At 35.9% G+C, this 57,671-nt stretch carries 43 protein-coding genes and 1 pseudogene (1 of these 44 running past the window's edge); 20 read left to right on the plus strand and 24 right to left on the minus strand.

Annotated features, from left to right (window positions below):
• The first annotated feature begins 279 nt into the window (after window positions 1–279).
• The 13 genes and pseudogenes from ACNQGJ_RS14830 (at window position 280) to ACNQGJ_RS14890 (ending at window position 14,205) form a co-directional block, all read left to right on the plus strand.
• Window positions 280–1,842 (plus strand): type I restriction-modification system subunit M, encoded by a 1,563-nt coding sequence (locus tag ACNQGJ_RS14830; protein ID WP_417974519.1) that lies wholly within the window; start codon window positions 280–282, stop codon window positions 1,840–1,842.
• On the plus strand, window positions 1,842–3,143 hold the full coding sequence (locus tag ACNQGJ_RS14835) for a restriction endonuclease subunit S (RefSeq protein ID WP_417974517.1): 1,302 nt from the start codon (window positions 1,842–1,844) through the stop codon (window positions 3,141–3,143). The genes ACNQGJ_RS14830 and ACNQGJ_RS14835 overlap by 1 nt, the downstream gene beginning before the upstream one ends.
• Window positions 3,144–3,161: 18 nt before the next feature.
• A complete protein-coding gene (locus tag ACNQGJ_RS14840; RefSeq protein WP_417974515.1) occupies window positions 3,162–3,386 on the plus strand; it encodes a hypothetical protein in 225 nt (74 codons plus the stop codon).
• A gap of 15 nt (window positions 3,387–3,401) precedes the next feature.
• Window positions 3,402–4,118, plus strand: coding sequence for a hypothetical protein (locus ACNQGJ_RS14845; RefSeq protein ID WP_417974513.1), 717 nt, complete (start codon window positions 3,402–3,404; stop codon window positions 4,116–4,118).
• A 5-nt stretch (window positions 4,119–4,123) separates the two neighbouring features.
• A complete protein-coding gene (locus ACNQGJ_RS14850) occupies window positions 4,124–7,000 on the plus strand; it encodes a type I restriction endonuclease subunit R (protein WP_417974511.1) in 2,877 nt (958 codons plus the stop codon).
• Between the two features lie 181 nt (window positions 7,001–7,181).
• A complete protein-coding gene (locus tag ACNQGJ_RS14855) occupies window positions 7,182–7,745 on the plus strand; it encodes a hypothetical protein (RefSeq protein WP_417974509.1) in 564 nt (187 codons plus the stop codon).
• A gap of 76 nt (window positions 7,746–7,821) precedes the next feature.
• A complete protein-coding gene (locus ACNQGJ_RS14860) occupies window positions 7,822–8,196 on the plus strand; it encodes a hypothetical protein (RefSeq protein WP_417974507.1) in 375 nt (124 codons plus the stop codon).
• Entirely contained in the window at window positions 8,193–8,708 is a 516-nt protein-coding gene (locus ACNQGJ_RS14865) for a hypothetical protein (RefSeq protein WP_417974505.1), read from the plus strand. Before ACNQGJ_RS14860 ends, ACNQGJ_RS14865 begins: the two co-directional genes overlap by 4 nt.
• A gap of 156 nt (window positions 8,709–8,864) precedes the next feature.
• Window positions 8,865–9,902, plus strand: a complete 1,038-nt coding sequence (locus ACNQGJ_RS14870) for a type I restriction enzyme HsdR N-terminal domain-containing protein (protein ID WP_417974503.1) — start codon at window positions 8,865–8,867, stop codon at window positions 9,900–9,902.
• A gap of 256 nt (window positions 9,903–10,158) precedes the next feature.
• Window positions 10,159–11,799, plus strand: coding sequence for a hypothetical protein (locus tag ACNQGJ_RS14875; protein ID WP_417974501.1), 1,641 nt, complete (start codon window positions 10,159–10,161; stop codon window positions 11,797–11,799).
• A 176-nt stretch (window positions 11,800–11,975) separates the two neighbouring features.
• On the plus strand, window positions 11,976–13,139 hold the full coding sequence (locus ACNQGJ_RS14880) for a hypothetical protein (protein ID WP_417974499.1): 1,164 nt from the start codon (window positions 11,976–11,978) through the stop codon (window positions 13,137–13,139).
• A gap of 299 nt (window positions 13,140–13,438) precedes the next feature.
• A pseudogene (locus ACNQGJ_RS14885) lies at window positions 13,439–14,012 on the plus strand (DUF6088 family protein).
• A gap of 16 nt (window positions 14,013–14,028) precedes the next feature.
• Window positions 14,029–14,205, plus strand: coding sequence for a hypothetical protein (locus ACNQGJ_RS14890; RefSeq protein ID WP_417974497.1), 177 nt, complete (start codon window positions 14,029–14,031; stop codon window positions 14,203–14,205).
• Between the two features lie 96 nt (window positions 14,206–14,301).
• On the opposite strand, the gene ACNQGJ_RS14895 is transcribed toward ACNQGJ_RS14890, so the two are convergent.
• The 10 genes from ACNQGJ_RS14895 to rhaT form a co-directional block, all read right to left on the minus strand.
• Entirely contained in the window at window positions 14,302–15,228 is a 927-nt protein-coding gene (locus ACNQGJ_RS14895; RefSeq protein ID WP_417974495.1) for a HipA domain-containing protein, read from the minus strand.
• The gene (locus tag ACNQGJ_RS14900) at window positions 15,221–15,535 is read right to left on the minus strand and encodes a HipA N-terminal domain-containing protein (protein ID WP_417974494.1); all 315 of its coding nucleotides are present in this window, start codon (window positions 15,533–15,535) and stop codon (window positions 15,221–15,223) included. Before ACNQGJ_RS14900 ends, ACNQGJ_RS14895 begins: the two co-directional genes overlap by 8 nt.
• A 2-nt stretch (window positions 15,536–15,537) precedes the next feature.
• Entirely contained in the window at window positions 15,538–15,747 is a 210-nt protein-coding gene (locus tag ACNQGJ_RS14905; RefSeq protein WP_417974492.1) for a type II toxin-antitoxin system Y4mF family antitoxin, read from the minus strand.
• An 849-nt stretch (window positions 15,748–16,596) separates the two neighbouring features.
• Entirely contained in the window at window positions 16,597–17,184 is a 588-nt protein-coding gene (locus ACNQGJ_RS14910) for a LutC/YkgG family protein (protein WP_417974490.1), read from the minus strand.
• Window positions 17,177–18,571 (minus strand): lactate utilization protein B, encoded by a 1,395-nt coding sequence (locus tag ACNQGJ_RS14915; RefSeq protein WP_417974488.1) that lies wholly within the window; start codon window positions 18,569–18,571, stop codon window positions 17,177–17,179. The genes ACNQGJ_RS14910 and ACNQGJ_RS14915 overlap by 8 nt, the downstream gene beginning before the upstream one ends.
• 93 nt (window positions 18,572–18,664) lie before the next feature.
• The gene (locus ACNQGJ_RS14920; protein ID WP_417974486.1) at window positions 18,665–19,399 is read right to left on the minus strand and encodes a (Fe-S)-binding protein; all 735 of its coding nucleotides are present in this window, start codon (window positions 19,397–19,399) and stop codon (window positions 18,665–18,667) included.
• Window positions 19,400–19,579: 180 nt separating this feature from the next.
• Entirely contained in the window at window positions 19,580–20,935 is a 1,356-nt protein-coding gene (locus ACNQGJ_RS14925) for an FGGY-family carbohydrate kinase (protein WP_417974484.1), read from the minus strand.
• Window positions 20,936–20,947: 12 nt separating this feature from the next.
• Window positions 20,948–22,222 (minus strand): sugar isomerase, encoded by a 1,275-nt coding sequence (locus ACNQGJ_RS14930; RefSeq protein WP_417974482.1) that lies wholly within the window; start codon window positions 22,220–22,222, stop codon window positions 20,948–20,950.
• Between the two features lie 329 nt (window positions 22,223–22,551).
• Window positions 22,552–24,693: a bifunctional aldolase/short-chain dehydrogenase gene (locus ACNQGJ_RS14935; RefSeq protein WP_417974480.1), complete on the minus strand. Its 2,142-nt coding sequence runs from the start codon at window positions 24,691–24,693 to the stop codon at window positions 22,552–22,554.
• A 48-nt stretch (window positions 24,694–24,741) separates the two neighbouring features.
• Entirely contained in the window at window positions 24,742–25,791 is a 1,050-nt protein-coding gene (gene rhaT, locus ACNQGJ_RS14940; protein WP_417974478.1) for an L-rhamnose/proton symporter RhaT, read from the minus strand.
• A 709-nt stretch (window positions 25,792–26,500) separates the two neighbouring features.
• On the opposite strand from rhaT, the gene ACNQGJ_RS14945 reads away from it, so the two are divergent.
• Entirely contained in the window at window positions 26,501–27,541 is a 1,041-nt protein-coding gene (locus tag ACNQGJ_RS14945) for a GntR family transcriptional regulator (protein WP_417974476.1), read from the plus strand.
• 241 nt (window positions 27,542–27,782) lie between these two features.
• On the opposite strand, the gene ACNQGJ_RS14950 is transcribed toward ACNQGJ_RS14945, so the two are convergent.
• Together ACNQGJ_RS14950 and ACNQGJ_RS14955 are read right to left on the minus strand one after the other, a co-directional pair.
• Window positions 27,783–29,657, minus strand: a complete 1,875-nt coding sequence (locus ACNQGJ_RS14950) for a rhamnogalacturonan lyase (RefSeq protein WP_417974474.1) — start codon at window positions 29,655–29,657, stop codon at window positions 27,783–27,785.
• Window positions 29,658–29,668: 11 nt separating this feature from the next.
• Complete coding sequence (locus ACNQGJ_RS14955) at window positions 29,669–30,775, minus strand: DUF4450 domain-containing protein (RefSeq protein WP_417974471.1); 1,107 nt, start codon at window positions 30,773–30,775, stop codon at window positions 29,669–29,671.
• A 413-nt stretch (window positions 30,776–31,188) separates the two neighbouring features.
• On the opposite strand from ACNQGJ_RS14955, the gene ACNQGJ_RS14960 reads away from it, so the two are divergent.
• From ACNQGJ_RS14960 to ACNQGJ_RS14985, 6 genes are all read left to right on the plus strand, one after another.
• Entirely contained in the window at window positions 31,189–32,559 is a 1,371-nt protein-coding gene (locus ACNQGJ_RS14960; protein WP_417974469.1) for a rhamnogalacturonan acetylesterase, read from the plus strand.
• 22 nt (window positions 32,560–32,581) lie between these two features.
• Window positions 32,582–35,449, plus strand: coding sequence for a glycoside hydrolase family 2 protein (locus ACNQGJ_RS14965; RefSeq protein ID WP_417974467.1), 2,868 nt, complete (start codon window positions 32,582–32,584; stop codon window positions 35,447–35,449).
• Between the two features lie 19 nt (window positions 35,450–35,468).
• Window positions 35,469–36,977, plus strand: coding sequence for a rhamnogalacturonan acetylesterase (locus ACNQGJ_RS14970; RefSeq protein ID WP_417974465.1), 1,509 nt, complete (start codon window positions 35,469–35,471; stop codon window positions 36,975–36,977).
• 287 nt (window positions 36,978–37,264) lie between these two features.
• Window positions 37,265–38,590: a right-handed parallel beta-helix repeat-containing protein gene (locus ACNQGJ_RS14975; protein WP_417974463.1), complete on the plus strand. Its 1,326-nt coding sequence runs from the start codon at window positions 37,265–37,267 to the stop codon at window positions 38,588–38,590.
• Between the two features lie 64 nt (window positions 38,591–38,654).
• On the plus strand, window positions 38,655–41,540 hold the full coding sequence (locus ACNQGJ_RS14980; RefSeq protein ID WP_417974461.1) for a glycosyl hydrolase 115 family protein: 2,886 nt from the start codon (window positions 38,655–38,657) through the stop codon (window positions 41,538–41,540).
• A 42-nt stretch (window positions 41,541–41,582) separates the two neighbouring features.
• The gene (locus ACNQGJ_RS14985; RefSeq protein ID WP_417974459.1) at window positions 41,583–43,226 is read left to right on the plus strand and encodes a family 43 glycosylhydrolase; all 1,644 of its coding nucleotides are present in this window, start codon (window positions 41,583–41,585) and stop codon (window positions 43,224–43,226) included.
• An 84-nt stretch (window positions 43,227–43,310) separates the two neighbouring features.
• On the opposite strand, the gene ACNQGJ_RS14990 is transcribed toward ACNQGJ_RS14985, so the two are convergent.
• The 12 genes from ACNQGJ_RS14990 to ACNQGJ_RS15045 all read right to left on the minus strand — a co-directional run.
• On the minus strand, window positions 43,311–44,639 hold the full coding sequence (locus ACNQGJ_RS14990) for a rhamnogalacturonidase (RefSeq protein WP_417974456.1): 1,329 nt from the start codon (window positions 44,637–44,639) through the stop codon (window positions 43,311–43,313).
• A gap of 42 nt (window positions 44,640–44,681) precedes the next feature.
• Window positions 44,682–47,021 (minus strand): glycoside hydrolase family 2 TIM barrel-domain containing protein, encoded by a 2,340-nt coding sequence (locus tag ACNQGJ_RS14995; RefSeq protein ID WP_417974453.1) that lies wholly within the window; start codon window positions 47,019–47,021, stop codon window positions 44,682–44,684.
• Window positions 47,022–47,068: 47 nt separating this feature from the next.
• Window positions 47,069–48,406 carry a TolB-like translocation protein gene (locus tag ACNQGJ_RS15000; protein ID WP_417974451.1) on the minus strand — a complete coding sequence of 446 codons (1,338 nt, stop codon included), beginning with the start codon at window positions 48,404–48,406 and terminating at the stop codon, window positions 47,069–47,071.
• Entirely contained in the window at window positions 48,403–49,755 is a 1,353-nt protein-coding gene (locus tag ACNQGJ_RS15005) for a glycoside hydrolase family 88/105 protein (RefSeq protein ID WP_417974449.1), read from the minus strand. Before ACNQGJ_RS15005 ends, ACNQGJ_RS15000 begins: the two co-directional genes overlap by 4 nt.
• A 38-nt stretch (window positions 49,756–49,793) precedes the next feature.
• Complete coding sequence (locus ACNQGJ_RS15010; RefSeq protein WP_417974447.1) at window positions 49,794–51,083, minus strand: DUF4861 domain-containing protein; 1,290 nt, start codon at window positions 51,081–51,083, stop codon at window positions 49,794–49,796.
• 20 nt (window positions 51,084–51,103) lie between these two features.
• Window positions 51,104–52,186: a PKD domain-containing protein gene (locus ACNQGJ_RS15015; RefSeq protein WP_417974445.1), complete on the minus strand. Its 1,083-nt coding sequence runs from the start codon at window positions 52,184–52,186 to the stop codon at window positions 51,104–51,106.
• The gene (locus ACNQGJ_RS15020; RefSeq protein ID WP_417974443.1) at window positions 52,187–52,738 is read right to left on the minus strand and encodes a hypothetical protein; all 552 of its coding nucleotides are present in this window, start codon (window positions 52,736–52,738) and stop codon (window positions 52,187–52,189) included. It lies immediately after the preceding gene.
• Between the two features lie 41 nt (window positions 52,739–52,779).
• Complete coding sequence (gene rhaM / locus ACNQGJ_RS15025) at window positions 52,780–53,106, minus strand: L-rhamnose mutarotase (RefSeq protein WP_417974441.1); 327 nt, start codon at window positions 53,104–53,106, stop codon at window positions 52,780–52,782.
• Between the two features lie 4 nt (window positions 53,107–53,110).
• A complete protein-coding gene (locus tag ACNQGJ_RS15030; RefSeq protein WP_417974439.1) occupies window positions 53,111–54,133 on the minus strand; it encodes a family 43 glycosylhydrolase in 1,023 nt (340 codons plus the stop codon).
• 165 nt (window positions 54,134–54,298) lie between these two features.
• Window positions 54,299–55,834, minus strand: a complete 1,536-nt coding sequence (locus ACNQGJ_RS15035; protein WP_417974437.1) for a sialate O-acetylesterase — start codon at window positions 55,832–55,834, stop codon at window positions 54,299–54,301.
• A 138-nt stretch (window positions 55,835–55,972) separates the two neighbouring features.
• Window positions 55,973–57,460 (minus strand): RagB/SusD family nutrient uptake outer membrane protein, encoded by a 1,488-nt coding sequence (locus ACNQGJ_RS15040; protein ID WP_417974435.1) that lies wholly within the window; start codon window positions 57,458–57,460, stop codon window positions 55,973–55,975.
• A gap of 23 nt (window positions 57,461–57,483) precedes the next feature.
• Window positions 57,484–57,671: the end of a SusC/RagA family TonB-linked outer membrane protein gene (locus ACNQGJ_RS15045; RefSeq protein ID WP_417974433.1), read on the minus strand. 2,929 nt of this gene lie beyond the right edge of the window; the window shows 188 of its 3,117 coding nt (coding positions 2,930–3,117); the start codon falls outside the window, past its right edge; its stop codon occupies window positions 57,484–57,486.

Raw genomic sequence — 57,671 nt, forward strand, 5'->3', positions numbered from 1 at the left:
AACAGAAAAAGAAGGCATTCCGCCTTAGATTACAAAACAATAGAAGAATTCTGGAAACAGAAAAATAATTTTAAAAATGTTGCTTAACTAATACTGCGGGTTTTATTTGCATATCCAAACCGACTTCGGCTACTAGCTTATAGTCCCAGAATAACTTTATAACAACTAAAAACATAGTAAAAGAAAGATATTTCTTCACTATTTACGTTTTTCCTCTTTACACTTCCGTATATATTCGATACTTTAGCAGTTATTAAATTCAAAAACAATAATTGCTTAATGGCAGCCGAACAAAAACAAAAATTAGAACAACAACTCTGGAATATTGCAAACACTCTTCGAGGGAAAATGGATGCCGACGATTTTAGAGATTACATATTAGGTTTTATTTTCTACAAATACCTGAGTACAAAAATGGATTTGTATGCCAACACTATCCTAAAGCCAGACGATTTGACTTTTCAAGAAATCGGAGGACATCCTGAGGAAGAAGTCTTGATGCAAGAAATTAAACAATTATCGATTGATAAATTGGGGTTTTTCCTAGAACCTTCCGATTTGTTTTCAGAATTGGCACGAAGAGGCAAAGCAGGTGGAAAAAACAATTTCATTCTTGGTGATTTAGCCAAAGTCCTCACGCACATTGAGCAAAGTACGATGGGTTCTGAAAGCGAGGAAGATTTTGGTAACTTGTTTTCAGACTTAGATTTAACTAGCCACAAACTAGGAAAATCAGAAGCTGACAAAAATGAATTGATTGTAAAAGTGTTAGTTCATTTAGATGAAATTGATTTTGATTTAGAAAATACCGATAGTGATGTTTTGGGTGATGCCTACGAATATTTAATTGGGCAATTTGCCAGTGGTGCAGGAAAAAAAGCAGGAGAATTTTATACTCCGCAACAAGTAAGCAGCATTTTGGCACAACTGGTAACCGTTGGCAAAGACCAACTCAAGAGTGTTTACGATCCTACTTGCGGTTCCGGTTCTTTGCTATTGCGTGTGGCGAAAGAAGTGAAAGATGTGAGTGCTTTTTACGGTCAGGAAATGAACCCTACGACCTACAACTTGTGTCGTATGAACATGATTATGCATGATGTACACTACAAACGTTTTGATATTAAGAACGAGGATACCTTAGTACGCCCACAACATTTAGACATGCGTTTTGAAGCCATTGTTGCCAATCCTCCTTTTTCTGCTAATTGGAGTGCCAGCCCTTTGTTTATGAACGATGATCGTTTCTCGGCTTATGGAAAACTTGCCCCAAGCAGTAAAGCTGATTTTGCTTTTGTGCAACACATGGTACACCAGCTGGATGATAATGGAACTATGGCAATTGTTTTACCTCACGGTGTTTTGTTTAGGGGTGGTGCAGAAGGACATATACGCCAATATTTAATACAAGATAAAAACTACTTGGATGCTGTAATTGGATTGCCAGCTAATATCTTTTACGGTACGAGTATACCAACATGCATTTTGGTCTTGAAGAAAAAAAGAATACATGCTAAAGACATTTTATTTATTGATGCAAGCCAACATTACGAAAAGGTGAAAACCCAAAACGTATTACGTACCGAAGACATTGATAAAATTATTAGCACCTACGAGAACCGAACTGAAGAAAATAAATACAGCCACATTGCCTCATTAAGCGAAGTTGCCACCAACGATTATAACCTGAACATTCCTCGTTATGTAGATACATTTGAAGAAGAAGATGTGGTAGATTTAAAAGCTATAACCACCGAATTACGAGAATTGGCAGCCTTGGGAAATACTACCGATGCTACGATTACTGAATTTTGTACTGAATTAGGAATTGAAACACCATTTTAATGAGTACCGTAACATTAGATATCGAAAAGAAAAAAACTCTCGTTCCTGAATTGCGATTTCAAGAGTTTGAAGGGGAATGGAAAAATTGTCTCTTAAATGATCTTACAAAATATGTAAAAGGATTTGCATTTAAGTCTGAAGATTATCAAGAAAATGGAGTAAGAATTGTGAGAGTCTCTGATTTATCTTCTGATAGAATTAAGAATGATAATGAGAAGGTTTATATTAATGAATCAAAATCTAAATTGTATGATAAATATAAATTAAAGTCAGGAAATATTATTATAACTACCGTCGGCTCAAAACCTGAAATGATTGAATCTGCTGTTGGAAGAGGTATCTTAATTCAAAATGATAATGAAGGATTATTAAATCAAAATATGTTGAAATTTGAAAACATTAAAAATGTTGATAATAGATATATTATTGGGCTGATAAATACTAAAAGATACCAACATTACATGAAAAGTATTGCAAGAGGTAATGCAAATCAAGCTAACATTACTGTTGTTGATTTGTTGCAATATCAAGTTTCAATTCCCATCTTTCCAGAACAACAAAAAATAGCTTCTTTTTTAAGTGCAGTCGATGAAAAAATACAGCAACTTTCCCGAAAAAAGGAATTGTTAGAGCAATATAAAAAAGGCGTTATGCAACAATTGTTCTCTGGAAAATTGAGATTTAAAGACGAGAATGGGAGAGATTATGCGGATTGGGAAGAGAAAAAGTTGGGAGATTTAGTAACATTAATGCAAAGTGGTATTTCTAGAATGTTGAGTGATACGGATATTGGCTTACCTATAATTCGTTCTAATAATTTACAAAATGGTAGAATAGATATAACAGACATTAAATATTGGTTCGAAATAGATGATCAAGGAGCTAATTTGGAAAATTATGTTCTGTGTGAAGGAGATTTACTAGTGAATTTTATTAATAGTATCGCTCAGATAGGTAAAGTGGCTATCTTTTCGGATTTATTGAAACGAAAAACAATTTTCACTACAAATTTGATGCGTTTACGTTTTAATTATAAGGTAACCAGTCGTTTTATGATTAATTATTTTAATTTGAAGAAATATAATGATTTTATTCAATCTATTACTAAACCAGCAGTTAATCAAGCAAGTTTCACAACTAAAGATTTCCGAACATTTATTGTAGACCTTCCTTCTCTTCCTGAACAACAAAAAACAGCTAATTTCTTAACAAGTATCGATGCTAAAATAGAAAGTGTTAATCAGCAAATTAACCAAACACAAACTTTCAAGAAAGGCTTATTGCAGCAAATGTTTGTTTAAAAATAAAATATAAAAAAAATGAAATTAACAATCGCCTTAATAAAAAAACTTGGGTTTGAAGAAATTTCAAAACAAGAACATAAGACATTTGAAAGAAAAAAAGATAAAGTAACTCTTTATGAATGGATGGAACCTATTTGGCTTGTGCAATTGGATGGGTGGATTGGTCAGTATTCAAATTTAATGAGAGTTACAACAGAAGAAGAATTAGAGAAAGCCATCAATGAAAGGAATAATAGATAAAATATTTTTTAGAAAATGAAAATATTAGGGTATTCAGAGCGTGGTATAATTAATTCATTAATATTCTCCATTGGTGATGATAATGAGTTGATGGGTAAATTTATTGGTTTAATGAATTTACCAGAAACATTTGACTTGGGTGAACCCATAAATTATACAATCCTTTTAGAGCAATCTTTTTCAGAGTTTGGTGATGCTGATTTAGTAATTATCACTCATTACAAAAATCCAAAAGAAGAAAAGCCAGAAGATAAAAAAGTATTGTTTATTGAAGGCAAAGTGAAAACTTTAAAATCGAATTGGAATATCAATACTCAATATAAAAATCACATTCAATTAAATAAGGATGAAATTATCCAAAAGCCGACTAATTATTGGTCAAATTTATTTTCACAGCTTTATTTAAAGAAATTACTAATCACAAATTTGGATGAAATTAAAATTGAAAAACTAAAAGAAACAAATTTTACAGGTAAAAGACAAATTGGAAGTCATAAAATTGTTTTAAATGCTTTTCAAATGATTGAATGTGAGGAAGCTTACTATGTTGGTATTATTCCATCAACTGTCAATGAGATCAAAGATTTTACAGCGATTAATCAAACAGGATATTATTTTATTTCATGGAAAACAGTTCATGATTTTTGTAAAAAAGAAGAAAAATTAAATAAAGTGCTTGATGTCTTTGATTATAACGAAGGCCAGATTTATAAATATGATGAATTAATTTAATAAATATGAGCCATCAATCCGAAGCCCTATTAGAAAACAACCTAATCAAGCAATTGATAGGCTTAAACTATTCGTCTGTTAAAATTCAAGATGGTTCCGCTTTAGTTGCTAATCTAAAAAGTCAGCTCGAACTTTTTAACGAAACCACCTTTACAGCCAAGGAGTTTGATGCTATTCTCAATCATTTAGCCAAAGGCAATGTTTTCGAAAAAGCCAAAACACTTCGAGATCGTTTGCAATTGACCAAGGAAGATGGGACTACGTTTTATGTTCGTTTTTTCAATGAAGAGGATAATAGCAAAAATTTATTTCAAGTTACTAATCAAATAAGTCTGGAAGGAAGCTACAAGAACCGGTTTGATGTGACGCTTTTGGTAAATGGTTTGCCATTGGTACAAATAGAACTCAAACGTTCGGGTATTGAAATCAAAGAAGCTTTTAATCAAATCAATCGCTACCAAAATCATTCTTTTTGGAGTAATCATGGTGTGTTTCAATACGTACAATTGTTTGTTATAAGTAATGGAGTTAATACCAAATATTTGGCAAACAACAAATTGCAATCGGTCAAACAAACCTTCTTTTGGGCTGATGATAAGAATAAAAACATCACCGAGTTAACAGAATTTACAGCTGCTTTCTTAAACCCAAATCATTTGGGTAAAATGATTGCGCATTATATCGTTATTAACGAAACCCATAAAGTGATGATGATCTTGCGTCCGTATCAATTTTTTGCTACCGAAGCGATTATTCACCAAGTCAAAAACTCCAATGACAACGCCTACATTTGGCACACCACAGGATCGGGTAAAACCTTAACTTCCTTTAAGGCCAGCCAAATTTTAATGGAATTGCCAGAAGTCTATAAAGTCGTTTTTGTAGTCGACAGAAAAGATTTGGATTACCAAACCATGAACGAGTTCAACGCGTTCAAAAAAGACAGTGTCGATGTTACTAATAATACCCAATCGTTAGTAAGGCAATTGACTGACAATACCAAGCTAGTCTTGACTACCATACAAAAATTGAACAATGCCATTTCGGAACGGTTTTCAGGTAAAATAGAAGCTTTACGACATAAGAAAATCGTTTTTATTTTTGATGAGTGCCACCGTTCACAATTTGGAGAAACACACGACCGTATTACCAAATTCTTTGAAAAAAGTCAGCTAATCGGTTTTACAGGAACACCTATTTTTGCCGAAAATGCGTCTAAGAATGATTTAGGAAAGCGCACCACCAAAGATTTGTTTGGCAACTGCTTGCACAAATACGTCATTACAGATGCTATTCGAGATCAAAATGTTTTGCGTTTTGGGATTGAATATGTTGGGAAATACAAGAACAAGAGCAGTGCTTTTATTGACATAGAAGTAGAGGACATTGACAAGCAAGAAGTGCTGGATTCGGAAAAGAGAATCAATAAAATTGTAGATTACATTATTGCGTATCACGATCAAAAAACATTCAATAAAGACTATTCGGCACTGTTAGCAGTAAGCAGTATTGATAATGTGATTCAGTATTATGACCTTTTTCAACAAAAGAAAGAAGCTGGAGTACACGATTTGCGCATTGCTACTATTTTTACGTATGGTACCAATGAAGATTCAGAAGAAGCACAAGATTTCTTGCCGAGTGATGATGATTTTAATATGGCAGCAGAACCAAAAGCCAGTTATCAATCCAAACACACCAGAGACAAGCTAGAAAAATACATTGGTGATTACAACAAAATGTACAATACCAGTTTTTCGACCAAGGACAGCCAACAATTTGAGAATTACTTCAAAAACATTAGCCAACGATTAAAAGATCGGGAAAAAGAAAACTTCAATCACGAGAAAGACCGATTGGATATTGTGATTGTAGTCAACATGATGCTTACCGGTTTTGATGCAAAAAAAGTAAATACACTTTATGTAGATAAAAACTTGAAGCAACACGGATTGATTCAGGCGTATTCCAGAACCAACAGGATATTAGGAGAACAGAAGTCACAAGGAAACATTTTGGCTTTTAGAAATCTTAAAAAAGCTACTGATGATGCCATTACTTTGTTTTCGAATAAAGAGGCTGTTGAAGTAGTTACCATGCCCGATTATGAAGCAATTGCGGAGAAGTTTGATGAGGCCTTGAAACTTTTAAGAGAAATTACGCCCACATATCAAAGTGTAAATGATTTAAAAAACGAAGAAGAAGATGCGCAATTTGTACAAGCGTTCAGAAAGTTGATGCGAGCCATGAATGTATTGCAATCCTACACTGATTTTGACTGGCAGGATTTAGGTATTGATGAGCAAGAATACGAAGATTACAAAGCCAAGTATCTTGACATTTACCAAAAGGTGAAGCAGGATAATGAAAAGAAAAAGACATCGATTCTGGACGACATTGATTTTGAATTAGAATTAATCCATACCGACCAAATCAACGTGGCGTACATTCTGAAATTGTTAGCGCAACTAAAAGGGGAGAAAACACCAACCGCTGCTGCTGCACAAAAGAAAGCCATCATTGATTTATTAGGTGGAGACATTCAGTTACGAAGCAAACGAGAATTGATTCAAAAATTCATTGATGAAAACATGCCCAACATCAAAGACGGTGATTCTATTGAGGACGAATTTGAAAAATACTGGCAAGATCAAAAAGTCTTGGCATTAGGCAAACTCTGCGAGGAGGAACACTTGGATAAAGCACAATTCAAATCTTTAATAGATGCCTACATATACAGCGGCAGAGAACCCATAAAAGATGAAGTTTTTCAATGCTTAGACAACAGACCAAGCATCCTGCAAGCTAGAACCATTGGTGATCGAATTATAGCGAAAATGAAAGAGTTTGTGGAGGTTTTTGTGAAGGGGATGATGGCTTAGAATCTGTAAGAATGCTATATTAATTATTAAATGTGATTTGTAATAAATTAAATATAAATTAGCAGTTGAAATGTGAAACTCAATAGTGTCTATCTATATAGTACAGCTTTACAGCCGCAATTTTGTCACGAGGATATAAACGTTTATCATAAATGCGGAAGATTGCCCAAATAATAAAATAATGACAGAACAATTCAGAAATTTCTACGGTAATTGGCTTGGAAAAGCAGACGCTTATAATGGTAATACGCTTTCGAATCATTTTGATAAATTTACTTCCTTGTATGTGGTTTACAATTCTCTTTATATGGAAGTAACTACCGAACTTATGAAAAACGGCAGCAACGTTACACATAATTTTAAAGATAAAACGGCAGCCACAGAGTACGTAATGAGATATTTGAAACCTACATTTTATCATGAAAATTTATTGAATGATGAACAAAGCATCAATGATTTAGCTGAAATATGCACAATAATAGATCAGGAATTGTTTCACATTATTTTAGATTGGGGAATACCGCAAAGAATTAGAGATTTACAACTTTTAGATTCTCTTCGATCAGATAATACTAACAAACAAGTAAGAGCTGTGTTAAGCTTATTTTATTATATACGATGCAATTTATTTCATGGACATAAAGGATTTGAAGATAGGCAAAGTCTTTTATTAATTCCAGTCAATCATCTCTTAAGAAAAACAATTGAAATAACTTACAATAAACTTAATCGAGTACAGCTATGACAAAGAAAAAGGACTCTGTTTATACTAAGGAAATAATGTGTTACTGTTAACGTACCACAATATAACAAATACATATATGCCATCAGAAATTTTAAATAGAAAACTGAGAAGTTTTTCAGAGAAATTATTTGCTAAACATAAAAGGACGAATAAACTACCTGCTACAATTATTGGTGCTGAGCATCTAAGTAATAAAGAGGTTGCTCATAGTGGAAAACATCCAAATCCTATCTGTAGTAAATTGGAAAAAGAATTAGTAAAAATTGCACCTCTTGGCAAAAAAGGACTTGATAACTATGTCGGATGTTGCTGCGAAGTTCGAGCATCAAATAAGATCATTTTGTTGAGGCCAAGTGTTTCGATTGGGGATATAACGTTTACCCGAGCAATTAGACCAAGAACAGGTCAAACTATTAGAAGATGTCAAAATTGTAAACAAGTTTTTGGATGATGGATTTAGATTTTTCAGAAGAGCAATTCTTCTTAGACATAAATTATTATTTTGCTGATTATTATAAACGTTTGTGTGTCGTAACGTCAGGTGGCGGAGTTCTCCCGAAGTTTCTTTTCGAGCAAGAAAATCGAAATGATGAATTTCATAATATAGTAGATGAACTTCCTGAACGCTTCAATAGTGGAAGAAATGAAAATGTTTCAGAGTTCATTATCGATTTGGAAACTGACAATAAAAGCCAATACTTCCAGGATTTTGATTCTTTGGCAAAAAAAGGGTTTCACGTTTACGATAAAATAAATCTTTCAAATCCTGAAGACACAAATTATCTACTAGTTGCTTATCCCAAATATAACACGCTAACCGATTCTTTTCCAATCAAACCAGAAGATTTAGATTTAATTCCAAAAATAAGACAAGGAATAATCTTTAGAACAAATAGCAATTTTAGTAGTACAAATTTTAGACCCATTGATTTGGTTTCCTTGCTAGATAATCAGAAAAAGTAAGTGCCTGCTAGTACCACATATTAGAACGAATTTAGCCAATTGGCTTAATGGAAAGTTGGTTTTGTATTTGGGATGACTTGGCAAATCCCGTTGTAGTACCAAGAGGTTAACTCTCATTAAATCAAAAAATTTGCTTTCTATATTAAATATTTAATTATGAACGAAGAAGATATTAGAGGTAAGCTATTATTACCATACTTACATGATTTAGGATTTGATGTTTCAGAGATATTTCTTGAGCATTCATTTAGCATACGACTAGGAAAGGGAAAACATGTTACTGGAAGGGCAGATATACTTTGTAAAAAAAATGATAAAAATCTATTTGTAATTGAACTTAAAAATGATTCAATTGAAATAACACAGAATGATATAGACCAAGGCATTTCGTATGCTAGATTATTGCTAGATGATATAGCACCATTTACAATAATAAGCAATGGAAAAATAACTAGGATTTTTGACTCAATTACTAGAAAAGAATTAACCGGAAACATTTCTAGGAAGTCTACTTTTTTGACAAATGGCTATAATTTATCTACTGATGAAGATCTTAGGATTAGGTATGAAGCCCTGAAAAACTTTATTTCGCTATCTGCCGAAAATTTAAAGATATTTTGCGAATCCCAAGTATATGATAGAATGGGTTCAATCATTGGTAATGTAAATAGCCATTATTCTAAATTTATCAAAGAACTTTATGTTCAACGTGAGGAGTTACAAATTGCATTTGGAAATTTTTTAAATTCTCCTGAATCTATATTTGGGTTAGTAGGTAATGCTGGGGTTGGCAAAACAAATACTATTTGTTCTTTAGCGCTTCAAAACTTAGAAGATAAGTTTGTTTTATTCTATAACGCTGCAATAATAATATCCCCTTTGGAATGCATAACAAAAGATTTAAATATTACTTTTTCTAGCAGAAGTGAAGCTGATGTAGTACTTAAAAAACTAGATCAAATTGGAAGATCTGCAAATAAGACAGTTCTCATATTTATTGATGCAATAGATGAAAGCAGAAACCCTGACATCGCAATAGAATTAAGTGAAATTTCTTTGATTGCTAAAAACCTTGATAAAGTAAAAATTATTATAAGTTGTAAATCAAATATTTGGAACGCTATTTTAAAGATAAAAAATAAGCCCACTTATCTTTATGAAGAGTTAAATAAATACCATAATAAATTTAGATAATAGTCCAGGTTTTCTGCTGAAAGATTTTTCAGATAAAGAACTAGAAAAGATAATTCCGCTGTATCAAAAAGCATTTGGCTTTAAAGGCATTATCTCACAATATTTGCTTAAGGAATTAAAAAGTGGATTTTTTCTAAAAATTTTCAGTCAGGTATACTGCAATAAAAACATACCAGAAAAAATCAATGATAAGGATCTAATAAACAAATATTTAAACCAATCATTAGTTGAAACACATATTGGTTACATCTCCGGTTTGAGAATACTTTCGGCTATTGGAAAAATAATTCTTAACTATAAATACGATTCGTGGGCAGCATATAAGAACGAAGGTTTAGATGTGAACCATCTTCTAGAAAAATTAGATTTTTCACTTGATGACAATATTCCGGAAGATTTATTTACCAGAAACATTCTTATTAAGTCTAATAATGAAGATTCATATAATGTTTCGTTTTACTATTCAAAAATTCGGGATTATATAATTTATTTTCATTCGTATAAACTTGATAAACTTTCTGAGGACGAATTCTACAATGTACTTTGTGATTTCTATCAAAACCACATTGGTAAAAGTGCTTTGGATTTTTATATCGAAAATGCAAGTTCTTCTCATCTAAGAACCTTAGTAAAATTTAAACAAGATAAATCATTGGAATACGTGATAAGTCATAATTCCTATCTGGATGAAAATTTCAGAAAGTTTAAAGATAAGTTTGATCCTAACACGGATGGTGATATTGGAATAATGTTACCCAATGATTTAATCAAAAATGATGGTTATGCACTTTTTCGTATGACTCCGAATTCAACTCAAAAGATTGCTTACTCAAATTTTAACGATTTTTCAAACAGTGGCTACGATTTTTGGTGGGAAAAAGGAATTAAAACTGTACATGGTAGTAATACATCATTACTTATCAAAGATCAAAACAGAATCGTTAAGAAGAATATATTCGAACAACTGAAGAAAATACTTGAAAAAGGTAGGCTTACTGCGTACAATTCTGATGTTCTATTAATGGAGGAAGTTGCGGTAATTCTTTATCACTATCATAAAAGGCTATATTTTGAGATCAAAATTGAAGAATTTTATATGCCAAGATTCAAAGAGATTTATCCAATCGATTTAAAAGACCTACAGCATCGGATAAATAGATTTCGACTGATCGAATTTTACAAATATAAAAATTTGGATCGTACGGTAATGGAGGAAACAATTGAAAAAGCATTGCATGAGAATGTTGATATTCCAAAAATTACTGGAAGTGGGGATGTTGTTCCTTTTGAAGAATTATTTAAAGCTACACAGATATTGATTGAAAAAGGCTATGATCAAATTCTTGAACATTATTTACCGCTACCAGATGTATCAATCAATCGAGCAAAAGAGTTCTATGAGCAAAACAGAAAGGACAATTGGAATTATGTTAGAATAGCGCAGTTTAGTGAAGTTCAGGCAAAACAGTATGTTTCAGAGTTCTTTAGACATTTAGAACTGGCTTACAAAGACTTTGTCGAGTATTGTTTCCCCACTTATAAAGACGAATTCGATTTTTACGCAACCATTCCTCATGAATATTTCTTTTATATGAAAGATGACGACATTCTCAAATGGGGAAGTTTTGGATATCGCCAGTCCCCCCTTGGTAAATTTGAAATTAATTTTAAGGATAGTAGTGAGTCTGACGAAGCTTTTAAAAGTATTGGGCTTAAAAGCTTGAGAAGCTTTTCGTTAGACTTTATTTTGCATATTCGTGATGACCATCGTTATCCTGTAAAAACTGTTGATCGATTGAACACAACAAAAGTGGATGAATATTGTGTGATTAGAAATTGGGTGTACAAATTTCTTGAAGTCGATATGGAAAAACTTTTTAAAGAAAATGACGATTAGTTTTAGAATTACCGGATACCCTTTGCTAGCCAAAATGGCTAGTTCCGTTGTGGCTAAAAAATTTTCCTTTTGAAAAAACTTTATCTTTCGATATTAGATCAGTATTCTTTAAATAGAGTAATTAAGATCGTATTAAAATGTTAGTACCAATAACAAAAATCTCAATTTAGTCGTCCATGTCAAACATTTTAAAATATCTCGAAACCCCTCAAATAAATCACGAAAAGATTTATGAAGTTATGCGCGATTTCCGCAAAGCTGGGCTTAATCCTGAAATGTACGGAGAGTTTATTAATACTATAAATAAATTGCCAAAAATTCGATTAAGAGGACCACATGCATATCATGTATTTAATAAATTTCATTTGACTAACATCACGTCTGAAGATTTAATGGTTGTGATGAAAGAAGTAATGGAAAGATCTATTGAAGATTCAAAATTCTGTTGGCATGTTGAAGCAAGTAGGGCATCATGTAACTTAGATTCGGCAGGCAAAATTTTCGTCAGTGCGGCACATTCTATTCAAAATAACGGAGTTCTTAGTACAATATCCAAAAACCATGAAGTTATTACATATAAGTTTCAAACAGTTGGTTTAAAAGGAAAAGTAATTAAAAAGAAAGTAGCTTCTATATTTTGGGGATTTTGTAATACACATGATGCAATCTTTAATGCGATTGAAAATTTTCCATATCGAAAAACCGAAGAGCAAAATTTCTTATTTGCATATCGCAGTTTTGTTGTTGCATCCCATAAAAAAATGGAAGTTTCAACATTTATGAATTTTGGAGGACAAGCAGAAAATGATATTATTGAAAATCGTCGAATTTTTGATAATGCCATTGCAAAAAAAGATTATTCAATTATCAAAACCGATGTTTTTGAATTGTCTCTTTTCTACCCAATCGCTTGTTCTTCATCTTTTTATTTAGATTTTGATTTTGAAGGTGTCGATATTCCGCATTCGGAAGGTAGAATGGAAAACGTTTTCATCACATTACTTCCTGTTATTAAGGAGAATAAGACTTATTTTTTATTAAGTTATTTTAAAGAAGATGCCCATCTATATAAAAAAGTAGGCATACAAATGCGCAAAAGAAAAAAACTTAAATCCGATATCTCGATTATAATTGCAGCTCACGCTGAAAACGTATATTTTGAGCCATTATATTACACAACTTTTATAGAACTGTTTGAAGAAGATTTATATACATTGCTATTCCAAACACAAATGGACCATGGAGTAGTAAATCGGTATGATGAAATAAATCACAGCTTTTCATATACGCCCGAAACTTATCTTCAAAATCAATATGAGATCAATATTTTTGGTTATTAATCAAGAGTTACTACTGCTAACTCATGCTAGGAGCAATTTAGGTTTTAAGCTTAATTTGAAGTTAGTTTTGTGTCGGAAAAATTGGGTAAATCCGAAAACGGCTTAATTTTATAATAAACTCACCGTAGCCCCTGAACAGTATGCGGTGAAAAAACAGTTTAATCGCCGCATATTCGCGGTGATTAAGTTGGTAATTTAATTTCATACCTATTCAAATATTATTTCTAAATCTATTCTTATCATTAATAATTTGTAACAAATTTAAACTATATTTATTACAGTTTAGTAATCCTATGATGATGCAAAGTATACAAGAAAACATAAAAAAGACCGTTTTAAAAACAAAAAGAGGAGTTTTATTATTTCCCGAGGATTACAATAATTTAGAGTCTTCGGAAGCGGTGCGTTTGGCTTTACATCGTCTTGAAAAACAAGTAGTAATTACCCGAATTGCCCAAGGAATTTATGTACGCCCAATAATAAGTAAACTAAAGGGAGCTGTAGTGCCTTCTGCAGAAGAAGTGGCAATGGGTATTAAAAGAAGGGACAGTATTAAAATCGTTCCTACTGTAGTATACGCATTAAATGCATTAGGAATGAGTACACAAATTCCAATGAAACTAATATACCTCACTGATGGTGCACCTAGAGTTATAAAAATTGGAAACAAAACAATAAAATTAAAAAAAAACTCCCAAGAACTTATTAGTAAAAGGAGAAATTAGTAGTTTAACACTTCAAACGTTAAGAGAAATTGGTATAGATCAAATTACTATTGATGAAGAGAAGAAAATAATTGAACTGCTAAAAAAAGAAAAATCTAGTAACTTGGTACATGATATTCAATTAGCTCCAGTTTGGATAAAAAAATAATGCAAAAAGGACTCTAATGACAAAAAAAGATTTTGAAGTAGCTGAAAAAAGAATGAATGACTTATTAAATATAGCTACACAAAAAGTTGGTTTTGATTTTTTGACACCAGAAGAGCATTTAGAACCAGAAAAGGTTTCCGCTATAGTTGGGGATTATGAGGATGCGCATTATCATATAAGACCTAATTTTTAGAATAATTGCATAGTGGATACTTATTGTAAGCAAAAATATATAATCTAAGACATGCGGTGAATAATCATCTTAATCACCGCATTTTTTAAATTTAGATTATTGGAACATTTGCGTTTTGGTTTCCAATAAATTCAAATATTTTTCTTTCATATCCTCTGACAGAAAAGAGATTCCAAGTAATTCTTTCCATTTAGGAATTGCTTGTTGCATTTGTTCTAAGATTATTGATATAGTTTTATCATTGAGCTGCAGTCTATCTTTTGCATAATATTCTATGAAATCAGCTGCTTTCAAATTGCTTTTCTTCCCTTTCAAAGTCAGTGCAATTTCTTCTTCAGGATTTTTAATTGCTATGGTAGAATTTAAGAAATCATATACAGGAGTAAGCATTGTTTTGCCATTTTTGGTAATCAATGAAAAATTTTTCAAATGCATATCTTCATTTCCAGTAACATAACAAAAAAGAATTCTTTTGAAAAAGTCTGCTTTTTCAATAGCTGGAAAAGAACAAAATTCGTCAAGGACAGGAATCAATTTCTCCATCGTAAAACGGTATTTTGTATCTCGTGTATTCCCTGTTAATTGAGCAAAATCTTCCGTCGCTAACTTATTTCCTTTACCGTAACGGTCAAAACGTTTAATGAAATAAGACAAACTACCATCTTTGCCATAAACCATCCCGTGAAATGGCACATCTAAACCAAAAACTTTAGCCATTCGCATGGTTACATTTTCATTTTCTGGCAATTGTGGAAATAAATCGTTTTGTGGTTTTATAATGTAGGTTCCAAATTGATCAACAATTTTAAATTCTTGATCCACTATTGAAATAGCTGCACTAAGCTTTGGTTGTACCCCTTGAATGGATAGCTTTTTAGCTCTATTAGCAGCTTCTTGACGAAGTTCAACTGCTGTGTAAGGTAAATCATTTAAATAAGTCAGCTTAGGAGCTATCATTCGAAGTCCTTTTTCACTGTACTTCTCTGTACCGCACAATTCATAGGTAATTGGACATCTATTCATCTTCCATAAATTTAACCGTTACTGCTCCTACTAAATCATTACCTGTTGCAATCAGTTGAGAAAAGTAATCTTTTTTATCAATTTTGACAATACGTAGCAATCCCTCTAACATCACGCCTTCAGGCAATAGCCCTTCAAAAAAAGGGGGAAATAATGTATAATTATATTTTTGCTGAGATGTAGGCATAGTCAATGAAACCGCTTCGCCTTTATAATTTTCATCATATTCAAAATGATAGTCGTTTGCGGTCATTTCAGTTAAAATTCCAGCTTTTTTTCCGTGTACAAATACAATTGCTCTTCTCATGATTATTTATTTAAAGGACTTTTGAACTCAATTTTGATATTCAAAACTCGGAGTACTGCAAATAGATTATTTAAACGAAGTGTTTCTTTATTTTTTTCAATATCAAAAACGGTTGTCTTCCCTACTCCTGCTAAGTTGGCTAGTTCAAGTTGTGTCAATCCTGCTTTTTTTCGATGCTCCTTAATTAAAGCACCTAAATCAAAATCATCCATTTTTTACTGTTTTTACGGTAAAAATACATAATTTTAAAATATAAAGAAAACAAAGCATAAAGATTTCATATTTTTTACTGCTATGCCAGTAAAAAATATCATTGAATTATGATTTCTTGTGTATCTAAAGAAACTCAGGAGCTAAATACTGTCAAAGCGGTAAAACACACCTGTAATAAAAACAAGATTTTAAAAAAATAATTACTTCATCTATTTCTCTTTTAAAAACCTGTTATTTACTTTTGTAAATAAAAAATAGCGTTCGTTTTTATTAGAAATGAATATTTTCCGTACATTTTTAAAGATTTGCGTTGAAATAAATAAGAAGGTGTTTTTTATTTTTATTATCCTTTATTACTACTAAATCCGTTAAACAAGTACTTCTATTGTACACCTCTACCCTTCTTAACCCTTTAAACACAAGGACTGTTACTTATTGCATCGCGAAGTAGCAAAACATCACAAAAGAACTAATAAACGAGTTAAAATATGATAAACAATATTTTAACTCGTTTTTATTTAGGGTGTTATAATTAAATTTGCACCTTATTTATACGTGAAAATCTGAGATGCAAAAAATATTTTTTGGGCCAATTTATGGCACTTTGAGTCATAAATAGTCACAGTGCTACATTTAAAGCCGCATTTCTATGGGTCCAAACATGAAGATTACGCGCATCTGTGAATTCTGTAAAAAATGAACTTACCGCATGCACAACAAAAACACGCTATTACTCATTGAGCTGCAAAATCAAAGGTTACAAATGGCTCATAAGGCGTTTTTACTTCAATTTAAAGTTGGTTTTGATAAATTTACTTTTACAAAAACACCCTACTAAGTCCAAAAAACTAATTCATCAAAAAAACCGTCAACCCTCTTGCTCCGTGAGCGCCCAAGACCAATGATTGTTCAATATCGGCAGTTTTGGATGGCCCGGCAATGAAAGTTCCGAAATCATATTCGTGACTGCCGATGCGTTCATAGGCTTGATGCATCGTAGCCACAATATCTTTTTTGTTGACGATTATGGCCAAATATTGCGGGATAAACGCAGCTACTCGTTGGCCCAATATATCGTCCGTTACCCAAAGTGCGGAGTTTTCGGCAACGCCAAAATGGGCTTTTACCAAAGTCAATTCAACGTTTTCCAACGAATGGGGATCGTCGTTGTACCAATCCAAGGTTGCGATTTCAGCCAGTTCTGGAATGGTGGTAATCATGCGTTTACCTACGGCATAATTTTTATTGACAAAGTCAATTACGGCATCGTAATCTTTTACTTCTACAAAATCGCCTCCAATGCTTTTCAAAACAGTTTTGTACTTTTCGAGGATGTCAAAAGTGTCCAAGCCTAAAAAAGTTAGATTTGGCAATTCGCTAACCACTGAAGGCTGGTTTTGTTTTACTTTTTCTAAAATACTGGCTCTGCTACTCATTGTCTTTTTCTTTAAATTCTTTTCCATTTTTCTTGTACCATTCCCTGAAGGATTCGTCTGGTGGCACAGGCATTTCTCTTTTCTTGTACCAAGGATTTAGGCTGTTGTTGAGCATAAACGGCACCTTTCTCATCACAAATCGTCCTGCTTTTCCTGCCAAATCAAACACTGTTGGATTCGCCAAAACGGCCGCCATTCCTTTCATGGCAATGGTTTTTGTCGTTGGCGTGTAGCCTTCTTTCACCAATACTTGACGCCATTTGTAGAGTTGGTCGTGAATGTCAATTTTAACGGGGCAAACATGGGTACAGGAACCGCAAAGCGTACTGGCAAAAGGCAAATCGGCATTCTTGCTCATGTCGAGATTGGGTGCCAATATGGAACCAATTGGCCCAGCCACGGCAGTGTGATAACTATGTCCGCCACTGCGTCTGTATACGGGACAAGTATTCATGCAAGCACCGCAACGGATGCATTTCAATGAATTCCTGAAATCTGCTCTTCCCAATTGGGTAGTTCTGCCATTGTCCACAATGACGATATGCATTTCTTTTCCGTCTCTTGGTTTTTTGAAATGACTGGAAAAAGTGGTGATGGGCTGCCCCGTGGCGCTTCTAGCCAATAATCTAAGGAAAACGCCCAAGTGTTTGCGTTGCGGAATTATTTTTTCGAAACCCATGCAGGCAATATGCACGTCGGCAAGATGTACACCCATGTCGGCATTTCCCTCATTGGTGCAAACCACGATTTCTCCCGTTTCGGCAATGGCAAAATTGACTCCCGTCAAAGCCACTTTTCTCGTGAGAAAAGTATCCCTGAGATGCAATCGTGCTGCTTCGGTTAAATATTGTGGGTCGTTGTTTCCTTTTTCGGTTCCAAGAAACTCGTGAAAGGTCTGGCTTACATCTTCTTTTTTAAGATGAATGGCTGGCAAGACAATGTGGCTTGGCGGTTCATTTCTAAGTTGGACGATGCGTTCTCCCAAATCAGAATCGATGACGTCAATTCCTTTTTCAGTCAAATATTCGTTCAAGTGGCATTCTTCGGTGAGCATCGATTTAGACTTGACCATTTGCTTTGCACCGTGTTTTTCCATAATCGAATGCACTATTTTATTGTGTTCGTCGCCATCGGCAGCCCAATGCACAATGATGCCGTTCTTCAGTGCATTGGATTCAAATTGTATCAAATAATTATTGATATTCGAAAGCACGTTGTTCTTGATTTGCGATGCGGTTTCCCGCAATACTTCCCACTCCGGAATTTGAAAAGCGGCTTTATCCCTTTTTTCGCGAACAAACCAAAGAGTTTCATCGTGCCAGTCTACCCGCTTTTCATCTTTGTTAAAAATTTCGGCAGCTTCACTATGTGACAAGTTGTTTTTCATACGAAGATGTTATTTGTTTTTTTATCGGAATATGTAATTCGCCGATAAATAATTTTAAAATTAAATTTTTCGTTAGGCTCATTTCATATCAAGTTATATCGAATTTAATATTTCGGCAATGTGAATCGTCTTGATGGGGCTTTTTTCCCTTCTCAAAATGCCTTCCATGTGCATCAGGCAAGACATGTCGAAACCGGTAATATATTCAACTTGATGAGCTTCGTGATCCTTGATGCGGTCTTTTCCCATCTTGACGGAAATGGCTTCTTCGGTCACGCAAAAAGTACCTCCAAAACCACAACATTCATCTTTTCTGTTCAGGGAAACGAGATTGATTCCTTTTATTTTGCTCAACAACTGTTCGGGTTTGGAGAAAAATGGTGCGTTTAATTCGCTCATTTGCGAAAGTTTCAGTCCTCGTTGTCCGTGGCAGCTTTGGTGCAGACCTACTTTGTGGGGAAATTTGCCTTCGATGCTTTCTACTTTTAAAATATCGGTGATGAATTCGGTTAATTCGAAAACGGATTTCCTGATTTTGGCCGACAATTCTTCGTTTTTTTCATCGTGCAAATGCTCTTTGACGTGCAAGACACAACTTCCCGAAGGGCAAACGATGTAATCGAACTCGGCAAAATTAGCCACGAAATTGGCATCGCAACCCTGGGTTAAATGCTCGTAACCGCTGTTGGCCATTGGCTGACCGCAGCACGTTTGCTTCATTGGAAAACGAACGTCACAGCCTAATTTTTGCAATAATTCATAGGTAGCGATACCTACTTTTGGATAAAACTGATCCACATAACAGGGTATAAAAAGTCCAATTTTCATGGTAAGTTATTTAATGTTTTATGACTGTCCGCTTAGCGAACCAACTATATTTTTGGCCACAGATTCAACGGATTTTTGTGGATCCCACAAAACCAACCAAATTTATTTTTTAATCTGTGTAAATCTGTAAAATCCGTGAATCTGTGGTTAATTTTTTTGCATCAGTTGCGAAAAATTGTATCAATGCTTGTAAAATTTCAAATCAATCAAGTCGTTCTGAATCGGTTTTGGATTCCAGCTGTTGTGAATTGCCAATGCAGCACCCAAAGCACTTGCTTGTGCCATTGAAGCGGCGTACACTTCCATTTCCGGGAAAGCCTGTGCCAATAAATTCATAAAGATGGAGTTTTTACTGAAACCGCCGTCAACAAAAATTTTCTTGACAGGACTGTTATGAATGACCAATCGTGTCGAGAGTGTTTGCTGTGCGATAAGGTCCTTAATCAATTGATGGTAGGCAACTTCTTGATTTTTGAAACTATTAAGATTTCTATTCTCGAAAGGACATTTTTCAATATAGGTATCTGTGTTGAACGAGCTTTCCTTGAAGTTTGTAATCCTCAAATCGGCAATAACATCCTTGTTGTATGTTATATCTTTGTAGAAGTTCTCGGGCAATCCAAAATGTTTTGCAATTTTTTTTGTTTGTACTTCGTGTTCATTTCCACTAAATAAACGGGCGGATTTTACCGGTTTTTGTTTGTATTGCAGATAACACAAACAATCTTTTTGCAGTTCCTTTAAAGTTAATGGCGTATTGTTAAACGGATTCATGGAAATGCTCCAAGTTCCGGTTGACAATAACACAAAAGGCTCCGTAAAATTGAGAATGTAAGGAATTATGGCAGCCGAACTATCGTGCAAACCAATGCCCACGGAAATTCTATTGTCGATTTTTATGCTTACTTCAACATTGTGAATGGGCGGCAACTTGGCTATTATTTCCTCATTGGTTACCCATTTATGATACTTCATTTTCTTGTAATTCCAAAGACCGGTATGACAACCAATGCTGGTGATATCAGTAAAATATTGATGTGTTGAAAGTGAGCTCAAGTATTGCGGCAAGTGCAAACAGTATTTTACTTTGGAAAATAAATCTGGATTTTCTTCTTTTAGTCTATAAATTTGCATTCCGGAATTCAAGCTTCCCAAAACAGGAGAAGCCGTTTTGACCGCGAACTTTTTTTCTCCTTTATACTTGGCATAGAAGTCTTCTTTCAGCACTTCCGGATACGGTTTCAGATAATTGTACAACGGAGTCAAGGCATTTCCTTCTTGATCCACATATATAAAACTAGCTCCGTAGGTACTGAAATTAACGGCTCTCAATTTATATTCCGAAAGCTCCTTTAACTCTGCCAAGCTTTCTAAAATCCAATTCTTAAGTGTATTTATATCCTCGCAAGGAAAACTGTATTCGTCTACCGTTTCCTCCAGATTAATTGATTTTTCCCAGACAATTCGATAATTTTCGTCAAACAAAAAAACTTTCTTGTTTGTTTTCCCAATATCAAAAATCGCAACTACATTCATTATTGATTCTTTTTACAAGCCCGTTGCTATTGTTTTCAATCCTCTTTCAGCAATAAGACCGCTTCTAACAGCAAGATCACGATATAATCCAACTGGATTCAATGCCGCTCCACAGCGCAAACGCGCTTCGGCAACTAAGGCACGAACGTCAGTACGGAAAGCATTTTGCAAAATTTCCTGTGCTTTAACCACGTCGTTTTCATTTTGTGCAATTTCCAATGCTTTTCTATCCACCGAAAGTGCTTGTGCATAAGCAGCCATAATCGCTTCTACCGATTGCAATAAATCTTCCATCGGATCTTTTACGTTATGGGAAGCATCAATCATCCAACCTAAATCTTTGGCGTGATTCATTCCTCTAGCATCCATTCCTTCTACCAATTCGTTGAAAATCAGAAACAATTGGTATGGTTTCAATGCACCGGCAGTCAAATCATCATCACCGTATTTCGAATCATTGAAGTGGAATCCACCCAACTTTTCTTCCATAAGCAATAAAGATACGATTTGTTCAATATTCGCGTTCGGAAGATGGTGTCCCAAGTCAACCAAAGTGAAAGCTTTGTCTCCCAATTTTTTCACGTAAGAATATGATTGTCCCCAATCGCCCACAGTGGTTGAATAAAAATTAGGTTCGGCACATTTGTATTCCAAAAATAATTTCCAATTGGACGGTAATGCGGCATAAATTTCTTCCAAACTTTCCAAAGTATTTTGATACGCTTTACGGAAATTCAATTGACCAGGAAAATTAGACCCGTCGGCTAGCCAAACCGTCAAGGATTCTGAACCTAAAGCAATTCCTTGTTTAATTACTTCGATGTTATGATCAATTGCTTGTTTGCGAACGGCTTTATTTACGTTCTGCAACGAACCGTATTTATACGAATATGCTTGATTTTCTTGATTTTGAAAAGTATTTGAATTGACTGCATCAAATTTTAAATTGTGCTGTGATGCCAATGTTTTAATGGCATTGTAATCCGTTGGGATGTCCCAGGGAATGTGCAACGATATGGCGCCAGAAGAATTATTCAAAGCATGTAGCAAACCTACATCTTCGATTTTTTCCTCCAGAGAACGAGGTTCTCCACCACCGGGGAAACGACCAAAACGAGTTCCTCCCGTACCTAGGGCCCAAGATGGAATGGCAATTTGGAAATCAATTAATTTTTGGATAATGGTTTCGGTTTGCGTAATTTCTGAAGCCGTGAAAACCAATTTATTTCTATGGGATTTTAAGAGCCCATCATTATGTGAAGCTATTTTGTTTGAATCAATTAGCATAATATTTTTTTTTAAAATTAAATATAAAATTTCTTTTATTAGGATTGTTTGGTTAAAGTTGCTTTTAAAAGAACCTTTGCGATTTTATTGTATACATATTTAGATAAATCTAACGTCCAAAATATCGGACGTTAGAAAAATCAACCTAACTACTAACCAAACCAAAGTAGTATATTATTTATAAAAACGAGTTATACTACGCTTTTATTGGAACCTAAAATTTATTTTAAAATTCCTTTGTGATTGCATTGTTTAGAAATTTAGATAAATCTAACGTCCGAAAAGTTCGGACGCTAGATAAATCTATTCACTAACCAAAGTAAAAACAATTATCTGTAAAATCCCATTGCTACTCCACCGTCTACATTCAAAGCATTTCCTGTTGATTTACCCAACAAGCCACCCACGAATGCAAAACAAGCATTGGCAATATCATCCGGCAATATAATTTCGTTCAACAACGTGCGCTTTGCATAGTAGGCTGGCAATTCTGCCACCGTAATGCCATATGCTTTCGCACGACCATCAGCCCAACCGCCTGACCAAATATTGGAATCAGAGATTACGGCATCAGGATTTACCGTATTCACGCGGATTTTGTCGACTCCTAATTCAGCGGCCATTAAACGTGTTAAGTGTGCTTGAGCCGCTTTGGCAGATCCGTAACCTGGATTGTTTGGTCCAGCCACAACTGCATTTTTGGACACGATATTTACGATATCTCCACCAAATCCTTGCTTGCGCATCACTTCTATTCCAGCCTTGGAAACAATAAATTGTCCTTTTACCAAAATATCATACAATCTATCCCATTCTTCCAAAGTATGTTCTGCAATAGATTTTGAAATACTGATTCCCGCATTATTCACGATGATGTCGGCTCCACCAAATGCCAAACAAGCAGCATCCAATGCTTTTTCGGTACTGTTTTCATCGGTCACGTTCAACAAGGTGCTAGAAATTGCGTCCTTTCCAAAAACCTTCATAAAATCAGCAGTAGCGCCTTCTAAACGCTCTTCGTTGATGTCGTTGATGACAACACAAGCGCCTTCTTCGGCAAATTTCTTGGCAATAGCCTTTCCAATTCCACCAGCAGAACCTGTAATCAAAGCGATTCTTCCTGAGAGGGCTTTTGGTTTGGGCATACGTTGTAATTTAGCTTCTTCCAATAACCAGTATTCAATATCGAAAGCTTCTTGACGAGGCAATGAAGTATATTCTGAAACTGCTTCGGCACCTTTCATTACATTCACCGCATTGACATAATATTCAGATGCCAAACGAGCCATTGTTTTATCTTTTGCAAAAGTGAACATCCCCACTCCTGGATATAAAATCACCACTGGATTTGGATCACGCATTGCCGGCGAGTTCGATTTTTTGCACGTATTGTAATATTCCGAGTACATGGCACGATAGGCTTCAAAAGCAGGAGTTAATTTTGCTTTGATGGCTTCCAAATCCGACAAATCTTCGTTCGGATCTAATTCTAAAACTAAAGGGCTGATCTTGGTACGCAAAAAGTGATCTGGACAGGAAGTTCCAAGAGGAGCCAATTTTTCCAAATCATTTGAATTGATGAATTCCAGCACTCTGGCATCATCTGTATAATGACCTATCATTTTACGCTCTGACGAACAGAATCCACGCAAGATTGGAGCTATTTTTGCCGCTTTCAATTTACGGGCATCTTCTGGAAGATTTTTCATTTTCTGGCCGCCAAAAACGGGACGTTTTTTACCGTAGTTACTTTCTAGATAGGCAGCACATTTCTCGGTTACTTCAAGTGTGTTTACATAACTTTCGTAAGAGGTGTCTCCCCAAGTAAACAAACCGTGAGAACCCAGCATTACACCTTTTAGTTTTTTTCCTTTTGCAGCCGCTTCTTCAAGACATGCACGCATTTGCAATCCCAAGTCGAAACCTGGACGTTGCCATCCCACCCAACCGATTTCTCCGTTGAATAATTCTTCGGTGATTTTGGCTCCATCTTTTGCCGCAGCAATAGCAATGGCCGCATCTGGATGCAAGTGGTCAATATGTTTAAAAGGCAGAAAACCGTGCAGTGGTGTGTCAATTGAAGGTGCTTTTGAAGCCAAGTCGAAAATGCAGTGATTGAATAATTCGACCATTTCGTCCTCAAATTCAATTCCTCTATACACGTTTTCAAGATTTAACAATCGCTCTAAATAAAGTGCTGCACAACCTGACTTTGTTAATGTTCCAATGTCACCACCAGAGCCTTTAATCCACATCACTTCAGAAGAATCTCCTGTTAATGGGTCTTTATCTGTAATTTTAACCGAAGTGTTTCCACCTCCATAATTTGTTAGTCTTAAATCAGCTCCTAATAAATTAGAACGATATATGAAAAGCGCTACTTCATCTCCTGCTAAAGCGGCAGCTTTAGTCTCATCCCAAAGGTAGCTTACGTGGTTAAAAGTCATGTTGTTTATATTTATATTTGACATCGTTCTTATATTTATATTTAATGAAAAGAAATGTTGTTATTTATAGGTTTAAAGCGAATTTCCGATTCCTACTATCACAATCGACGCTAGGATAAGACCAATACCCCAAAGAAATGTATTGAAAGTTTTTTTAGAAACACCGGACCATTCTTTGAGATAAAATCCCCAAAAATTAGCCGTTAAAATAATGGTTGCCATGTGTAAAATCCAAGAACTGGCTCCGTTGCCTAATTTACTTTCGCCCATTCCGTAGAAGAAAAATTGCAAAAACCACAATGTACCTGCTATTCCAGAAAACAGCGTGTTTTTAGCAATTGGTGTTTTTGTATTGGTATAATCTCCGAAAGTTTTGTTTTTGAAATTAAGGTACATACACCAAATAAAATTAGTAGTTAATCCACCCCAAAGCAATACTACATAAGTTACATTATTTTGAAACAATGGATTAAAACCCTGTCTAACGGCTTCTTCAGCCATTGGTTTTCCAGCTTCGATTCCGTAATTGAAAAATGCACTAAGAATTCCAGAAACGACAGCGATTATCAGGCCTTTGACTAAGCTAAATTCTTTATCCGTCTTTTCTTTGTCTTTGGACAAATCAACTTCTTTACGCATTCCTGCTTTTCCAGAAATAGCAATACCTATAAGACAAACTAAAACACCTAATAAAACGAGACGTCCTCCGGTATTGGAAAGCATATCAGTAAAAGAAATTTTACCGACGACGGGATAAAAATTATAATAAATTGAAGGCACTAAAGCTCCAAAAGCAGATGAAAAGCCCAAGGTGATCGAATTTCCTAATGACATTCCCAAATAGCGAACGCCAAGGCCGTAAGTAAGTCCACCAATTCCCCATATTAATCCCATTGAAAAAGTAACCGCTTTTACGGTTGGTACTGCACCACTAATAATTTCTGCAAAATTTGGAATAGTTAAATAAGCAGCTATAGGGGGAACAATGAGCCAGGAGAAAAACCCACCCACAATCCAGTAACTTTCCCATGCCCATCCTTTAACTTTTTTGAAAGGCATATAAAAACTGCCTGAAGAAAATCCTCCAATGGAGTGAAATAGTATACCGAGTAATGCTTGCATTTAATTCTAGTAATTTATGGTTAATGATTCTAGTGTGGTAAAATAAGAGAAAGTAAAAAACAAAACTATCCTGTACTATCCTTTAACAAAAATCACATTTACTTCAAAAATTGAATTTCAGGAACTAGCCGACACTAACTCTTCCTTTCATTTTCGATTGTAGAGAAAATAAAATTAGATACATCAACCTTAATAGGACATCTATCGTTTGCTTTTTATCTTAGATTTTAAACCGCCAAATTTTTACGAAAGAATAGTATTGGGAATATTTTTTTTAATTTATTTAAAAATAATAGTACTGTCTGGGCAATTTACTTTTTGTCCAGCCCACTTTTTTATCATTTCATAATTATGTGAATATTTTATCGATTTAGTAATTTATTTGTTCTTTATTTATACAATCTGTTTTTATACATTTTAATTAAAATATATAACCCAAGTATCATATAAATTTGGTTTTTAAATTTATATTTTAGCAATCGATTGCGCTGTGCAGCAGTCTGTTTTTTGTTATGAAAATTATTTACTGTCAAAATAGATGTTGGATTTAGTCCTCAATTCTAAAAATAGACTAAAAAACATTCATAACTTAAATCGAAATCACATTATTGACAATTTTTCAGTTGCTGCGCAAGAGTATTAATAAACCTAAAAATAATTTAAAAATTAAACAGCTCCTATTATGGGCATAATTTATTAAAGTATGAATATGATTAAACTTATTAAGATTGATGAAGATTCTCGGGTGCCCAAATACAAACAAATTGTAGACTCTATAATCTTTAACGTGTCTAATGGTACGCTGAAAATAAATCAGAAAATTCCATCAATAAATATGTTTAGCGAGGAATTTTATATGTCAAGAGATACCGTGGAAAAGGCATACAATATTTTGAAAAAACGAAAAGTAATTTCATCTATTAGAGGCAAAGGATATTATATTTCCAGAACAAAACTTATATCTAAGTTAAATATTATATTTTTTATAAATAAACTGAGTTCTTATAAAATGAGAACTTACAACTCTTTTGTAAATAGTATTGGAGTAAATTCACATGTAGATTTACACATTTATCATTGTGACGAGACCTTGTTTTTGAATTTGTTAGAGAAATATAAAGGCGCCTATGATTACTATATCATCATGCCACATTTTAAAACGGAAAATTTAAGACATGTCAGTTATACAGATGAAGTCACTGAAGCTATTAAAAAATTGCCAAAAGAAAAGCTGATTATCATGGACAATATTAAGCTTGGAATGGAAGGAGAAATTATTGAGATCTATCAGGATTTTGAAAATGATATTTATAATGCGTTAAAGGAGGGTCTTGCAAAAATAGCCACCTATAAAAAATTAATTTTAGTCTATCCAGAAAAAGCTGTCTATCCCTATCCCAGAAGAATTTTACTTGGATTTAGAAAATTTTGTACAGAGTATTCTATTAATTTTGAAATTCTAAATGAGGTATATGATGATATGATCCTTAAAAAGGGAGACTTATTTATTACTATTGAAGAATCCGACTTAGTTAATTTAGTAAAGCAAATTAGAGACGAAGAATTTATTTTGGGAAAAGATATTGGCATAATTTCATATAATGATACTCCTTTAAAAGAACTGCTCGGAATAACTGTAATTTCAACAGATTTTAAAGTAATGGGAGAAACTGCTGCCAAAATGATTATTGACAGTAAAAAAGGGAAGGTAAAAGTACCTTTCAATTTCATCGACAGGAATTCAATTTAAGCTGTTTTATCATTAGATATAATTGCTTAAATAAATGTTAGAGAATAATTAAAAACACCAATTTTTCAAGTAAGCTTGTATTAGGGACGATTTACTTATATAAATTATGACTAAATAGAAATCAATTGAAGTTTACCTCTTTTTTTTTATAAATAAATTACCTCGGGGCAGAACCCACGAGGTATCAGTTATAAATTATCTCTTCATTTGAAGCAGCGCTTTTGAGAATTAAACCTAGAGATTAAAAGGAAGTTTTAGGAAAGGGAACCAGCTCTATGTTTGGTTTTGGAGCAGGCTTCATTCCCTTACCCATATAAAAACTAGTATGTGGCGGTTGATTATAACCTACATTTTGCCAAATAATACTCATTCGATATTGGGGATTATGCATTAGTGTATATTGTCTTATCGTAGTCGGAATAGTAGTAGTATAAATGCGTAATTCAGTATTATCGACACTTCTCAGAATAAGTTCTTCTCTCCAGTCTCCAAAAATATCTGCCGAAAGCGCAGGCGTAGATTTAGACCCATTATTAGATAGCGCTCCATCGGCGACAAATAATCTTCCTGCGCCATATTTATCAATATAATTAGAATTGAGTAACTCTCTAGAAGTATCTGCATCCCAATAAATTAAGAAATTGGTTGACCTAGGTGCTTGTCCAATTTTATTTCCTTTAATGTCATATAGAGAAGAAGCGCCCGACCACCACATTTGGGCTCCGACTCTTGTTGAATCAATATTATCTGCAACTCCTCTACCAACATCTTCATTTAGAGCTGCGGTGAACAATACTTTTCCTGTGGCTGCTGAAAATAAGGCAACTCCCGGTCCTTTAGTTCCTTCCTCAATTTCGTGTACTCCAAAAACTTCCAAACCGGCTATATCAGGATCCAAATCGCTTACATGCAACGCATCACCATGTCTTAAACCAGTCGTGTATATTCCTTTTCCATTATCATCAATAACCATTGAACCAAAAACAATTTCATCTTTCCCGTCATTATCTACGTCAGCCACAGAAAGCCCGTGATTTCCCATTCCAGAGTACGGATTATCCCCGTTTTTACTGTCAAATACCCATCGGGAAGTTAATTTATTATCCTTAAAATCCCAAGCCGACAAAACGGTTCTACCATAGTATCCACGACCCATTATAACACTTGGATGCACGCCGTCTAAAAAGGCCACACAGGCTGTAAACCGGTCTACCCTATTTCCTGTTGCATCATTTTTACCATTTCCGCCTTTTCCTCCCCATGTACCAATATTGCCTCTTTCAGGAATATATTTAGTTGTGGTTATTAGTTCACCGTTTCTTCCATTAAAAACAGAAAGGTATTCTGGACCTTCTAAAATTTTTCCAAATGTAGCAGAATCAGGATTTGTATCTCTCCAATCTTTAGAAGCATCTCCAATTATTTTACCCACACCATCTACAGCGCCATCCGCTGTTTTGCATACCAATTCCGAAATCCCATCTCCGTCCAAATCATAGACCATAAATTGTGTGTAATGCGCTCCCTCACGAATGTTAATTCCTAGATTTATTTCCCATAAAAATTTCCCTTCCAATGAATAGGCTTGAAATATTGGAGGATCTGTAATACCTTTAGAAGCGTTATCGCGACCTCGCCCTGTTAAATGAACTATTAATTCATACTGACCGTCACCATTGAGATCACCAACAGAAACATCATTAGGAATATAGCCTTTTTTTTCTTTTATAGGAATCGATAAATACTGTTTATCGGGACTATTTGAGGCAATAGTAAAACTTCCAAATGTTTCTTTTTCTACACCATTTAGCACCGTTTTTACATACCAAGTATTTTCCTCTTGTGAATTCGCAACTTTATCCACAAAATTAGTGGCGCCAGTAATAAGGCTAGTGTTGAGAAGCACTGCATTTTTAGTGCCGCTTTTTCTATAGAGATTAAAAGCGAGATTATCCGGATCCGTGCCTAAAACCCGCCAACCAATATAAAAACTGCCTTTTTCTTTTACAGCAATGATTCCTCGATCCAAGTTTTCCATTTGCCGTTGGCTAAACACTACAGAATCGGATAAATTGTATAATAATAGTAGGATAAAAATTTTCTTTGATAGATTCATAGTTGTTTTTGTTATCTAATATGTGTAGCACTCATAAGTCCTATCAGCACATCATTAGCAATGGTTTTTAAAGTGATGTTTTTTAATGTTTTTTTTTGTTCAAGGGCAAATCCAAGATTGTTGCTGCAACACAGTCGACACCATAATTGCTGAATCCTTTTATGGGTTTGAAATCTTCGAAAGTTCTGGAAATGATTCCTGATTTCAAGTACACTCTTGGTGGTTTTGTGGCATCGGTCGTAAAAGCCAAACCATCCGTGAAATAATCTTGTTCTGTCGGCCACCAGTTTCAGGATTTTGGTGTTGGTTTCTATCATCCAAAATAAACCAGATTTTGGAATGCTATTTATTTTTCCATTAGTTACAGTCAAGGAATCTGGAGTCGAACGATATAATTCTAATGGCAAATTCTGTTTGTTGGCATTTGACAAATGTGTTTCGGATTTGGGATAAAAACCAGTTAAATTTCGGTTGTTTCCCGTTTTTTGCTTGTTGGTTTCGGAACCATATTCTAATAGAAAAGAGTTCTTTTGCAACGCATATTTATTATTTATGCAATAATTGGGTTGCAAATAAAACACCGATTCTGGGTCTGCACCAATATCGCCATCTCTGCTGAATTTTTTGCCGCTTGCTCCGCCAAAAACCCAAATCAGAGAAACGTCTTTCAGAATGTTGTTGCCAGTAACTTTTAATGCAAAACCTTCCTTGTCTTTTAGGGCGGTTACTTCAAGAAGAAGTTCATTCCTTAAAATTGGATCTTGGATTTTGTAGTACATAATTCCCAATGAATATTGGGTATCGATTGCGTTGGCTTCGGTAATCCATTTGCTGTTTTTTTCTTTTTGGATTCCTAGTTTGAAGTTCCCTCCCATTGCGAGCATATATAGTGCAAATTCCGGTAAATCACCTATCTCCACCCTAAAACCAGTATTGGTTCCATAAAGTGTTCGATTGAATTTTCGAGTGCCGTTTTTTAGTACAAAACTATTTCCTTCGGGTGCATAATGAATTTTGCGTACCTGATCCACCCTGTTTTTTTCTTGCCCGAATGTTGCCACTGCGCATAAAAAAAATACACAAATTAAAATTTGAACAGGAAGTTTTTCAATTTTCATAAAATGCATTATCTAATAAATTCAGATTTATTATTTAGGATGGCTAATATTAGTATTTTATGTGGCAATAGCATCCTGTACCTACCTGATTGTTTTAAAACCGGAAATTACTATTTTTATTTGCTATATAAATGTTAGGTTCGATTATTGCTGCGCGTGAGTGATGGTAGTGGAGCTCTTTTTTCTTTATCAATAGCCAAAAGTTTAAACCCTTGGCTATTGATAAAGAAAAAAAGCGGGAATGTACAGCACGACCCAAAGTTTTTACGTAGAGGCACGCCCAAATCAAAATAATTTCAATTCATTGAGACTAAGCCGTTTTTTTAAAATTATTTGCAACCATATAGTACAGGACAGTATATCAAAAAGAAACGGTTAGTTTTGAAAATCTAATAAATTAAAACTTCCTAAAATTGTCAAAAATTAAACTATTATTATTGGTCGCTTTCTGTTTTTGTTTGCCTACTACTTTTTTTGCCATGCATTCTAAAGTTTTTATAAAAAAAACGCTGCTTGTAGTAAATAATCAGGATACTGCTAAAAAAACAACCAAGTCTCAACTTTTTTATTTTGGCACCGCCGTAAAACCTGCTAAAGGAACCCTAATCAAAACCGTTTTACTTTATACTCCAAGTACGGGATATGGTTTTGATTTTGGCTCTTCTTCGAATGTAAAAATTGCTCCTAAAGGCTTTTGCACTGAAAAACCAACCTACTTTTCAGTAGCCGTTCCCGAAGGAAATTACAGCATTGAAGTAACCATGGGAAGCAATGAAAAATCCTCAAATATTACCATAAAAGCGGAATCCAGAAGGCTGATGCTAGACCAATTTTCCGTAAAAAAAGGAGGCCAAGTAACCCAGACTTTCAATGTCAATATTAGAAATCCAAAAATTGATGCTACCACCAATATAAGTCTCAAAGACAGGGAAAAAGATACATTCAATTGGGATAATAAGCTAACTCTTGAATTTTTGGGCGTTGCCAATATTCAAAGCATTAAAATAACGCCAGTAACGACCATTCCCGTGATTTATTTAGCCGGAGATTCTACCGTTACAGACCAAGATGTGGAACCTTGGGCGTCTTGGGGTCAATTTATAACCAACTATTTTAATAATAAAGTTGTGGTTGGCAATTATGCTGTTTCAGGTTCGGCTTTGAGCTCTTTTAAAGGAAGCAATCGTTTGAAAAAAATAAATTCGTTGCTAAAACCGGGTGATTATTTGTTCATTGAATTTGCACATAATGACGAAAAATTAAAAGGCCCTGAAAATACGGCTTGGGAATCCTACTCCAAATATTTATCGGAATACGTTGAAACGGCACGAGGCAAAGGAGCCATTCCAGTTTTGGTTACGCCAACACAACGCCGAGCTTTTAATTCCGACGGAACGTTGAAAGCTACCCACGGCGATTTCCCTGATGCGATGCGAGCGGTAGCCAAAAAAATGAATGTTCCCCTTATCGACATTACCGAAATGACTACCGTATTATACGAGAAATGGGGCGATGAAATGTCCAGAAAAGCCTTTGTTCAATATCCCGCCAATACTTTCCCGGGACAGGAAAAAGCATTGGAAGACAACACCCATTTCAATAGTTTTGGAGCCAACGAAATTGCCCTTTGCGTGATAAAAGGAATTCGAGAATTGGAACTTCCTTTAAAAAAGAACATTACTAAGGAAACTCTAGCTTACGATCCAAAAAAACCGAATTACATTTCAGCTTGGACTCTTCCGATGAGTGCCCGCTTTGAAATTGCAAAACCAGACGGTAATTAAATATCTCTTGAAAACACTAATTATGTTACATAAAAACACATTTCACTCTTTTGTTATTGCTGCGTTGACTATTTTTTCTGTGCTAAACGGTTTTGCACAACAAACCGATAAAGTATATCTTTCCGGAAAAGACTTTGAACATCCCGTGCAATGGGATTTTTATTGTACCGGTGGCAATAACAGTAAAACTTGGTCTAAAATAAATGTTCCTTCTCAATGGGAATTGGAAGGTTTTGGCGAATATACTTATGGCCGATGGTACAAAGAATTGAACCAAAAAGAACCAAGTAAGGAAGAAGGTTTGTACAAATATGAATTCGAAATTCCTGCCAATTATAAAGGCAAAGATATCCTAATTGCTTTTGGAGGTGCGATGACCGATATCGAAGTAAAAATAAACGGAAAGTTGGCCGGAGAAATTCATCAAGGAGGTTTTTATGAATTTAAGTATGATATTACGTCACTTTTAAACTTTGGCTCCAAAAATATTCTGGAAGTTCACGTTTGGAAACATTCGAGCAACAACACTGTAAATGCTGCCGAACGCAAAACCGATTGGTGGTTGTTTGGCGGAATTTACCGTCCGGTTTGGTTGGAGGTTTCTCCTAAAACCCAGATTCAGCACATTGCAGTAAACCCCAAAATGGACGGTTCTATCACTATTGACATGAACCTTAAAAACATCCCTAAAAACACCATTGTAGAAGCTACATTAAAAGGTTTGGATGGAGAAAATTTTCCTTCTTTTACTTTTCCAATTAAAGCCAAAAGTACCAAAGAAACTATTGCTGCCCAATGGGAAAAAGTAAAACCCTGGAATACGGAAACCCCAAATTTGTATGATTTGGAATTGGTTTTGAAACAAAACGGAACCGCCATACATAAAGTGGAAAAAAGAATTGGTTTCCGAACATTGGAGTTCAAAAAGAAAGACGGAATTTACGTAAACGGCACCAAAATCATAATGAAGGGAATCAACCGTCACTCCTTTTGGCCGGAAGGCGGACGAAGCACCAGCAAGAGAATCAGTGAATTAGACGGTAAATTAATCAAAGACATGAACATGAATGCAGTACGTGGTCACTATCCGCCAGACGAACATTTCTTGGAAGTTTGCGATTCCTTGGGAATTTTTGTTTTGAATGAATTAGCCGGTTGGCAAAATTCATACGACACCAAATTAGGCACAAAATTAGTTACCGAAATGGTGACTCGCGACGTAAATCACTCTTCCGTAATTATTTGGGACAATGGTAACGAAGGCGGTTGGAATTACAATGTGGACAAAGTTTTTGAAGACAACGATCCTCAAAAAAGAATTGTTATTCATCCTTGGGCTGATTTTAATGGCTGGGATACGCATCACTACCCTACTTATTTGACGGGGATGCACCGTTTTAATAATGGCGAAAATGTATTTTTTCCAACCGAATTTATGCACGGAACTTACGACAACGGACACGGAGCAGCCTTGGAAGATTTCTGGACGCGCTACAAACAAAGCCCTTTGTTTGCAGGAGGATTTATGTGGGCAATGCTGGACGAAGCCGTATTCCGTTCGGATTGGAAAGGAGACACAAAATTTGATTCCAAAGGTTCGCTCGCAGCCGACGGAATTTTGGGACCACACCGCGAAAAAGAAGGCAGTTATTATACGGTGAAAGAAGTTTGGGCACCCATTCAATTTGCGCCAAAACAAATTGCTGAAAGTTTTGACGGTTCTTTTTTGGTTACCAATGACTATCTTTTCAGTAATCTGACTTCCTGCAAAATGGAATATAAAGTACTGAAATCGGATGCCAATATTCTTTATACCGATGGGGTTCCAACAACAATAAGCTCCGGGCAACTGGAGATTCCAAGCATCGAACCCGGAGAAACTCGCAAAATTAAATTTGCCGTTCCTGCCAACTTTTTCGAAGGAGATGTTTTGTCCATAACGGCGAATGACATCCACGGAAAAGAAATTTATACTTGGACTTGGCCTATTCACAAAGCCAAATTTTATGCCAACAAGTTTTTAGTTGCCAAAAAGACCAAGACAAAAGCCGCTGCTGTTCAAAATGGCAATGAGATTACTTTAAAAGGAAGCGATATCAGCGTAACTTTGGATAAAACAACTGGCGAAATTCTTTCTGTCCAAAACGCCACTTCAGTAATTCCGTTGACAAATGGTCCGCGACCTATTGGAATGAAAGCCAAAGTAAAAGACGTACAAGTTTCGCAAGAAGGCGACAAAGCCATTTGTAAAGTATCCTATGATGGTGGTTTGTCTTCCATAAAATGGATAATGGAAGCCGACGGCAGATTTAAAATGGAATTGATTGCCCTAAAAAACACCACTGGTGGAGATGGTTTTGACGGAGCTTTTTTTGAAGATAAAATTAGTGCGTTCGGAATAACCTTCAGCTTCCCTGAAAAAGGAGTTACGGGAATGAAATGGTTTGGAAGAGGCCCTTATCATGTTTGGAAAAACAGAATCAAGGGAACAACTTATGGCGTTTGGGAAAAAGACTATAACACTACCATAACGGGAGAAAGTTTTGAAAATTTGGTTTATCCAGAATTTAAAGGCTATCACGCCAATGTTATAGGTGCCAATCTAAAAGCTGGAGCGTCATCATTTAAAGTGTTTAGCGAATCCGAAAATTTGTTTTTACGAGTATTCACCCCTGATTTACCTAAAAATGGTTTCCCGGGAAGTAACCCTCAGCCCGCATTTCCAGAGGGTGACATCTCCTTTATGTATGAAATTCCAGCGATGCGTGATTTCAAACCTTTGGAACACCAAGGACCAGAAAGTCAGCCAACCAATATCCGTATCAAAAGCGGTGATGATGGAATTTCAATGAATTTGTGGTTCGATTTTAGAGTTTCAACAGATAAATAAATTTAGATTTTAATAAATTATGAAGTCAATTAAAATACTTTCAATTCTTTGTTTAGCATTCTTGTTTTTTAATTTTACGCCCAAAAAACAAGACAAACCCACTATTTATACCGTAGGCGATTCAACCGTAAAAAATGGCAGAGGCGATGGCTCTAGCGGACTTTGGGGCTGGGGAGATTACATAGGCCAGTTTCTAGATACGACTAAGGTTAGGCTCGAAAACCACGCTTTGGGCGGAACCAGTAGCCGAACTTTTCAAGACAGAGGCTTGTGGGAAGCCGTGTATAAAAAACTCAAAAAAGGCGATTATGTGATGATCCAATTTGGTCATAATGACAATGGCCCCCTGAATGACAGTCTTCGAGCAAGAGGTACCATCAAAGGGATTGGAAAGGAAACACAGGAAATAGACAATATGCTGACCAAGAAACACGAAGTGGTACACAGCTATGGTTGGTATATCCAGAAAATGGTGCGTGAAGCCAAATCAAAAGGAGCCATTCCTATTGTGTGTTCTTCGATTCCGAGAAACGATTGGAAGGAAGGCAAAGTGCCTCGAAATGATAAATCCTATGGATTATGGGCGAGACAAATTGCCGAAAAAGAAAAAGTGACTTTTATCGAATTGAACGATAATTTGGCCATCGAAATGGAAAAATTGGGCGAAGCAAAAGTAACCGGAACGTATTTCTACAAAAAAGACCACACGCATACATCGGCAAAAGGAGCGGTACTTTCGGCTTCGGTAATTATCAATGAATTGAAAAAAAGTGACAATTCCTTGAAAAATTATATTTTGGCAAATCCGAAAATCGTACTTCCAGCCAAGAAAAAAGTCTATTTGATTGGCGATTCGACAATGGCGAATAATGGTAACAATCCTAATGCCGTGGGCTGGGGTGTTGCCTTCCCTGCCTATTGCGATACCACAAGAATCGAAGTAATCAATAAAGCCCGTGGAGGAAGAAGCACTCGCACATTTACCAAAGAAGGATTGTGGGATGTGGTAAAAAATCAATTGAAACCGGGAGATTTTATAATGATTCAATTTGGTCATAACGATGCCGGAGCGGTTGACAAAGAAAAATTCAGGGGTTCACTCAAAGGAAACGGCAATGAAACCCAAGAAGTGGTTCGGGACAGTTTAACCGAAAAGGTGCATACTTTTGGCTGGTATATGGAAATGTTTATTAAAGAAGCCAAAGAAAAAGGTGCGATTCCAATTGTTTTGAGCCAAACCCCAAGAAACGAATGGCCAAATGGCAAAGTAGAACGCAGAAGCGATTCTTATGGAAAATGGTCTAAAGAAGCGGCAACAAATGCGGGTGCTTTTTACATCGATTTAAACGAAATTGTAGCACTGAAATACGAAGCCTTAGGCAAAGAAAAAGTAAAACCTTTTTTTCCAAAAGACCATACACACACTGGTTTTGAAGGAGCAAACCTTAATGCCCTTTCTGTAGCGGAAAGTCTAAAAAAAATAAAGGAATGCAAACTCAAAGACCATATCGAGATTCCTGCGAAATAATAGTGTTATTCCTATTTTAAACTCATTTATAATCTATCCATCCAATTTGTTTTTAAAATTTGAATTGTCTCCAGATTTAGCTGGAGGAATAAAATTAAGCCTTTTTACCGTCACTTCGAGTGGTCCCGTTTTTGGGCGGGATTGTATCGAGAAGCGTATAAGAAGTAGTATTCTCGATACATTTTATTAAAAAAGCTATCGCATTTTTAATAAAACACTCGAATTGACAAATGTTTACTTTAATGACATTGAACTTTTGTAGGAGGCAATTCAAAAATTTTTACCTTATGAAGCATACAGTTTTAATCTTTACACTCTTTTTAAGCAGCTTTTTTTCTTTTGCAGCGGAATTTTATGTCGCACCCAATGGAAAAGATTCCAATATTGGAAGTATTGACAAGCCTGTCGAAACTATAAAAAGAGCACAAGAATTAGCCAATTCCGGAGATATCGTTCATATCAGAGGCGGTATTTATGCGATGAGAGAAGAACAAATAGCACAATATTATAGTATTTGGGCTTATGTAACCACACTGGATAAAAGCGGCATTAGCTATTTGGCATTTCCCAACGAAATCCCTGTGTTTGATTACAAAAACATCAAACCTACCAATTATCGCATAATAGCATTTAATGTCAGTGGAAACAATATTCGCATCAAAGGCATTGAAGTAACGGGTGTTCAAGTTACCATAAAAACCCATACCCAATCCGAATGTTTTGAAGTTCAAGGCAACAACAATACGCTGGAACAACTGCAACTGTACGACAATATGGCTATTGGCGTTTACATTTCAAAAGGTTCCAATAACTTGATATTAAATTGTGATTCCTATCGAAATTGGGATTCGGTATCCGAAGGTGGTAAAGGAGGAAATACGGATGGTTTTGGATGTCACGCTGCTATTGGCAATAAATACAACATATTCAGAGGGTGTCGCGCTTGGTTTAATAGTGATGACGGATTCGATTTAATCAATAATGCAGAAGCTGTTTTAATAGACAATTGTTGGGCTTTTTACAATGGCTTTACGTCTGATTTTGTAAGTCGCGGCGACGGCAATGGCTTTAAGGCTGGTGGGTATGGTAAAACTGCGGTTGACAAACTACCCAATCCCATTCCGAGAAATACCATTCAGTTTTGCCTGGCGGTTGGCAACAAGCAAAGCGGCTTTTATTCCAATCATCATTTAAACGGAAGTAATTGGTATAATAATTCGGCCTATCGCAACAAGAGAAACTACAATATGCTGAACAGAAAAGCAGTAAATACAATTGATTATCTTACAGATTCTCCCGGTTGGAATCACGTATTGAGCAACAACTTGGGCTACGAAGCTACAACTAGTGAATTGACGGACATCGACAAGTCCACTTGTACTTGTATCACTAATTATTTCGACCTAAATCTAACGATTAACAAATACGATTTTTTAAGCTTGGATGAAACGCTTTTAACAGCTCCAAGGCAAGCCGATGGAAGCCTTCCTAAAAATAGTTTCTTTAGATTAAATGTATCCAGTGACCTCATCGATGCCGGAACCAATATTGGATTTCCATTTAAGGGGAAAGCTCCTGATTTAGGTTGTTTTGAATTTGATGGTGTGCGTTAAATCAAGGTATAATTATCGAAAATAATTAGTAACAGCATTTTAACTCCGTTTTTTTTAGTCATATATGAAAAATACCATCGTGTCCTTTTTATTTATTTTATTGTTGCTACAAAAAAGTGCGGCTCAAAATAATACGGCATTAAAATTTGAGGTGTTTACCAAAGATCAAAAAGCAACAATTTTATATGATAGTGCTACACCATTAGATTCTATCTTGGCGCATTCTTTATCGGAGGACATTTTAAAAGTTACCGGTTTTAAACCATTGATTACAAAAAATATTGCAACTGCATCGGGTAATGTAATCGTTATTGGACACTGTCAATCGGAATTGCTAAAATCTTTTTTGGGTAAAAATAACGATTTGAAAGGTTTTGAAAAGCAATGGGAAAGTTATCTCTACAAAACGATTCTTAAACCCAATAAAAAGATTGCTAAAGCTTTTGTTATTGCCGGAACTGACCCAAGAGGAACGGCTTTTGGTGTTTTTGATTTAAGCCAAAAAATTGGAGTTTCACCTTGGTATTGGTGGGCAGATGTGCCCGTTGTCCAACAAAAGGAATTGGTGCTTACACAAAATTCATTTCAGTCAAAATCGCCATCCGTTAAATACAGGGGAATATTCCTTAACGATGAAGATTGGGGGTTGCGACCTTGGGCTTCCAAAACTTTTGAACCCGAAGTGGGCAATATCGGTCCCAAAACCTATTCCAAAATATTTGAATTGTTATTGCGCTTGAAAGCCAATACGATTTGGCCAGCGATGCACGAAGGAACTACGGCTTTTTTTAAAATTCCCGGAAATGCCAAAATAGTCGAGGAGTACCAAATTGTTGTTGGGTCTTCGCACGCAGAACCGATGTTGCGCAACAATGTTGACGAATGGAAAGAAAAAGAAATGGGTCATTTTAATTATGTTACCAATCGGGAAAGTGTACATAAATATTGGGAAGATAGAGTCAAAGAAAGCAAGAATGTGGACGCCATTTATTCCTTGGGAATGCGAGGAATACACGATAGCGGAATGGAAGGTGTCAAGAATAACAAAGAAGGAGCCGAACTTTTGACCCAAGTTTTAGACGATCAGAGAAAATTAATTCAAAAACACATCAATCCTGATGCGACTAAAGTCCCGCAAGCCTTCACGGTTTACAAAGAAGTGTTGGAATTATATGATGAAGGTTTGCATGTTCCGGATGACGTAACTTTAGTCTGGACTGACGACAATTATGGATATATCCGCAGATTGAGCAATGCCGAAGAACAAAAACGTTCGGGAGGCGGTGGCGTTTATTATCACGCTTCTTATTGGGGAAGACCTCATGATTATCTTTGGTTGAGTACAACCCACCCAGCATTGATAAGGGAAGAAATGATGAAGGCGTATCGAGCGAACTGTAAAGAAATATGGATTTTGAATGTTGGAGACATCAAACCTTCCGAATACAACATGCAACTTTTTATGGATATGGGCTACGATGCCCCTTCTTTTAAAGATGCAACTAATCTCAAAAAACACATGGCTGATTTTTATTCCTCTATTTTTGGAAAAAAACATGGAAAATCGATTGCTGACATCAAATGGTCTTATTATGATTTGGCTTTTGAAAGGAAACCCGAATTTATGGGTTGGAGCCAAACCGAACCTACCACAAAAGTTTCGCAAATTGCTTATAATCCTTTCTTTTTTGGGGATGAAAATCAAACGCGCATCACCAAATATCAACATTTAGAAAATCAGGTTGCTTCACTCAAAGACAAGTTGCTAAAAGACCTTCAAGATGCTTATTTTCAGTTGGTTTATTATCCTGTGAAAGCTTCTTCGTTAATGAACAAAAAGTTTTTGTATGCCGACAAGGCGAATATTTATGGAAAACAAGGGCGGCTGAATGCAAAGGGATACACCTTAAAATCTGAAAATGCGTATAACGAAATAAAATCAATTACCCAAGAATACAATCAAATTGCAAACCGAAAATGGAACTTCATGATGGACATGAGTCCAAGGAAATTGCCCGTTTTTCAAATGCCGACAATAGAAATTCCTTTGCAAGCAGACGTGGTAGATTCAGTAGGTATTTTGGTGGAAAACGAAACCAATTCAAGTGCCAACGACAGTAAATTGCCAATGTATTCCCAAGACTCGAATACTTCCCATTTTGTGGATGTATTTCTAAAGAAAAAGGCTGTTGTATCGTGGAAATTGCAAAATCTTCCTGATTGGGTTATTGCCAATAAAAAGAATGGTGTTTTGAATGCCAAAGAAAGCAATAATGAGCGAATTCTAATCAGTATTAATTGGAATAAATGGAACAAAGAGAAACCTAAAAAAGCCCAATTTACCATCAATTATGGCGGTAAAACCAAAGTGGCAACCCTTGAAATTGATTCCAATAATGCTACTGTGGCTAAAAAATCCTTTGTGGCAATGGAGGATAAAGTCGTTATTTATGCCCAAAATTATACTTCAATTCAAAACAGAAATCGGTACAAATGGGAGAAAGTTGACGGCTTAGGATATAGCAAAGCTGTGATGCAAACAGAACCATTAAATTCAATGCCTTTAAAAATCAGTAATTTGACTGAAGAAGCACCTTGTTTGGAGTATAAAATTCATATTGCAAATTCCTATCAGGATCCTGAATTAATACTTTATGCACTTCCTACACATCCTGTAACCAATAAGCATAGTGTTTGTGTTGGTGTACAATGGAATCAAGGACCAATTGAAATAATCGAATTTGCAACTATTGGCAGAAGTGAAGAGTGGAAACAAAACGTATTGTCGAATAAAGCATCTAAAACAGTTGCCCTAAAATTAACTAGTAAAGGAATGAACACCTTAAAAATCTACATGATTGATGAGGGAGTTGCATTGGATTATTTTTACATCAATTTGAATAAAAACAATCCTATACCTTATTCTCTTTTACCCGAAACAGTTAGATAAACGATTCACAAATTTATACACCTTATTTTAACTAATTATTTCATGATGGTATTTAAACAAAGAAGCTTAAGAAAGAGATCCAATCATTCCACTATCACTACGCTGCTTTTGCTGGCTTTTACAATAGGAGGAAGTAACTTTTATTCCGCAAAAGCACAAGCACTCAATATCAAAAATGATGTTTTTTGGTATACCAAAAACGGACTTCCAATAAACAGTCAGGGAGGTGGTATATTCAAGTTTGCCGATCCGATTACAGGAGAAAATAAATATTACTGGTATGGTGTTTACTATAAGGAAGCCGACACCTATCGCAACGACCCTTCAGTAACACAGAAAGGGAATACATTTATATCCGTAACCTGTTACAGCTCTACCGATTTAGTAAACTGGACTTTCGAGGCTGATGTACTGACCAAAGAAGAACTTAAGAAGCGGAATGATTACCGTAAAACTTGGGTAGGACGATTAGGAGTAGCCTATATTCCGGAATTAAAAAAATATGCCATGTTTGTTCAGCATGGCAGTGAGGTACTGATTACCACTTCTGACACGCCTACTGGGCAGTTTAGCTGGCATCAGCAAATAAGTATGAAGGAGATGATTGGTACAACCAACACGGGCGACCAAACCGTGTTTACCGATGAAGATACTGGTAAATCCTACCTTATTTATAGTTACGGACAGGGAAGAAACAAAATATATGTTTCGGAAATAGGTATTAAAAATGGTAAAGTAAACCTGTTGGACTGCACGGAGGTTTTTCGGGGCGCAAGTCGTGAAGGCAACTGCATGCTTAAGTATAAAAACAAGTATTATTTGTTTGCCTCAAATATATATGGCTGGGACTCTTCCTTAGCCTATTATCTTGTGGCAGATAATATCAGGGGACCTTATGTGCCCACTAACGACATGTTGGTGATAAATGGATCCTCCGATGACTACGCACATGTAACCCAAACCGGATTTTTCGTTACGGTAAAAGGAAGCAAGCAGGAGACCGTAGTTTACTGTGGTGACCGCTGGGCAAATTTTGCCGGCAATGGATTAGGATATAACCAATGGTTTCCACTTTCATTTGATGGACATACCCCCTATTTTAATTCGCTTGGTTCATGGAATTTGAATGTCAAGACGGGCGAATGGAACGTGGCCACCGACAATAATTATGTAAAGAATGGCAGCTTTGAAGCTGACCGCAGAAACGTCCCTAATCCGGTTAAGCCCGTACAACTAATATTAACGGGTTGGAATACCAAAGTCATTGAAGGAAATGCGATTAGTTTTGACACGATCAGTTCTCCCTATTTAAACCATGAAAATAGTGAAAGCGACAGAAAAGTTGTCATCGGTGAAAAAAGTCTTGCCATAACCGATAAAATAAATTTTAAGCGCGAAGTATCCCAAACAATAGCTTCTTCTCCTTTTGTAAAGCTCGAAAACGGGAATTATACCCTAACAGCTAAGATCAGGAACAGTGGCAAATTTGCCCAACTTGAAATGTATGCGACAAGCAACGGCAAAACACTGAAGTATGCTGTCAACGAAGAAAATGCAATATGGAAAACGATTAAAATTGACAATGTAAAGATTGAAAATAACACTATAGCCATTGGGTTCCTGGCAGATGGATTTGCAAAAGCCTTTTGTTATGCAGATGATATATCACTGTTGAAAAATCCTTAATTTCCGGTTTGCCGATATAATTATCTGGAATAAAATCCTGCAAAGTCAAAAAAAGACCTTGCAGGAAGATCAGTATTCTAAAAATTAGTCAACTTTAACTTTGTTTACATATACATTTTTAAAAGTTACACCTTTTATCAAACTTTTATCAATGTCCGTTTTGATGGCTTCAATAGTCAAATTTTCGAAGGTAAAATTGGATAAACGAACGTTAGGGTCATTTTCTACTCCGAAAAAAGTATCACATTTAAGATCAATGTTTTTTAGCGTAATATTATCTCCATAAGATAAAGGTACATCTGGACGTCCTTTTAAATCAAAAAATTGCTTCCATGCAAAAACAGCAAGACAAGTTTTTGCTTCTCCTTTTATATTCTCCACTCTGATATACTCATATTTTTGAGGCGTATCCGGTCTCATCTTAAGCCATAACAATCTTGAAGCACCATCAATTTTACAATTCCGCATAATCACGTTTCTGTTATGAATAGATTCGCTTCCGTTAGTTAATGCCGAATGACAAAATCCAAAATGGCAATCTTCAATAATAATATTAGAATTTGGACCATTGTTTGGATCCTGATCGGCATAAGGCCCTTTTCCGCCTTTTAATGCAATCGCATCATCGTTTACAGACATATAACAGCCTTTTATAAGCACATTAGAACAAATGTCAATATCAATGGCGTCAGTACTTGGGGCTTTAGCTTCGATGTGTGGAGAAAAAATATAAACATCTAATATTTTCACATTATTACATTTATAAAAATGATTGGTCCAAAAACCTGAATTAATCAATTTTACATCTTGAAATTGTACATTATTCGAATTCCAAACAAATACTAATCGTGGTCTTGAAACTTCAAGATTGGTACATTTTGGATTTTCTTTACGTCTTGCCCAAAAAGCTTCCCAATACTTAGAACCATTTCCGTTTATGGTTCCTTTGCCTGAAATAGAGAAACCATCAACTCCGTAGGCATTGACCAAAGCAGGAAAATAATCCAGATTTTGACCTTCCATTCGAGAAGGCATGATTGGATAATCAGAAATAGCGTCAGAACCTTTCAACGTAGCTCCTTCGGAAACATACAATCGGGTTTTGGGTTTAAAAAACAAAGCACCACTTAAGAAAACGCCTTTAGGAATTATGATTACGCCTCCCCCTTTTTTGGATGCTTTGTCAATAACTTTCTGTATGGCCACGGTTTGAACTTTTGTGCTGTCCATTTTTACGCCATAATTCGTAATCGTGTATTGTTTGCCTAAATTTTTTAATTCAATTTTGGTGTAATCTTTAAACCAATTTGGGATTACTGTTCCATCAGGAAAGGTGTCTTTACTGTAGTCCTGCGAAAATGTAACTTGCGAAAATCCGATGAGGCAAATTAACAATTTAAAAATATTTCTCATTATGTTCTTATTTATTTTATTTAATACTCTAAATGTGTGGTATTAGTTTCTTTTTACAGGAACTATTTCAATGGCTATTGAACCTACTTCAAGTCCTACTGCTTTTGCTTTTATCTCAATTTTACCAACATCTTGGGTTGCTTTAATAATGGCAATGGCTTTCCCTTTGTATGCGCTTCTTTCAGAAGATTGGTAAGATTCATGACTCATGATATTACCGTTATCAACTCCAATAATTTTGCCTGAATTGGTAATGGTAAATTTTATTAGGTTATCTGCATTTGCACATGGTACTCCGTTTTCATCCACAATAGTTGCCGTGATAAAAGAGACATCATCCCAATTGTTGGCAAGCGTTGGATTGCTTTTTGTAATTATAATTTTTGACGGTTTCCCGGCAGATGTAAATGTTTCTTGAGCTGCAATTTTACCATTATTTTTTCCAATGGCCTTTATGGTGCCTTCTTCAAAAGTGACATTCCATTCTCTTGGGGAATCATCTGCAGGTTTTTTTACTGATCCCAACGATTTTTCGTTAAGGAAAAGTTCTACTTCCTCGCAATTGCTGTACACCTGAACTTTTGCATTGTCGTAGGTATCAAAATCGTTTGGTGTCCAATCGGCAGTCCAATTTCCTGCTCCGGCATTCTCCGATTTTCTCACGATGTGTACCACTGGTTCATCAGACCACCAGCTGTCTCTTTGCAAGGATTGTTGTTTCCAATTTCCTGCCCTGTCAAATAAACCTTGGTTGTTTGTGGTTTCCGGCCAATCGGCTTCGCCTAAATAGTCATAACCGGTCCATAGAAATTGACCTGCCATATACGGTTTATCGCGTAAAGCAAGCCACTGACTAATGGCATGGGTGTTTTCGGTACCTATTACTTTCCAGCTTGGGTTTGCTTCATGGGCTACGATTAGTTCGTTTTCACGGTAATTTTGTCCTACAACATCCATTTGTTCTGCAAAACCACTTAAATATACTTTAGAATTTGCAGGTCTAAAAAGAGCCATGGTTACAGGTCTGGTGTTATCATATTCCTTTACAACGTCTTCCTGCATTTTATACTTTTTGTACCCTTCAGGATAACTTAGGTCGTCATGTATTTCATTTCCAACACTGTAAATAACAATCGAAGGATGGTTTCTATCTCTCAAAATCATGTCTCTCGTGTCTTGTTCCCACCAATCCGTGAAATATAAATTATAGCCTTTTTCACCATTATGCTTGGCAGAATTCCAGGTGTCAAATGTTTCATCCATTACTACAAATCCCATTTGGTCACACAAATCAAGAAACTCTGGAGCCACAGGATTGTGCGAAGTACGTATGGCATTTACACCCACTTCTTTTAATTTTTTGAATCGCTCTTTCCAAACGCCCAAAGGTACTGCCGCACCAACAGCTCCTCCATCGTGATGCAAACAAACTCCTTTTAATTTGAGATTTTTACCATTCAACCAAAAACCGGATTCGGCAATAAATTCTGCTTTTTTAATTCCAAATGGAATGGTTTGATTATCGATAAGGTTTTTTCCAGAATATAATTTGGTGGTTGCCGTGTATAAATTGGGTTCGTCAAGATTCCATAATTTTGGATTCGTGATTTCGATGTCTTGCGAAAATAAACCGGTCGTGTTCGCTGCAATGTTTTTTAGGCTTTCGGCAGTTTTTACTACTTTCCCTTTGGCGTCCACAATTTCGATTTGCAATTCGTAATCGCCTGCAATTCCTTTGTTGTCAATTTCAACCTTTAGATTCACAACTCCTCTAGTGTTTGTAGCCATTGGAGTGGTAATAAAGGTTCCCCAATTTTTGAAATGGGTTGGGTTTACCGAAACCAAACGAACGTGGCGATAAATACCGGCACCTGTATAATAACGAGAAGCCGGTTGAATCGAATTGTCGACTCTCACTGCGATAACGTTAGCCTTGTCAAAATTCAAATAAGGGGTTAGGTCATAAGCAAAACTAATATAACCATAAGGACGTTTGCCTAAATGTTTGCCGTTTATCCAAACATCACTATTTGCCATTACGCCATCAAATTCGATAGTGCATATTTTTTTGGCATCAGCCTTGTCGATTTTAAATGTTTTGCGGTACCAACCAATTCCGGTTGGTAAATATCCTCCGCCACGAGCCGATGGATAGGTTTTATCATAAGTTCCTTCAATGCTCCAGTCATGTGGCACATTTAGTTTTTTCCATTGGGCATCATCAAATGAAGGTTTTTCTGCATCAGGGACTTCCCCTTTTATAAATTGCCATCCATTATCAAAATTAGTGACTTTGCGCGCTTGCGAAAAACCATTTGTAGCCAAAGCCAAAAACAGCAATAACAGGCTAAATGGTAAATGTTTTGTTTTAAAATAGTTCATTTCTTTATTTCTAATCGGGTTATTTTCTTCATAATTATTTTTTCAACTTATCGTTTCAACCATTCCTTCGGCACATTTACAATGCAGATATTCATGGTACGATTGTCTTCGGAAATCATCGCAGATTGTATTTGAATTTTTGTTCCCTCCTTGTTAAAAGTGGGATGAATATGGTCAGCAGCTGTTTCTTTATGTCCTGTTGTGAGCATCATCATTTCGTTTGTTTTTCGGTCAATTAGATACAAACTTCTCGAAAAATCGTCTCCCACTGCCCATCTTCCGTCGGCTGAACCGTGAACGTGCCATAAACCGCTGCCGCTTTTGGTTTGCCCAGCAATAATCATCTGTCTTGTTCTTAGATTGACAATGGCTAGACCTGTAGGTTTTTCTCGTGTTCCAGTGGCTCCCCAATTACTTTCTTGTCCCGGATTGACAGGATTTCTTATCTCGCCGTTTGCGGCAACTTCCACAGGGGCATCTTTCTCAATATCAATTTTTCGATGTCCCATAATCGCTATCGCTACCTCATCTTTACCAATCACGGCTTCGTGCGTAACCCATTCAAAATCGGATTCAGAATACAAAGGTCGTAAACCTGTACCGTCTGCCATGACGGTCCAAGTACGCTGGGGCGACTTCCCTCCTGTTTCCCAGCAAAAAATAATTTCGTCTGGATTCCAGATATTCGATTGGATGTGCCCAATTTGAAAAGGAACTGAAATTACGTGTTTCGACTCGCCTGTTTTCAGATTCATACTGCCAATCCCACCCGGGCCAGCTCCCATATTTCTGGGTCCAAAACTTTTTTCGAGGATAACTCCAGCATCCAAATGTCTGGCAGCTTCTTCTTTTCCAACCCTGAAATAAACTTTTTCTTCATCGGCATCCAATGCCATATCTCCGGAAGCTCCCATTTCTGGACTCATAGTGCCGCAAACGCGTTCGTAAGCCGAAACGGGTTTCACTTTTCCAAGTTTACTATCCTCGAAAACCTTAGCAAGATTTACTTCCATAATTTGCATTTTGTCCTCTTGTCCTTTACGCATAAAGTACAGCTTCATAGACTTTTGCGCCATGCACAGCGTCCCTGAGTAACCGCCTTCGGTAACTTGAACCATTACGCCGGATTTTTCATTAACCGCCATAGCTTCTCCTTTAACTCTGTTTGATCTAAATATCAGCCATTCCCCATCGGATGTCCATTGTGGATGCGTGGGATAGGTTTTAGAATCTCCAGCCGATTTCGTCGTCAAGAAAATTAATTCTTGCCCCGTTACTGGGTCTTTCACTATCTTTTTTTCGGATGGAAAACGAGTGCCTATTTGACCTAAAGCAGTTGCCGTAACGAATAGTATAATGGTATTTAAAAAGATTTTAATTTTCATTTGAGTTGGTTGTTTTTGCCTTTTATTTTTAATTGAATGGAACTGTCGTTGATTTCGAATTGGCTGTCTTTCATTAACAAAATCAGTTCGGATCCAGCCAATAAAACTGGTCCATAGCCGTGAGCCGCGAATACATTTATTGGGCGATAGTAATAAAAAGCGGGGTCAAATCCCATTCCTGTTCCCACGCAAGTTCCTTCCACTTGCCCTTTTTCATCGACTTTGGAGGCTACAGCATTCCAAGCCAATAATACGGCTGGTGCATAAGTCATTTTATCTACATAACCACGATTAATGGCTCTGGCAATTGAATAGGTGTAAATAGCTGTTGCCGAAGTTTCCAGATAAGTGTCGTTTCTATCCAATAATTGGTGCCAAAAACCGGTTCCATCTTGGTATTTTGCCAATCCTTTGATGTGTGCCTGTAATTGCGCCAAAACCCCTGCGTATCCTGGGTGGTCTTTAGGCAAAACTTCCAATAATTCGACCATGGTCATTACTGCCCAACCATTGGCTCTAGCCCAATGAAACTGTGGATGGTCTTCCATGGATTGCACCCAACCGTGCATGTAAATTCCTTTTTCTTTATTGAACATTCTCCCCGAAAACTGCTTGACTTGTTTTACGGCGTCATCAAAATATTTTACATTGCCAGTATATTTACCCATTTGGGCAAGTGCCGGTACGCTCATGAACATGTCGTCCAACCAAATCGTGTTGTCTTGAGGTCTGTTTCTGGCCAAAGTTCCGTCTTGCAACCTGAATTGTTTGTTGCTGATAAAGTCAATATAATTGTTGATCAACGGATCGGCATTTGCTTTTAGTCCATCTTGTTTTGCTTTTATAAAAGCGGCACAAAGCGCTCCTGCAAAATCCAATGCTTCAGGATGCAGGGTTTTGAGCATGTCTTTGTCTTTGATGTTTTTCTCTTGGTAGTTTTCGGCGATATCGGCGATTAATTGTATTCTTTTGTTGGTGTAGTCGGCAAAATATTTTTCGCCAGTAGCCTTACTTGCCAAAAGCATTCCCGCATAAGTAACTCCCCATTCGTAGCTTGTCAATCGAAACGACCCTGGCTCAAACATGATGTCTTCATTGCCTTTTTTATAATTCGTGATTTCGGCTTTTGTGTTCGCATTTATAATTTTAGAAGCCGAATTTTTATCTAAAAAGTTATAGACTCTATCCAAAACCATTTTTATGCTCTCTTTTTGTGGAACTATATATGGCGTTGGGTAATCTGGTTTCATTAAATGCAATGGCGTGGTGGCATCATTGGTTTGAGCAATACTCGGAGATAGGCTGCCCAAAAAAAGCAAGGCTACAACTGGGATGTGGTAATGTTTCATGGCGTTATAATTTAAAAATTTGTGGTTTTTGGTTTGTTTTATTTTTTTACAACAACAGTAATTTCTGCAGCCAGTTGTTTTGCCAAATTGGTTACGTAGTCGGTGAAATAATTGGCATCCTTGAATTTTTTGTCGGCACTCAATTCCCATGCAGCTACTGCGTAATAACTGATTGGTTTATTATTCTCTATTTTAAATTTCGCCAAAAAGGAATCCGTTAATTGTCCTTTTTCAGGCGCTTCCATATAACCGTTGTACCCTTTTTTAGGAACAATGATTGCAGTTCCCATAATCCATTCGCGGTTATAGCCCAGATTATCGTGTTGAACAAGACAAACCCAATCTCCAACCTCAATAACTTTTAATCCTTTTTGATTGTTGATGTTCGAAAGAGCCACCAAAAATGTTTCCTTTCCAAAAATTCCATCAATGCTTACGGTATTTTTATAGGCATACATTCCTGGCCAAATCGAAGTAGTTTCATTTACTTGATAGTTGTTACCAGATGCTTTCCAATTGGAATATTTGTAATTCAAAACTGAGTTTTCAGAGCCTTCATTAACAATTTTGAAAGTTGTTTTTTCGATATTATTCAAAGTATCGGTTCCAAGAATTCCAAGTCGCGTAATTTCCTTGTCAACAAGTAAAGCGTAACCACCTAATCCTACTGAACTCCCCACCGGAAAAACATCTCTTCCCCAATCGTGCATTACGTGATAATTGTCTTCGACTGCTCCTGCGCTATTAATCCCAACATTTTCGGGTGTAATCGCGGGTATTTTTTTTCCGAAAACATCTTTGGAATTTCGTCCATCCAAATAATGCCTGAAACCTACTTTGTCATTTTCCCATGAAGGTCCGTCGGTTTGGTATTTCTGGAAACCTAGTTTTTTATAGACTTGATGTGAATTTACTGATTCGGCTGTTGCGGGTTGTAACGGTATATTTTCCGCCTCTCTTTTTCCGAATCGCACACTGGTTCTAACAGGGAATTTAGGAGTTTCCATAACCCATTTTAGCTGGATGGTTTTCTTTTCTTTGGCAGCGAAATGCGTAATTAAAAATAGTTCATCCCATTTGCCGTCTCCATCCAAATCATTGACTTGCGAAGGAATGGTATCCGTTTTGCAAATTAAAAGGGGAAAATTTTTGGTATTATTTTTATCGATACCACTTCTTTTTATTGTTACCGCCTTGTCGGATAATTCTATAGTTGAATTGTTGGACAAAGTGATTGTTGAAATTGTCCTTTTCTGTTGCGCTTTGCATCCCGTAAAAGCCATAATTGCTAGCACTACAGGCAAGTATATTGTTAATTTAGGTTTCATTTTTTATTTTAATTGTTGTTTTATTTTACTGCTACATCCCAAACTTTCGACATTCTGGATTTTCCTTTTGGTCCTTCAATGTTCAAAACGACGATGTATTTTCCAGATTCTTTGTATTGATGCATCGGATTTTGTTCCAAAGAAGTCGTGCCGTCACCAAAATCCCATTTCCAAGATTTAATTTCCCCTTCCGATTGATCGATAAAGGCCACCATTCTTCGTTTCATGTCCACCGTGTTGAACTTCCATTGGGCAGCGATTTCTTTTTTGAATTCGGCTTCCAAAGGCATTAGTTTGAATGGCAAACTATAATTCGCATTGCCATACATCGTGTGCTCTTTTGATAGATTCCAAAATCCGTTATTAGCTTCTTTATTGACATCGTCATAGTCGATAATCGCCCAGCAAAGTCCTATGTTTTTATTCTCAGTCAAAATGGATTCAACGGCTCTCGCGGGATCATTGCCGGCGTAATCAAAAGGAGTTATCCAAAATTCCAACGTTAGTTTTCCAGATTCTCCGGGTTTAAAATTATATTGGGTAGCGGCATTAGCATAAGGCAATTCCTTAATCCATGGCTGACTTCCCCATACTAAAGCCCAATCTTTTCCTTCGGCAGGCGTGAAAATATGGTAGTTTTGCGCGTGAACACCGTGGTATGAAAAATAAGCGTCCATCGTATTAGTCAATGATTTATTGGGATGGAAACGATCAATAAATGGGCCACCGGATTGATCACCATCGACAGTGACTTCAAATATATCGTTGTGCAAACCCGTTAAGGAAAAATCCCAATAATCATCGTAGCCTTCGTATAAAAAATACAACCGATTCAAACCTTTTACCCAAGCTACTTTAACACTGACATCCAAATTTTTTGGATTCGCTTTCGTCTGTTTTCCACTGTCATCCCATAATTGATCCATTCCCACGGTGTAACTTTTTGGAACCATCTTCCAATCGTCTGGATTTCCGTCAATAGTTGGTATTTTATTGGCTGGAAACTGGAAAATTTCGAAAGTTCTGGTGTCTTGAGACCTAGCCTGAACAGCAGAAAACATAACCATTATTAAAAATAAAATTCTTTTTTTATCTACTTTCATTTAGCCTCTTTTAATTTTTTTATCATTATCGGGCAAATTAGACCAACTGCAATATTCTAAATCATAGGAAGAAGTTTGAAAATCGGGACATTGCTTCGACACCGCTTTCACTACCGGAAATTTGTAAACGCCACACGAGCTCACCTTTGAAGCCGTTTCGGACCCCAATATAAATCCTTGAGGGAATTTTTTGAAAGCCTTTTTATATAAATGTATTCGATAATATAATCCAGGAATATTCCTCAAAACTCCAAATCTGGATTCCATTGTGGCTTTTACCTGATCCATTCCCACGGTTACCGGTCGGGTTGGGGTGGCAGCCGTTTGCTTGTCTATTTCTTTGTCGCAAGAGCCGTAAATCGTCCAATCGCGCAGAACGCTAACAGTTTGCCATTTTGCATCATTAAAATGATTTTCGAAATCCTTTTCGCTACTGAATTTAAAGAACTTCCATTCATTGTTTAGTTTAATCGTAGTTCTTTCTTGGGCATAAATGCAAACAAATGCAAAAAGTAGAATTTGGACAAAAAATACAGTTTTTTTTAAATTCATTGTGAGTTATTGATTAACTTGTAGAGGAACAAAGAAAATATTTAATCAGCATGAAAAACTTCATTTAATGAAGTTGTCACAGGAGAGTTATCTGGATTGGTTTCCATAATATCGGCCATATAATCCCACCATTTTTTTACAATGGGATGATTAGGCAAATAATTTTCATCAAAATCAGCACTTATTTTTTGAACAGCAAAAAGAGTCAGCGTTTCTTCATCCAGAAAGATGCTATAATCCTGTATTCCGGAGTCCGAAAGTAAGGTTTGCAATTCAGGCCAAATGGCATCGTGTCTTTTTTTGTATTCTATTTCGAAACCTGATTTTAATTTCATTTTAAAAGCATTTCTAAGGCTGCTGTTTCTCATATTTTTAGTGTTTAAGGGTAATCTTAACGGGTTGATCTCGCTTACAAACAATTTCTCCATTGATGTATTCCAATTCGGCTACTTGAATGGAGCTTCTTCTGGTTTCGTAATTGTCGATTCCTTTGTTTTGAGGTGTTCGCCCGGGATGTGTAAAATAAAAAACATAGGCTTTATCGCCATTTACAACTACATCAGGATGCCCACCAATTACTTTGTCGTCGTCGCCCGTTCCAGGTACTTGCAAAATGTTTTTTTCTTGGCGATTCCAGTTGATAAAATCATCCGAAGAGTAGATTCCTAATCCTTTCCAGGCATCATTAACCATCCAATTCTTCCCTTTCCAACTAAAAACTTTAGGGCCTTCGCCTCTGTCTTTTACCACTTTTTTTCCGCTGTCTATCCAATGATACAAGTCTTTGCTATCTGCATAATAAATCGACTTTCCGTCATTTTCATTATTGTAATACATACGCCAGTTCCCGTCAGGCAATTGAAATACAGAAGCATCTATACAACGATCGGAAGCCAATGTCAGTTTGGATTTAAAGTTCCAATCCGTCAAATTTTTACTCGTTAAATGGATGATGTAACGCGGATGGTACCAATCTTCAAAAATACCGGGAACAATGGTCAGATACATGTGGTATTTTCCTTTGTGCTTAATTACATCTGGAGCCCAATATGTAACGTCTTTAAGAGAATAATTGATATTGCAATTGGTTTTGTATTTCCAGTGGGCACCGTCTTTTGATTCGGCAATGCCAATGGGAGTTCCATGCACCCAACTTACGCCATTTCCACCATTATTGGCCCTGCGATTAGTGTAAAACATAAACCATTTTTTTTCTTTTTTATTCCAAATGATAGTGGGATCTGCAGCTCCATCAAAAATTGAATCGCGATACAAGGGTTTATCGGCAATCGTGCTCGTTTCTTCTTTAGGATGATTTTGCGCCAAAAGAGGCAAAAAAAATATACTGAGTACTATAGTAAATAGTAATTTATGCTTCTTGTTTATTTTTTTCATATTTTAAATTTAAACTTTTTATCCTCGTTTATGTCTGGAAACCAGACGTTTTCGGCCTATTTTTTCTTGCTTATTTAACTGAAAACAAAATAGTAAAACCATTAAAAATGGCATTTCAAAAAAAGTGCAAATAGCATTCATATATTTCTATGTCCTTTAAATAAATTAAAAACTCATATCTGTTTTTTCAACCCAATCATCGGTGCGGAAAGGAGAAGCCGGCAAATTCTCTGTGTTGAATAAATTGGCTTCTGGCACGGCTTTCCATGCAAAATGAACGGCTATTGGGTTTTTTACTTTTGAAGAAGAAACAATCACAGTGCTCCCTTTTATTAACGCTTCGGCTGGATAAAAAACATGATCTTCCCCAGCAATTTCAAATTCTTTTAGTTGATTTCCCTTTTTTGTAAGTCCCGAATTAGCGTAATCAAAATAGATTTGAATGCGTTGTCTATTTATTTTCATGTGATTATAAATTGGACCTGAATATACTAAATTAGGTTCGTTATACGTTTTTGCACGCGCAATAAGGCCGAGGCGTTTCCCCACCGTTTGTTTGTCTATTGGATGAATATTTTTTGCATCACCGATATCGGTGGTTACAACCATTCCCGAATTAGTTACGGTTTTCAAGGCCATAAGTTGCGCTTCTCGTATTGCTGGGTTCTGGCTGTTATGCGGTGCGATCTGAACATAATAAAAAGGAAAATCACCTTGTTTCCAATCCTCTCTCCAGTTTTTAACCATTGCGGGAAATAGGCTTCGGTACTGATACGCTTTATCGGCATTACTTTCACCTTGATACCAAATTACTCCCTTAATCGTATAGTTTATCAATGGATGTAGCATGGCATTGTAAAGAACATACGAGGTTTTGTTTTCCTCTTTTTTAGGTTTTTTTAATTCCGTCTTAGATACATCGTTGTTGTTGGTGATTCTTTCATTTCTCAAATTCAAATAATAGTTTTCCAGTTTTTCTTGGTATAATTTTTCGTTTTTCGCATCGGTTTCCAGAATGGATAAAAAATCTGGATTTTCTTCTAAAACTTTTTGCGAAGTCCAGGCTTCGGCTTTTGTTCCTCCCCAAGAAGAAGAAATCAAACCTATCGGGATTTTTAAATTTTGGTGCAAATCCCTTCCAAAAAAATACGCCACAGCCGAAAAAGTATTCACAGTATTTGGCGAACATGCCGCCCAACTACCCTTAACGTCATCCAGCGATTTTTGAGCAGCTTTAGTCAAAACGGTGAATATTCTAATATTGGGGAAATTGGCGTTTTTAATTTCTTCTTCATAATCTTTAACACCCGTTTTCCATGTTTTTTCTTCTTTTCCCACCGGAAAATACATATTGGACTGACCCGAACAAACCCAAACTTCGCCAATGAGGATATTATGAAGTGTAATTTTATTTTTGCCTTCTAGAATTATAGAATAGGCTTTTTCGCTGCCTTTTGGCGTTTTGGCAATCACATTCCAATTACCCTCTTTATCAGCAGTTGTTTCTACAGAAGTATTTTGCCATCCCAACTGTATATTTATTTTTTCGTTAGGCGAAGCCCACCCCCATAAATTTATGGATGAATTTCGTTGTAAGACCATATTATCACTAACCAAAGCGGGTAATTTAATTTGTGCTGTTAATGAAATTTGAGCCCACAAAACAAGAGAAACCAGCAGTATCTTTTTAAAGCAAACCATTCGTATCATTAATTAGATTAATATCTGCTGAAAGATAATGGAGTTAAACAATAAGAGTATCCTGTGCTTCCCTGTAAATAAAAAAGTGCTATCGTATAGAACGACAGCACTTCAGTTTTATCTAAAAATTATTTAGGATCAATTATACCCTGGATTTTGTTCATACAAACCTGTCTTTACAGTCATTTGGTTTGCAGGTACAGGATAAATAACATAGTTTGCTTGCATTGTATTCATTCGTTTTACTATATCTTCACCTGGAATCCAAGCATTCATCACATCAATTACTTTTCCGGTACGTACTAGATCATACCATCTTTTACTTTCACCGGCAAATTCCAGTCTTTTTTCCTCCAGAAGTTTATCAATGTTTACCCCTGAAATGTCTGCTAATCCAGCTCTTTTCCGAACTAAATTTACAGCATTGTCTACATCTTGTTGAGAGCCAACACCTCCCATTAGTATTGCTTCGGCTTTCATCATTAAAATATCAGTGTATCTTATTACAGGATAGTTTAAACTCCAGTCAAAACGATCTTGACCTGCATAACTAAGATTTAAGTATTTCACAAAAGAAGGAGCAGAGATAACATTGTTGTTTTCATCTGTATATTTTAGTAAAATACTAAAATCGTCTCTAATATCAGCATTTGTATAGGTATTAAGTAAATTTGTCGAAACATTTTTTCTGTCTTCTCCATTTGGAAAACCTACTTTCTTTGCTCTTAAATATCCTTCGGTAACTGAAATTGAAGGGTAACTTCCTCCTACACCTGTTCCTCCTGAAGAATATTGAATATCAAAAATCATTTCCATATTATTTTCGTTATTATAAGCGAAAATAGAAGCGTAATTACTGACTAAACCAAATGGCCCATTCGTTATTATGTCATTCATTAAGCTTAGAGCAAGTGCATATTCTCCAGTATTCATCCCTGGCCCTTCAATACCATAAGTTGGACCTGAACGAGTAAGATATACCTCTGCAAGTAAGGCCTTGGCTGCCCACGAAGTTGCTTTTCCTTTTTGACTCACAGCATAAGTTGTCGGAAGTGAAGCTATAGCACTTTCTAAGTCATTCAGAATAAAATCGTAAACTACGCTAACAGAACTTCTACCAATGTTAAGCGTTTCGGTTGGTGTATAAACTTTATCCATCAAAGGTACTTTTCCATACAAACGTACTAAATCAAAATAGAAAAAAGCTCTTAAAAATCTAGCTTCCCCTTCCATGCGAGTACGAACAGTAACATCTGGTACGGCAGTCTCACTTAATTTCTCCAGAACAGTATTTGCTCTAAGAATACCCGCATAATTTGTATTCCAAACCGTATTTACATAGCTATTTGTAGTTAGTGTAGGTTGAAAATTATTAACAGGCTCGTAATCTCTTACTCCAGAATCAGTTACAGCATACATATTATCTGATCTTACCTCTGAGAGATAAAATTGATTGTCTGGATAGAACCGAAGTGAACTGTAAATCCCATTGACGGCACTTTCAAATTCTCCTGTGTTCGAATAAAAGTTATTGCTTCCCAGTTCTGATATTGGAGTTTGATCCAATTCACTTGAACAAGAAATAAGTGTAATGGCAATTAAAGCGGCTATAAATATATTTTTCATTGTTTTTTATGTTTGTGATTAGCTTAAAAAGTAAAGTTAAGACCCGTAATAATTGATTTTGAGAGCGGGAATCCTCCGTAATCATCTCCATCATTATTTACAGCCTCCGGATTAAATCCTCCTGTGTACTTATCGCCACCAATCCAATTTTCTAAAGTTACATAAAGTCTTAATCCTTTAAATACTTTATTACCAAGTTGAGCTCCTAAAT

It is taken from the genome of Flavobacterium cryophilum (assembly GCF_048286555.1).
In the GTDB taxonomy this organism is placed as follows: Bacteria; Bacteroidota; Bacteroidia; order Flavobacteriales; family Flavobacteriaceae; genus Flavobacterium.

Excerpts from the sequence above, each read along its gene's own strand:
- ACNQGJ_RS14830 (WP_417974519.1), top strand. The coding sequence starts at position 280 with ATGGCAGCCGAACAAAAACAAAAATTAGAACAACAACTCTGGAATATT.
- ACNQGJ_RS14835 (WP_417974517.1), top strand. The coding sequence starts at position 1,842 with ATGAGTACCGTAACATTAGATATCGAAAAGAAAAAAACTCTCGTTCCT.
- ACNQGJ_RS14840 (WP_417974515.1), top strand. The coding sequence starts at position 3,162 with ATGAAATTAACAATCGCCTTAATAAAAAAACTTGGGTTTGAAGAAATT.
- ACNQGJ_RS14845 (WP_417974513.1), top strand. The coding sequence starts at position 3,402 with ATGAAAATATTAGGGTATTCAGAGCGTGGTATAATTAATTCATTAATA.
- ACNQGJ_RS14850 (WP_417974511.1), top strand. The coding sequence starts at position 4,124 with ATGAGCCATCAATCCGAAGCCCTATTAGAAAACAACCTAATCAAGCAA.
- ACNQGJ_RS14855 (WP_417974509.1), top strand. The coding sequence starts at position 7,182 with ATGACAGAACAATTCAGAAATTTCTACGGTAATTGGCTTGGAAAAGCA.
- ACNQGJ_RS14860 (WP_417974507.1), top strand. The coding sequence starts at position 7,822 with ATGCCATCAGAAATTTTAAATAGAAAACTGAGAAGTTTTTCAGAGAAA.
- ACNQGJ_RS14865 (WP_417974505.1), top strand. The coding sequence starts at position 8,193 with ATGATGGATTTAGATTTTTCAGAAGAGCAATTCTTCTTAGACATAAAT.
- ACNQGJ_RS14870 (WP_417974503.1), top strand. The coding sequence starts at position 8,865 with ATGAACGAAGAAGATATTAGAGGTAAGCTATTATTACCATACTTACAT.
- ACNQGJ_RS14880 (WP_417974499.1), top strand. The coding sequence starts at position 11,976 with ATGTCAAACATTTTAAAATATCTCGAAACCCCTCAAATAAATCACGAA.
- ACNQGJ_RS14890 (WP_417974497.1), top strand. The coding sequence starts at position 14,029 with ATGACAAAAAAAGATTTTGAAGTAGCTGAAAAAAGAATGAATGACTTA.
- ACNQGJ_RS14895 (WP_417974495.1), bottom strand. The coding sequence starts at position 15,228 with ATGAATAGATGTCCAATTACCTATGAATTGTGCGGTACAGAGAAGTAC.
- ACNQGJ_RS14900 (WP_417974494.1), bottom strand. The coding sequence starts at position 15,535 with ATGAGAAGAGCAATTGTATTTGTACACGGAAAAAAAGCTGGAATTTTA.
- ACNQGJ_RS14905 (WP_417974492.1), bottom strand. The coding sequence starts at position 15,747 with ATGGATGATTTTGATTTAGGTGCTTTAATTAAGGAGCATCGAAAAAAA.
- ACNQGJ_RS14910 (WP_417974490.1), bottom strand. The coding sequence starts at position 17,184 with ATGAGTAGCAGAGCCAGTATTTTAGAAAAAGTAAAACAAAACCAGCCT.
- ACNQGJ_RS14915 (WP_417974488.1), bottom strand. The coding sequence starts at position 18,571 with ATGAAAAACAACTTGTCACATAGTGAAGCTGCCGAAATTTTTAACAAA.
- ACNQGJ_RS14920 (WP_417974486.1), bottom strand. The coding sequence starts at position 19,399 with ATGAAAATTGGACTTTTTATACCCTGTTATGTGGATCAGTTTTATCCA.
- ACNQGJ_RS14925 (WP_417974484.1), bottom strand. The coding sequence starts at position 20,935 with ATGAATGTAGTTGCGATTTTTGATATTGGGAAAACAAACAAGAAAGTT.
- ACNQGJ_RS14930 (WP_417974482.1), bottom strand. The coding sequence starts at position 22,222 with ATGCTAATTGATTCAAACAAAATAGCTTCACATAATGATGGGCTCTTA.
- ACNQGJ_RS14935 (WP_417974480.1), bottom strand. The coding sequence starts at position 24,693 with ATGTCAAATATAAATATAAACAACATGACTTTTAACCACGTAAGCTAC.
- rhaT (WP_417974478.1), bottom strand. The coding sequence starts at position 25,791 with ATGCAAGCATTACTCGGTATACTATTTCACTCCATTGGAGGATTTTCT.
- ACNQGJ_RS14945 (WP_417974476.1), top strand. The coding sequence starts at position 26,501 with ATGATTAAACTTATTAAGATTGATGAAGATTCTCGGGTGCCCAAATAC.
- ACNQGJ_RS14950 (WP_417974474.1), bottom strand. The coding sequence starts at position 29,657 with ATGAATCTATCAAAGAAAATTTTTATCCTACTATTATTATACAATTTA.
- ACNQGJ_RS14955 (WP_417974471.1), bottom strand. The coding sequence starts at position 30,775 with ATGAAAATTGAAAAACTTCCTGTTCAAATTTTAATTTGTGTATTTTTT.
- ACNQGJ_RS14965 (WP_417974467.1), top strand. The coding sequence starts at position 32,582 with ATGTTACATAAAAACACATTTCACTCTTTTGTTATTGCTGCGTTGACT.
- ACNQGJ_RS14970 (WP_417974465.1), top strand. The coding sequence starts at position 35,469 with ATGAAGTCAATTAAAATACTTTCAATTCTTTGTTTAGCATTCTTGTTT.
- ACNQGJ_RS14975 (WP_417974463.1), top strand. The coding sequence starts at position 37,265 with ATGAAGCATACAGTTTTAATCTTTACACTCTTTTTAAGCAGCTTTTTT.
- ACNQGJ_RS14980 (WP_417974461.1), top strand. The coding sequence starts at position 38,655 with ATGAAAAATACCATCGTGTCCTTTTTATTTATTTTATTGTTGCTACAA.
- ACNQGJ_RS14985 (WP_417974459.1), top strand. The coding sequence starts at position 41,583 with ATGATGGTATTTAAACAAAGAAGCTTAAGAAAGAGATCCAATCATTCC.
- ACNQGJ_RS14990 (WP_417974456.1), bottom strand. The coding sequence starts at position 44,639 with ATGAGAAATATTTTTAAATTGTTAATTTGCCTCATCGGATTTTCGCAA.
- ACNQGJ_RS14995 (WP_417974453.1), bottom strand. The coding sequence starts at position 47,021 with ATGAACTATTTTAAAACAAAACATTTACCATTTAGCCTGTTATTGCTG.
- ACNQGJ_RS15000 (WP_417974451.1), bottom strand. The coding sequence starts at position 48,406 with ATGAAAATTAAAATCTTTTTAAATACCATTATACTATTCGTTACGGCA.
- ACNQGJ_RS15005 (WP_417974449.1), bottom strand. The coding sequence starts at position 49,755 with ATGAAACATTACCACATCCCAGTTGTAGCCTTGCTTTTTTTGGGCAGC.
- ACNQGJ_RS15010 (WP_417974447.1), bottom strand. The coding sequence starts at position 51,083 with ATGAAACCTAAATTAACAATATACTTGCCTGTAGTGCTAGCAATTATG.
- ACNQGJ_RS15015 (WP_417974445.1), bottom strand. The coding sequence starts at position 52,186 with ATGAAAGTAGATAAAAAAAGAATTTTATTTTTAATAATGGTTATGTTT.
- ACNQGJ_RS15020 (WP_417974443.1), bottom strand. The coding sequence starts at position 52,738 with ATGAATTTAAAAAAAACTGTATTTTTTGTCCAAATTCTACTTTTTGCA.
- rhaM (WP_417974441.1), bottom strand. The coding sequence starts at position 53,106 with ATGAGAAACAGCAGCCTTAGAAATGCTTTTAAAATGAAATTAAAATCA.
- ACNQGJ_RS15030 (WP_417974439.1), bottom strand. The coding sequence starts at position 54,133 with ATGAAAAAAATAAACAAGAAGCATAAATTACTATTTACTATAGTACTC.
- ACNQGJ_RS15035 (WP_417974437.1), bottom strand. The coding sequence starts at position 55,834 with ATGGTTTGCTTTAAAAAGATACTGCTGGTTTCTCTTGTTTTGTGGGCT.
- ACNQGJ_RS15040 (WP_417974435.1), bottom strand. The coding sequence starts at position 57,460 with ATGAAAAATATATTTATAGCCGCTTTAATTGCCATTACACTTATTTCT.